The 57,671-nt window shown below is 70.3% G+C and carries 44 protein-coding genes and 3 pseudogenes (1 of these 47 running past the window's edge); 21 read left to right on the plus strand and 26 right to left on the minus strand.

What is annotated here, in order from left to right:
- Positions 1 to 197: pseudogene (locus tag KME75_RS08415) on the plus strand (ISAs1-like element ISMul1 family transposase); the annotation flags it as partial.
- 103 nt (positions 198 to 300) lie between these two features.
- Positions 301 to 1,392: a thiamine pyrophosphate-dependent enzyme gene (locus KME75_RS08420; RefSeq protein ID WP_219413980.1), complete on the plus strand. Its 1,092-nt coding sequence runs from the start codon at positions 301 to 303 to the stop codon at positions 1,390 to 1,392.
- Between the two features lie 285 nt (positions 1,393 to 1,677).
- On the opposite strand, the pseudogene KME75_RS47445 reads toward KME75_RS08420, so the two are convergent.
- The 3 genes and pseudogenes from KME75_RS47445 to KME75_RS08435 form a co-directional block, all read right to left on the minus strand.
- Positions 1,678 to 2,172, minus strand: a pseudogene (locus KME75_RS47445) (transposase); the annotation flags it as partial.
- 28 nt (positions 2,173 to 2,200) lie between these two features.
- Positions 2,201 to 2,641, minus strand: coding sequence for a transposase (locus tag KME75_RS47450; RefSeq protein WP_219413981.1), 441 nt, complete (start codon positions 2,639 to 2,641; stop codon positions 2,201 to 2,203).
- 77 nt (positions 2,642 to 2,718) lie between these two features.
- Complete coding sequence (locus KME75_RS08435) at positions 2,719 to 3,417, minus strand: hypothetical protein (RefSeq protein ID WP_219413982.1); 699 nt, start codon at positions 3,415 to 3,417, stop codon at positions 2,719 to 2,721.
- 1,088 nt (positions 3,418 to 4,505) lie between these two features.
- Here KME75_RS08435 and KME75_RS08440 point away from each other — a divergent pair.
- From KME75_RS08440 to KME75_RS44820, 5 genes and pseudogenes are all read left to right on the plus strand, one after another.
- Entirely contained in the window at positions 4,506 to 5,900 is a 1,395-nt protein-coding gene (locus tag KME75_RS08440) for an extracellular solute-binding protein (protein WP_219413983.1), read from the plus strand.
- Positions 5,897 to 6,850, plus strand: a complete 954-nt coding sequence (locus KME75_RS42860) for a carbohydrate ABC transporter permease (protein ID WP_219413984.1) — start codon at positions 5,897 to 5,899, stop codon at positions 6,848 to 6,850. The genes KME75_RS08440 and KME75_RS42860 overlap by 4 nt, the downstream gene beginning before the upstream one ends.
- Before the next feature lie 44 nt (positions 6,851 to 6,894).
- Entirely contained in the window at positions 6,895 to 7,800 is a 906-nt protein-coding gene (locus tag KME75_RS08450; RefSeq protein WP_219413985.1) for a carbohydrate ABC transporter permease, read from the plus strand.
- Positions 7,801 to 7,823: 23 nt separating this feature from the next.
- Positions 7,824 to 7,904, plus strand: a pseudogene (locus KME75_RS46645) (hypothetical protein); the annotation flags it as partial.
- Positions 7,905 to 7,921: 17 nt separating this feature from the next.
- Positions 7,922 to 9,100, plus strand: coding sequence for a glycoside hydrolase family 32 protein (locus KME75_RS44820; protein WP_219413986.1), 1,179 nt, complete (start codon positions 7,922 to 7,924; stop codon positions 9,098 to 9,100).
- Here the strand turns inward: KME75_RS44820 and KME75_RS08465 are convergent.
- The 3 genes from KME75_RS08465 to KME75_RS08475 all read right to left on the minus strand — a co-directional run bounded on the left by KME75_RS08465 (position 9,063) and on the right by KME75_RS08475 (position 13,062).
- The gene (locus tag KME75_RS08465; protein WP_219413987.1) at positions 9,063 to 10,088 is read right to left on the minus strand and encodes a LacI family DNA-binding transcriptional regulator; all 1,026 of its coding nucleotides are present in this window, start codon (positions 10,086 to 10,088) and stop codon (positions 9,063 to 9,065) included. The genes KME75_RS44820 and KME75_RS08465 overlap by 38 nt on opposite strands.
- Positions 10,089 to 11,011: 923 nt before the next feature.
- Entirely contained in the window at positions 11,012 to 11,731 is a 720-nt protein-coding gene (locus tag KME75_RS08470) for a type 1 glutamine amidotransferase (RefSeq protein ID WP_219413988.1), read from the minus strand.
- A complete protein-coding gene (locus KME75_RS08475; protein WP_219413989.1) occupies positions 11,731 to 13,062 on the minus strand; it encodes an NAD(P)/FAD-dependent oxidoreductase in 1,332 nt (443 codons plus the stop codon). The genes KME75_RS08470 and KME75_RS08475 overlap by 1 nt, the downstream gene beginning before the upstream one ends.
- 188 nt (positions 13,063 to 13,250) lie before the next feature.
- On the opposite strand from KME75_RS08475, the gene KME75_RS08480 reads away from it, so the two are divergent.
- Entirely contained in the window at positions 13,251 to 13,970 is a 720-nt protein-coding gene (locus KME75_RS08480) for an IclR family transcriptional regulator (RefSeq protein WP_219413991.1), read from the plus strand.
- Between the two features lie 62 nt (positions 13,971 to 14,032).
- On the opposite strand, the gene KME75_RS08485 is transcribed toward KME75_RS08480, so the two are convergent.
- The 12 genes from KME75_RS08485 to KME75_RS08540 all read right to left on the minus strand — a co-directional run bounded on the left by KME75_RS08485 (position 14,033) and on the right by KME75_RS08540 (position 29,784).
- Positions 14,033 to 15,397 (minus strand): trimethylamine monooxygenase, encoded by a 1,365-nt coding sequence (locus KME75_RS08485; protein ID WP_219413992.1) that lies wholly within the window; start codon positions 15,395 to 15,397, stop codon positions 14,033 to 14,035.
- Positions 15,398 to 15,449: 52 nt separating this feature from the next.
- A complete protein-coding gene (locus KME75_RS08490) occupies positions 15,450 to 17,810 on the minus strand; it encodes a trimethylamine N-oxide demethylase (protein ID WP_219413993.1) in 2,361 nt (786 codons plus the stop codon).
- A complete protein-coding gene (locus tag KME75_RS08495) occupies positions 17,807 to 18,667 on the minus strand; it encodes an acyl-CoA dehydrogenase family protein (RefSeq protein ID WP_219413994.1) in 861 nt (286 codons plus the stop codon). The genes KME75_RS08490 and KME75_RS08495 overlap by 4 nt, the downstream gene beginning before the upstream one ends.
- A 103-nt stretch (positions 18,668 to 18,770) precedes the next feature.
- Complete coding sequence (locus KME75_RS08500) at positions 18,771 to 19,067, minus strand: hypothetical protein (protein ID WP_219413995.1); 297 nt, start codon at positions 19,065 to 19,067, stop codon at positions 18,771 to 18,773.
- Positions 19,068 to 19,077: 10 nt separating this feature from the next.
- A complete protein-coding gene (locus tag KME75_RS08505) occupies positions 19,078 to 20,154 on the minus strand; it encodes a DMT family transporter (protein WP_219413997.1) in 1,077 nt (358 codons plus the stop codon).
- Between the two features lie 388 nt (positions 20,155 to 20,542).
- Positions 20,543 to 21,520 carry a bifunctional 5,10-methylenetetrahydrofolate dehydrogenase/5,10-methenyltetrahydrofolate cyclohydrolase gene (locus tag KME75_RS08510; RefSeq protein ID WP_219413998.1) on the minus strand — a complete coding sequence of 326 codons (978 nt, stop codon included), beginning with the start codon at positions 21,518 to 21,520 and terminating at the stop codon, positions 20,543 to 20,545.
- Positions 21,517 to 22,086 (minus strand): cyclodeaminase/cyclohydrolase family protein, encoded by a 570-nt coding sequence (locus KME75_RS08515; RefSeq protein WP_219414000.1) that lies wholly within the window; start codon positions 22,084 to 22,086, stop codon positions 21,517 to 21,519. The genes KME75_RS08510 and KME75_RS08515 overlap by 4 nt, the downstream gene beginning before the upstream one ends.
- Positions 22,083 to 23,780 (minus strand): formate--tetrahydrofolate ligase, encoded by a 1,698-nt coding sequence (locus tag KME75_RS08520; protein ID WP_219414001.1) that lies wholly within the window; start codon positions 23,778 to 23,780, stop codon positions 22,083 to 22,085. Before KME75_RS08520 ends, KME75_RS08515 begins: the two co-directional genes overlap by 4 nt.
- Positions 23,781 to 23,789: 9 nt before the next feature.
- Positions 23,790 to 27,341: a 2Fe-2S iron-sulfur cluster-binding protein gene (locus tag KME75_RS08525; protein WP_219414002.1), complete on the minus strand. Its 3,552-nt coding sequence runs from the start codon at positions 27,339 to 27,341 to the stop codon at positions 23,790 to 23,792.
- Positions 27,338 to 27,655: a sarcosine oxidase subunit delta gene (locus tag KME75_RS08530; RefSeq protein ID WP_219414003.1), complete on the minus strand. Its 318-nt coding sequence runs from the start codon at positions 27,653 to 27,655 to the stop codon at positions 27,338 to 27,340. Before KME75_RS08530 ends, KME75_RS08525 begins: the two co-directional genes overlap by 4 nt.
- 63 nt (positions 27,656 to 27,718) lie before the next feature.
- Positions 27,719 to 29,047 (minus strand): FAD-dependent oxidoreductase, encoded by a 1,329-nt coding sequence (locus KME75_RS08535; RefSeq protein WP_308282649.1) that lies wholly within the window; start codon positions 29,045 to 29,047, stop codon positions 27,719 to 27,721.
- A gap of 98 nt (positions 29,048 to 29,145) precedes the next feature.
- A complete protein-coding gene (locus KME75_RS08540; RefSeq protein ID WP_219414005.1) occupies positions 29,146 to 29,784 on the minus strand; it encodes a helix-turn-helix domain-containing protein in 639 nt (212 codons plus the stop codon).
- Between the two features lie 200 nt (positions 29,785 to 29,984).
- Between KME75_RS08540 and KME75_RS08545 the strand changes: the two genes are divergently transcribed.
- The 10 genes from KME75_RS08545 to KME75_RS08590 all read left to right on the plus strand — a co-directional run bounded on the left by KME75_RS08545 (position 29,985) and on the right by KME75_RS08590 (position 39,891).
- Entirely contained in the window at positions 29,985 to 31,382 is a 1,398-nt protein-coding gene (locus KME75_RS08545) for a glutamine synthetase family protein (RefSeq protein WP_219414006.1), read from the plus strand.
- Between the two features lie 107 nt (positions 31,383 to 31,489).
- On the plus strand, positions 31,490 to 32,362 hold the full coding sequence (locus KME75_RS08550; RefSeq protein ID WP_219414008.1) for a class II glutamine amidotransferase: 873 nt from the start codon (positions 31,490 to 31,492) through the stop codon (positions 32,360 to 32,362).
- The gene (locus tag KME75_RS08555) at positions 32,359 to 33,159 is read left to right on the plus strand and encodes a GltB/FmdC/FwdC-like GXGXG domain-containing protein (protein ID WP_219414009.1); all 801 of its coding nucleotides are present in this window, start codon (positions 32,359 to 32,361) and stop codon (positions 33,157 to 33,159) included. The genes KME75_RS08550 and KME75_RS08555 overlap by 4 nt, the downstream gene beginning before the upstream one ends.
- 61 nt (positions 33,160 to 33,220) lie before the next feature.
- The gene (locus tag KME75_RS08560) at positions 33,221 to 34,633 is read left to right on the plus strand and encodes an FMN-binding glutamate synthase family protein (RefSeq protein WP_219414010.1); all 1,413 of its coding nucleotides are present in this window, start codon (positions 33,221 to 33,223) and stop codon (positions 34,631 to 34,633) included.
- Positions 34,626 to 35,087, plus strand: a complete 462-nt coding sequence (locus KME75_RS08565) for a hypothetical protein (protein WP_219414012.1) — start codon at positions 34,626 to 34,628, stop codon at positions 35,085 to 35,087. The genes KME75_RS08560 and KME75_RS08565 overlap by 8 nt, the downstream gene beginning before the upstream one ends.
- Before the next feature lie 20 nt (positions 35,088 to 35,107).
- Complete coding sequence (locus KME75_RS08570; protein ID WP_246631730.1) at positions 35,108 to 36,718, plus strand: trimethylamine N-oxide permease; 1,611 nt, start codon at positions 35,108 to 35,110, stop codon at positions 36,716 to 36,718.
- A complete protein-coding gene (locus tag KME75_RS08575) occupies positions 36,715 to 37,401 on the plus strand; it encodes a response regulator (RefSeq protein ID WP_246631731.1) in 687 nt (228 codons plus the stop codon). The genes KME75_RS08570 and KME75_RS08575 overlap by 4 nt, the downstream gene beginning before the upstream one ends.
- Complete coding sequence (locus tag KME75_RS08580) at positions 37,398 to 38,621, plus strand: GAF domain-containing sensor histidine kinase (protein WP_219414015.1); 1,224 nt, start codon at positions 37,398 to 37,400, stop codon at positions 38,619 to 38,621. Before KME75_RS08575 ends, KME75_RS08580 begins: the two co-directional genes overlap by 4 nt.
- A 26-nt stretch (positions 38,622 to 38,647) precedes the next feature.
- Positions 38,648 to 39,502 carry a bifunctional methylenetetrahydrofolate dehydrogenase/methenyltetrahydrofolate cyclohydrolase FolD gene (folD, locus tag KME75_RS08585; protein ID WP_219414016.1) on the plus strand — a complete coding sequence of 285 codons (855 nt, stop codon included), beginning with the start codon at positions 38,648 to 38,650 and terminating at the stop codon, positions 39,500 to 39,502.
- A gap of 62 nt (positions 39,503 to 39,564) precedes the next feature.
- The gene (locus KME75_RS08590; RefSeq protein ID WP_219414017.1) at positions 39,565 to 39,891 is read left to right on the plus strand and encodes a beta/alpha barrel domain-containing protein; all 327 of its coding nucleotides are present in this window, start codon (positions 39,565 to 39,567) and stop codon (positions 39,889 to 39,891) included.
- 113 nt (positions 39,892 to 40,004) lie between these two features.
- On the opposite strand, the gene KME75_RS08595 is transcribed toward KME75_RS08590, so the two are convergent.
- The 7 genes from KME75_RS08595 to glyA all read right to left on the minus strand — a co-directional run bounded on the left by KME75_RS08595 (position 40,005) and on the right by glyA (position 49,602).
- Positions 40,005 to 40,973, minus strand: a complete 969-nt coding sequence (locus KME75_RS08595; protein WP_219414018.1) for a 2-hydroxyacid dehydrogenase — start codon at positions 40,971 to 40,973, stop codon at positions 40,005 to 40,007.
- 23 nt (positions 40,974 to 40,996) lie between these two features.
- Entirely contained in the window at positions 40,997 to 41,908 is a 912-nt protein-coding gene (gene sucD, locus KME75_RS08600; protein WP_219414019.1) for a succinate--CoA ligase subunit alpha, read from the minus strand.
- Positions 41,909 to 41,920: 12 nt separating this feature from the next.
- On the minus strand, positions 41,921 to 43,123 hold the full coding sequence (locus KME75_RS08605) for a malate--CoA ligase subunit beta (protein ID WP_219414020.1): 1,203 nt from the start codon (positions 43,121 to 43,123) through the stop codon (positions 41,921 to 41,923).
- A 10-nt stretch (positions 43,124 to 43,133) separates the two neighbouring features.
- Complete coding sequence (locus KME75_RS08610; RefSeq protein ID WP_219414021.1) at positions 43,134 to 44,087, minus strand: HpcH/HpaI aldolase/citrate lyase family protein; 954 nt, start codon at positions 44,085 to 44,087, stop codon at positions 43,134 to 43,136.
- Between the two features lie 27 nt (positions 44,088 to 44,114).
- Complete coding sequence (locus KME75_RS08615) at positions 44,115 to 45,305, minus strand: aminotransferase class V-fold PLP-dependent enzyme (RefSeq protein WP_219414022.1); 1,191 nt, start codon at positions 45,303 to 45,305, stop codon at positions 44,115 to 44,117.
- 230 nt (positions 45,306 to 45,535) lie between these two features.
- The gene (ppc, locus tag KME75_RS08620; protein ID WP_308282650.1) at positions 45,536 to 48,241 is read right to left on the minus strand and encodes a phosphoenolpyruvate carboxylase; all 2,706 of its coding nucleotides are present in this window, start codon (positions 48,239 to 48,241) and stop codon (positions 45,536 to 45,538) included.
- An 83-nt stretch (positions 48,242 to 48,324) separates the two neighbouring features.
- Positions 48,325 to 49,602, minus strand: a complete 1,278-nt coding sequence (glyA, locus tag KME75_RS08625) for a serine hydroxymethyltransferase (RefSeq protein ID WP_219414024.1) — start codon at positions 49,600 to 49,602, stop codon at positions 48,325 to 48,327.
- Positions 49,603 to 49,748: 146 nt separating this feature from the next.
- Between glyA and KME75_RS08630 the strand changes: the two genes are divergently transcribed.
- From KME75_RS08630 to KME75_RS08640, 3 genes are read left to right on the plus strand one after another with little or no spacing between them, the layout of a single operon-like run.
- Complete coding sequence (locus tag KME75_RS08630; protein ID WP_219414025.1) at positions 49,749 to 51,290, plus strand: bifunctional folylpolyglutamate synthase/dihydrofolate synthase; 1,542 nt, start codon at positions 49,749 to 49,751, stop codon at positions 51,288 to 51,290.
- A gap of 29 nt (positions 51,291 to 51,319) precedes the next feature.
- On the plus strand, positions 51,320 to 54,274 hold the full coding sequence (gene fdhF / locus KME75_RS08635; protein WP_219414027.1) for a formate dehydrogenase subunit alpha: 2,955 nt from the start codon (positions 51,320 to 51,322) through the stop codon (positions 54,272 to 54,274).
- Positions 54,271 to 56,013, plus strand: a complete 1,743-nt coding sequence (locus tag KME75_RS08640; protein WP_219414029.1) for an NAD(P)H-dependent oxidoreductase subunit E — start codon at positions 54,271 to 54,273, stop codon at positions 56,011 to 56,013. The genes fdhF and KME75_RS08640 overlap by 4 nt, the downstream gene beginning before the upstream one ends.
- Positions 56,014 to 57,135: 1,122 nt before the next feature.
- Here the strand turns inward: KME75_RS08640 and KME75_RS08645 are convergent.
- Positions 57,136 to 57,671, minus strand: the 3' portion of a protein-coding gene (locus KME75_RS08645) for a carbohydrate ABC transporter permease (protein WP_219414030.1). 310 nt of this gene lie beyond the right edge of the window; the window shows 536 of its 846 coding nt (coding positions 311-846); its start codon lies off the right edge, out of view; its stop codon occupies positions 57,136 to 57,138.

Below are 57,671 nucleotides of genomic sequence, written 5' to 3' on the forward strand. Positions count from 1 at the left end.
TGCACTGGGTGCGCGATGTGACCTTCGCAGAGGACTTGTCTCAGGTCCGCGCCGGTCACGGCCCGCAGGTCATGGCGTCGCTGCGGAACCTCGTGATCAGCCTGCACCGCCTCGCGGGCGCCACCAATATCGCCAAGGCCCTACGCCATCACGCCCGCGACGCCCGTCGACCGCTCCAACTACTCAAGATCATCTGACTTTGCCGACCCCCTGCCCCAGGACCTCCTCACCCAGAGCACGGCCGAACGAGCTCTTCCCCGGATAGCGGAACCGGAGCTGCTGGCCGCCCGAGAAGAATGGGTGGGTGCTGCGGTGGACGCCATAACCACCGCAAGCCGACCACTACTGATCGCCGGCCCGGAGGTCGCCCGGCGAAACCTGACCGATCTCGTCGAAGGCATTGCCACCTCCTCGTGCATACCGATCGTCGACCCGCCCTGGCGGGATGCCGAGTGGGCCACCGCGCGGTCCGACCATCCCCACTATTGCGGTGTCTACCGGCGCGACGACCCCGTCATGCAGTCGTCCGACCTGGTCGTCATCGTCGGGGCTCCACCGCTGCTCGAGTCCGAACTTCGATCCGACAGCGGACTCCCGCGCGAGGCGACCGTGATCCGAATCGTCGACCATCCCTCCTGGCTGGACCCCCTGGAGGAACGTCAGATCGGAGTCGTCGGTGACATTCGGGCAACCCTGGAGCACATTCATCGGGCGCCGACCGAGGCACACCGAGGGGGTTCGGTCCGGAAGTCCCACGTCACGGAGCTCCGACAGCGTTGGGAAGCGCGATCCTCGCTGGTCGAACCGCCGGTCGAGGCGACCACGAGCACTCGTGGAGTGCCCATCCAGACCGCGCTGCGGATCGTGGCCGAACACCTCGACGAGAACAGCACGGCAGTGCTCGACCCGGTCACCGCAACGTCCGCCCTGCTCGACCTACTGCCGAGGCGCACATCGTCCCTGTTCGCCACCGGAAGCGGTGCCCTGGGCTGGGGCATGGGCGCAGCAGTAGGCGTTGCGCTCGCCCAACCCGACCGCCGGGTCGCCGGCATCGTGGGCGACGGCGTGTTCCAGTTCGGTGTCCAGGCGATCGGAACCGCCGTCCGGCTGAAGTTGCCCCTCACATGGATCGTGTTGAACAACAACGGCTATCACGCCGTGCGCAACGCCGTCGCCAAAGGCAAGGGCGCCCGCTCGGCCCAGCCACACCCGCTCGCCGACATCACGGACGTGGACTACGTCGCCATCGCGCAAGGTTTCGGCGCCGACGGCGTTGTCGTCGGGACCACAGATGCTCTCCGTCGAACTCTCAGCCGGCCCACCCCGACGGACGTGCCGACGGTGATCGACCTGCGCCTGCACGGCCAGACGACCAACCCACCCGGAAGTTAGCTTCGCCTGTTCCTGGAGCGCCCCGGCGAACCCCCACGGCGTGGACCTCATCCGCTGCGGTTTCCAGCCGCGCGCAACGCCTCTCCTGCTGCAGGTCGACCCGCCGGCCACCTCGGGTGCTCCCGGCCGAACATGGGGTCGAAGGCCGGCGCCTGATTCTTGATTGATTCCAGACGCAGGGCCACACTTCGACGCATCCCAACGACGCCGGACTTCGAGCGCATGCTGGTGTTCGCCCAGCCCGGTCAGGCCCTTGCCGGCCTGGAAGGTCTCCTCGATGGTCCAGCGGGAGCCGGCGACGCGGACCAGCTCGGGCAGCGGCACCGGGTGCGGGCTGTAGCAGCGGTAGTAGGCCAGCTCCCCGGTGTTCGGCGGGTGGCGGCGGATCAGCAACCAGCGGTGTTCGGACCCCTCGGCGTCGGTGAGCGTGATGAACGCCCAGTCGTAGATGCGCGGGCCCTTCGCCCCGGCCCCGGCCGAGTAGCGCTGCCAGCAGTGCTCGCGCAGTGTGGGGGCGATCTGGTCGGGGCGCGTCGGCCCGCCGTGGGTGACGACGCGGCGGTCGCAGCCGATGGCCAGCACGTAGCCCAGGCCGAGGGTCTCGAGTTGGGCGCGCAGCCCCGGGTCGGCGCCGTAGACCTCGTCGCCGGTGGCCCACCGCGCCGGCGTCCCCGTCTGCACCGCGCGGGTGATCAGGGTGGCGGCCAGCGCCGGTTTGGTGCGAACTTGACCTCGTCGGGCACTGCGGCCGCCGCCCGCCGCGCGGGGTCTTCGGCCCAGGAGCGGGGCAGGTAGAGCTCGCGATCGATCAGCGCGTGCCCGGCCCGGCTGGTGTAGGTGAGATGGACCGCGACCTGGGCGTTCTCGATCCGCCCCGCGGTCCCGGTGTACTCCGCTGCACCCCGACCGTCTTGTCGCCCTTTTTCAGATCGCCGGTCTCCTCGACCACCAGCACCGCATCCGGCTCGGCGAAATGCTCCACAACGAACTCGCGCAGGTCGACCGCGACTGCGTCGGTGTCCCACACCGCCCCGGTGAGGAAGTGCTGCATCCCGTGCGGGCTGGTCTCGCCGACATGTTCGGTGATCGTCGCGCAGTTCTTCCGCGGCAGCTCAACGAGCATGCCGTCCAGGAACGCGGCGAACCGGCGCCGGGGCTCGACCCGGCCGAACCGCCCAGCCACCCGATCGAGCAGCTCCTGCCGTACCGCGGCCCACCGCCCGGGCTCTACGCTGTGGCCCGCGGCCACCGCGTGATCTTCTGATGTCGACACAACTGATGATCATCATGCGGTGGCCGCGGCACGTCCGGGACCGCCACACCGAGCTAAGCCAGACGGGCGCCCGCCCTGGTGACGCGCTCGCCCCACCGAGCGAGGTCGTCCGCGAGGGCGACGTGACCTGATGTCCGCAGCGCGTAGGCGTACTCGCGGGCGAACATCGCGTTGATCGGAACGAGATGCCGGGCGAGCAACGCCTCCGCCTCGCAGGCCTCCGAGATCCCGTCCCGGCGCCAGACCAGGGCCGCCTCCGGCAGGTCCCCGTGCTCCCGCTCCGCGACGAACCACCGCGCCGCCGCCTCGTTGCGCCCGATCCTGCGCGTCGCCAGCGTGTAGAGGAAGCGCACCGGGAACAGGACCGCCTTCGTCACCGAACGGGCCCCCTCGGCGACGAGGTCGGCCGGAGCGCCCAACCGGGCGATGTAGCGATCATCGAACTTCCACAGCGCGAACTCGGCCGCCTGCCGCACGATCACCGCCGGATCCGGGCGTTCCGCCCCGGCACGCTGATCCACACCCTGCAGCAGGCGGCCCGAGTCGAGCAGGTCGAGACGGTCGACCTCGGGCAGCCTCCCGGTCGTCGCGATCCCCTGCTGCACCCCCGGCCAGTCCGACCAGAAGATCGACAGCCGCTGCGCGAGCTCACCCGCGCCGGCGGCCCGCACCCGGTCCCGCACGAGGTCGACCCGAGCAGCGGCGCGGTCGTCGAGCCCGGTGAGGACCAGCATCAGGTCGACGTCGCTCACCAGCGGGGCCGAACCCGCCGTGGGCGAGGCTGCCCAGCGCGAAGGCCGCCGACAGCTCCGGACCGAACACGTCCGCCGCGGCGTCCACCGCCCGCCCCAGGATCCGGTAGCCCGGCTCGTCCCGGTCCTGATCGCTCACGAAGCCCTCCCCCGCTCACCGACGACCCGGGCCGGCACGAGCCGCCGTTGCCGATCATCCCTCCTCGGCCCCCCGGTCGTCCCGGCGATGCTTCCCGCGGCGACTTTCGCCGTCGGCAGCCGGAGGTCGGGAAGCGCATGCTTCATTGGTTGCACAACTGGCAACTGATCACGCGACCAGGCGGCGAGGCTTGGGGGCCCGACTCGCGCGCGGCGACGCACCGACGCCCCCGAACGACGCCGTCGCGCACATCGTGCGCGGCCGACGCCGCCGCGAGAAACGTGCACCGCCCGGGTGTGCTCGACGGCAGGTGTCTTGCCGGGCCGCCCTCGCCCGGATCGGGTGGTCCAGGCGGCCGGCGTCGAGTTGTCGCGGATGGCCTGCTCGAAGAACACCCGCCTGGACGGATCCCGAACCCGACGGCCCCCACCCTCTGACGATGGAGAGACCGATGTGCCGCCGGGCGGCCGCTCCTTGAAGCATCAGGTCGGTCGGGGCGTCCGAGTCCGCGGACGACGCGGACGTCGACCCGCTCGCCGAGCAGCTCCCGGCCCACCCTGTCGCCCAGCGAATCGGCGCTGAGATGGCTCATCCAGCTGACCGGAGTACCGAGCCGGGCCAGAGCGATCGGCACGTTGCTCTCGGCCCCGCCGATTGAGGCGTTGCTCGCCGGCTGCCGCCGCGACTGCCACTGCCGGCGGCAGCCCGGGACGGGGTATCGATCGCGTGCGCATTACCAGCTGCGTACAAGCAGATCCAAGATCAGATCGAGAGGTAAGTGATCTCTCGATTCGGGATCGGATGAGGCGAGCTCGCTGCTGATCGCCGAGGTGCTCCCGCCAACGAAAGGAGGGTGCGGGCGGCACGTTGCCGCGGTGTGCCTCGACGGGCCGGGTTTCGTCGCGCAGCATGTAACACGTTTTAGGCGCGCTCAGAGACGAGGCCACCCATGGCAGTTGCAACCAGCCGACGTGTGTTTCTCCAGCTCGCCGCGGCGGGGCTCGCGGCCGCGACGGCAGGCGGATGTGCCCGGCTCACCGGGAGGGACATCCCGGGCCGCGGCAGCGGGGCGCTCGTGGTGTCGCTGCTCGGGACGTCGGCCGACGCCGCGGCGCGGCAGGCTCTGCTGTCGGGCTTCCGCGCGGAGCACCCGGGCATCGAGGTTGTCCTGCAGCCGATCCAGGCCACGGACTGGGGCGACTTCTTTGCGAAGATCCTCACGCAGGTCGCGGCCGGTACGCCGCCGGACATCGTTTACGTGGCCACCGAGGGCACCCAGCTGTTCGCCGAGCAGCTCGCGGTGCCGCTCGACGACTACGTGCGCCGCGACGCGGGCGAGTTGGCGGAGTTCTTCGCCGACGTCCACCCGGCTCTCGTCGAGTCGATGATGTATCAGGGCAGCCTGTTCGAGATCCCCATCGAGTTCAACGCGGCCAACATGTACTTCAACACGGGGTTGCTCCGGCAGGCGGGTGCGGACGTGCCGCCGGCCGACTGGACCGTGGACGACTTCGTCGCGCTGATGCGGGCCGAGCAGGCGGCAGGGGGTGGCGGCTTTCTGCCCTACTACTGGACCAACCGCCTCTGGGGTGGGGTCGTGCCGTGGCTGTACGCGAACGGCACCAACCTGCTCACGGAGTCCCGCGCTCCGGGCGGCCAGTGGCTGTGGGAGCGCTTCTACGACGCGGACACCGCACGGCAGCGTGGCGGCGGGACGGTGTACGGCGACCCGCTGGCCACCGCCGACCACACCGTCGAGACGTTCGAGTTCCTCGCCCAGCTGATCGCCAACGGCCTGTCCAGCCGCCCGGAGGAGGGCGGAGGCAACACGTTGATCGGGTTGTTCTCCGGAGGCCGGATCGGCTCGACACCTGCGGGCGGTTTCTGGGCGGGCGGGCTGCACGACGGCGGGATGGCGCCCGACGCCTTCGACGTTCAGTTCTCCCCGCGGTGGCGCACCCAACGCCACCAGTTCGGCGCGGCGGGTTACGCGATCATGCGGACGGCCCGCGATGTCGACGCCGCGTGGGAGTTCGTGAAGTACGCGGCACGCCGCGAGTCGATGGAGGCCGTGATGGCAGCGAACCAGACCACGCCCGCGCGCCGGTCGATGCTCACCGCCGACCGCTATGCCGCGACCGGACCGCGCAACTGGCAGGTCTTCTACGACACCGTCGACCGCTTCCCGGACACCGGCCCGATCCCCGCACCCGCGCAGGCGGCGGCGGTGCAGAGCGCGGTGCTGAAGCACGTCGGCACCGCGCTGTCGGCGCCCGGGAACGTGCGCGCGTCCCTCGCCGCGATGCAGGCCGACCTCGACACCGTGATGGGAACCCGCTCGTGAGCGCCCTTCCGAGCACTGCACCGGTGGGCCGCCGGCCCGCCACCACCGGCGACCGGGGGCCTCGGCCTGCTGTCGCGCGCCGCGGCGGCCGGCTGCTCGCCGCGTGTTTCCTGGCCCCGACCGTGGTCGGCATCGCCGTCTTCACGCTGCTGCCGATCGTCGGTTCGCTGGTGCTGACCTTCTTCTCCTGGAACGCGATCGACCCGCCGAGGTGGATCGGCGCCGACAACTATGTCGAGATGGTCGGTGACCACACCGTCTTGACCAGCTTCGCGAACACCCTGGTCTTCGTCGCCGCCGCGGTCATCCTGCAGCTGGCGGTGGCGCTCGCGCTGGCGATGGCCGTGACCGCGAGGATGCCCGCGCGTCTGCAGACCGTCTTCCGGTCGGCGTTCTTCTTCCCACTGGTGCTGTCCGCGGCCTCGATCTCGATCGTCATGAAGTACCTGTTCAACCAGGACTTCGGGATCATCAACCACCTGCTCGCACTGGTCGGCGCGGCCCCGGTGCCGTGGCTCACCTCCGAGACCTGGGCGCCGGTGACGGTGGTGCTCGTCTACGTGTGGCAGCAGTTCGGCTTCACGTTCCTGCTGTTCCTCGGTGGCCTGAACAACATCCCCAAGGAGATCTACGAGGCGGCCGACATCGACGGCGCCATCGGCTGGCGCAGGCTGGCGCGGATCACGGTGCCGCTGCTGAGCCCGACCGTCCTGGTCGCCTCGGTCGTCGCGATCATCAACGCGCTGCAGGTCTTCGACCAGCCCTACGTGCTCGCTCGCGGCGGACCGGGGGACGCGACGCGGTCGGTGGTGCTCGTCATCTACCAGTCGGCCTTCGAGCAGCTGCGGTTCGGTTACGCCTCCGCGATCGGGGTCCTGCTCTTCCTGCTGATCATCGCGGTCACGGCCGCCCAGTTCCGACTCACCCGCCGGTTCGTCTTCTACCAGTGACGTCCAGGCTGCCCGCCGCCGCCACCGCCGAAGGAGCGCGCCCAATGACCACCACCACCGACCCTGCCCCAGCTCGTCGCCCAGCCGCGACCCACACCCCGCGCCTGTCCCGGGGGGTTCCTCGCCGCCGCCCGCACGGCCGTATCGTCGTCCGCATCACGCTGCTCGCGGTGGTGGCGTTCCTGACGCTGGGCCCGGTGTTGTGGACGGTGTCCACGAGCCTGTCCGACCCGGCGGCGTCGTTCCGGAACCCGCCGCAGCTGATTCCGACCGACCCGACGTTCGCGGCCTACCGCGACGTGTGGTCGCAGGTCGACGTGGTGCTGCTGGCCGTGAACAGCGCGCTGGTCACGGGGTTGATCGCGGTGGGCCAGATGCTGACCGCGGCGCTGGCGGGCTACGCGTTCGCCCGCCTCGAGTTCCCGTTCCGCCGGGTTCTGTTCGGCGTCGTCCTGGCCACGATGATGGTGCCGCTGCAGGTCACCATCGTCCCCGTCTTCATGATCATGCGGGAGCTCGGGCTCAGCGACACACTGCTGGCACTGATCATCCCCGCCTGGCCGACGGCCTTCGGGACGTTCCTGATGCGCCAGTACTTCCTCGCGATGCCCGACGAGCTCGCCGAGGCGGCGATGCTGGACGGGGCGGGCCCGTGGCGCACGTTCCGCTCGGTGTACGCGCCGCTCGCCGCCCCCGGCCTGGCGATCGTGGGCATCCTCGCGTTCAACTACCACTGGAACGAGTTCTTCCGCCCCCTGATCTTCGAGACCAGTCAACAGAACTTCACGCTCCCGTTGGGGCTGGTCTCGCTGCAGGGCAACCTCGGTACCGGGAGCGTCTCGACCGTTCTCGCCGGTGTCGTCCTCTCCATGATCCCGGCCATCGCCGTCTTCGCGTTCGGGCAGAAGCCCCTGCGCGACGGCCTGACCTCAGCAGGAGTGAACCGGTGACGAGCGCAGGACCGATCTGGCACGTGCGCCCGGCCGCGGGTTGGCTCAACGATCCCAACGGGCCGATCCGCTGGAACGATCGCTATCACCTGTTCTTCCAGCACAACCCGACCGAGCGCCCGTGCCCGGCGGCCCCGACGAGACCGGAGTGTGGTCGGGATGCACGGTCGACGACGCCGGGACGCCGACGGCGGTGTACAGCGGCGTCCGCGACCGGTCCGGGCGGTCGGCGATCTGCCTCGCCACGGGTGATGACGACCTGCGCACCTGGAAACAGGAGCCCGAGCCCGTCGTGGCCGCCCCCACCGGCCTGGCCGGGTTCCGCGACCCGTTCCTGTTCTCCCACGGCGGCCACCGTTGGGCGCTGGTCGGGGGCGGCGAGCGCGACGACCCCCCGTTCGTCGAGCTCTACTCCTGCGACGACCTGCGCTCGTGGCGCTCCTGCGGACGCCTGCTGGACGGCCGGCACCCGATCGCGGCCCGGCACGCACCCGCGGACATCTGGGAATGCCCTGCGCTCGTGCGCCTGGGCGAGCACTGGGTCCTGGTCGTGTCGCTGTGGGTGGACGGGGCGTTACGGCACGTGTCCTGGCTGTCCGGCACGCTCGTCACCGACGGCGACGGCCTGCGCCTCGAACCCACGTCCGGCGGGCCGGTCGACGGCGGCAGCGACTTCTACGCCCCGACCACGCTCGTCGACGGCGACCGCGTCCTCATGTGGGGGTGGTCGTGGGAATCCGCGGCACCCGACGTGGTGGCGCAGCGCGGCTGGGCCGGCGTCCTGACCTGCCCCCGGGAGCTGTCAAGCGGCCCCCGGGGCGAGCTGCGGGTGCAACCCGCCGCGGAGCTCACCCGCCTGCGGGCCCGAAGCATCACCGACGGCACCACTCAGCTGGCCGCCGGCGGGAGCGCGGTGTGCGGACAGCTCCCGTCCGCCGCCGAGGTGACCGTCGACCTGCACGACGACGATCGCCTCGACGTCGTGCTGCGGCAGGGAGAGGGCCGGGACCTCGTCGTGCGGGTCGACCCGGCCGCGCGGTCCGTCACGCTGGACCGGGCCGGATGGCCTGCCGCCGCACCCCGCCGCGAGCAGCGCGTGCCCACGGCCGGTCCGGACTGCCGACTGCGGGTGCTGCTCGACGACTCCGTCGTCGAGGTGTTCGTCGACGACCGCGCCGCGATCACCGAACGGGTCGAGGTGCTCCCCGGGGACCGCGGCGTGCTGGAGCTGCGCGCTCCCCGGGGACCGGTGGAAGCCGCGGTCAGGGCGTGGGAGCTGGTGCCACCGACGACCGCATGACCACCGGGCAGGCGAGCAGCGTCCGGTCGGGCGTCACCGGCCTACCCTCGGTCACCGCGTCCAGGAGCACCTCGACGCCGACGCGACCCATCTCCCCGTGCGGCAGCGCCACCGTCGTCAAGCCGGGATGCACCTGGTCGGCCAGCGACTCCTGGTCATCGTATCCGACGACCGACAGGTCCTCGGGCACGCGCACACCGTGCCGGGCGGCGGCCATCATCACGCCGAGCGCGACCCGGTCGTTCGCGCAGGCGACCCCGCTGGGCAGCGGGGTGCGCCCGCGCAGCAGCGCTTCCAGCATGCGGTCCCCGTCTGCGATGTCCCATCCGGTACGCCGCACGCCGCCTCGCGGCAGGCGCAGACCGGCGGCGCGTACCGCGTCGCGGAAGCCCTCGACACGCAGGTCCGCGGCGACGTCCCCGGCCGGCCCGGCCAGCAGGAGGATCCGCCGGTGCCCCGCGGCCAGCAGGATCTCCGCCGAGGCGCGGCCTCCCGCTCGCTCATCCGGGATCACGCTGGGATACCTGTCCTGCTCATCGAAGCAGTTGACCAGCACGAACGGGACGGCGCCGAGCCGCGCGGGCGGCGCCGCGCGACGCAGCGACATCGCGGCGTAGAGGGCGCCGTCCACCTGCCGGGACACGAGCTGGATGGCCGCCGACGCCTCCACCTCGGGCACCCCGAGGGCGTCGATGACCAGCAGCAGGTGCTGGCGCGCCCACGCGGCCTGCAGCGCGGCCTGCAGGACCCGCCCCGCGAACGGGCTCGACGCGATGCGGTCGGCGATCACCCCGAGCACCGCGGTGCGCTGCAACCGCATACTGCGCGCGCCCGCGTGCGGCCGGTACCCGAGCTCGGCCGCCGCGGCGAGGATCCGCGCCTGCGTCTCTGCCGAAAGGTGCTTGTCTGCCCGGCCGTTGAAGACGAACGATACCGCGGTCGTCGACACCCCGGCGAGGGCCGCGACATCCCGCGACGTCGCCCGCATCCCGACATGGCCCCCATGATCCCACTGCCGCCCAGGCCCCATGCACGCTGCTCGCCGCAGGCCGACCTCGCTCGCACCCGGCAAGCCCGGTCGTGGTTGGCCGAGGTGCGGCACCGGGGTCTGCGCGGCACCGCGCTGCGGCGCATCGCGGACGGCCAGCATGTCTACACCTGGGCCGAAGACGACACGCTGCCGCACGCCGTCCTGGCTGCGCGGCCCTCGATCACCATCGGACCCGACCACCGCACCGCTCGTCCCCCGCCCGCCGAGCGCGGCCCTCGTCCAACGCCTCTACAACACCCCGCCGCCCGCGGCTGCGACCTCGCCGGGCGCACAATGCGAAATGTGGCGCACAAGGCTGCCGAGACCGACGGCGTCGACAGACACCCTCTTCGCGGCGCTCCCGGCCGGTGCCATCCCGACTCGCCCTGCGCCACGGTTACGCTGGCGTTCTCGTCACTCCGCCTCGAGCCGCGTGTTCGAGGCCTTCACCGCGGCGCTGAAGATCCCTTCGGCCATTAGCGAGTGTTCGGTTTGCTGCCGCTGCCGCTACCACCAACCCGATCCCTGGCACTGCGCGAGCCGGTCATGCGGTTGCCCCCCGGACGGCCGCATGACGGTGAAGCGCGTCGTGGGTTCGCTGGTGCCGAGGCCAACGCGCGCAGCTCCCGGCACAGCTCATCGGAAAGCACTTGCAGGTACCGCGCCAGCACCACGAAGTCGACGTCGTGTGCGCGTTCACCTCGGCTTCCGGGGCGTCGATGCTCATCCGCATGCAGAACGTGCCGGTACCGGGATCGCAGAATTGCGCACTATCGGTGATGTTGCCCTTACCCTCGAACACGGCCTCGGCAACTGCCCGGAACGATCCCGGGGCGGTCGCTGCATTTCAACGTCATAAGTAGCGGTCCACGTGGCTGCCTCTACGACTGCGGCACCGTCGGATCGTGGTTGCCGGGAAACGCGGCGGATCTCACCGGGCCGACGTGCCTCAGCATACGATCGACAAGGCCATACGCCCGCTGCATCGCGGCACCGGCGCGATCGACGGTCTCCGCGAGCAGGGCGGCCGGCGCGACTCCGAGCCGGTCCAGCGAGCTGCGGTAGTGCTCGGCCCACACCCGCACGCTCGTGGCCGTCGCCTCGGGGTGGAACTGCACCCCCAGGTGCGGTCCGTGAGTGAACGCCTGGACGCCGACCGGGGTGCGGGCGATCTCGACACTGCCCGAGCCCGGCTCCATCACGTCGAGGTGCCACACCATCCACGGGCCGGGCTCCACCAGGTCCGGCTGTGACGTCTCGACCGGCAGCCAGCCGATCTCCGGGCCACCGGGGGCCGCTCGCACGGAACCGCCGAGGACCCGGCACAGCAGCTGGGCCCCGAAGCAGATGCCGAACACCGGCACGTGCGCCCGCACCGCTTGGTCGAGCAGCTCCCATTCACGATGCAGGTACGGCACCGACTCGTCGGCGGCGGAGTCGTCGGACCCAAGCGGTACGACCAGGTCGAACCCGGTCGGTTCGGGCAGCCGCCGGGCTCGCGCCTCCACCACCTCGCACGTGGCCCCGAGCATCGCCAGTCGATCACCCACCAGGGCGGGCGGGCAGTCGTCCTGGTGCTGGATGAAGAGGACCCGCACCATCAGCTCCAGGGGAAGGGCGAGTTGCTCGTTGGGTGCAGTCGCCCTGTCTCGTAGCGGGAGAACCGGAACGGCTCCAACAGCACACTCCGCTCGCCGAGCAGCTCCCCCGCGACCAGCTCGCCGACCCCGAGCATCTTGTAGCCGTGATTGGCGTCGGCGATGACATAGGCGTTCTGCCGGAAGACGTCGAACACCGGGAAGCTGTCCGGCGTGAAGGCGCCGATCCCACCCGAGGGCTCGCGCCGGTACAGCTCACGCTTGCCCTCGAACCGCTTGTGGCAGTGCGCCAGCGCCGAGGTCCACATGCGGACGAAGTCCTCGCCGACCACGAACTCCGGGCTGTGCGGGCCGTACGGGTCGATCGCGACCTCGGCCGCAGGCCGCGCGACCGGCATCGGTGCCGCCCCGCCCTGAACCCCGCCGAAGGAGAAGTCGGGCTTGTAGTAGATGCCCCATATCTCGTCGGTGATCAGGCTGCCGTCGGTGTCGTCGTAGAGCGGCTGGTCGGAGTCCACGTGCAGTACCGGCGGGAGCTTGCCCCTGTTGTCGACGAACTCGCTCGGGTCGACCTCGAGAGTGCCCTCCTGCAGCGCCCAGTACGTCCACATCGGGCGATCGGCGTGCACCGTGCCGTCGCGGCCAGTCACGGAGATCCTGTCGGGCAGGTCGAGCATCGCCCAGATGTCGCGGATCCACGGCCCGACGGCCACGACCAGTTCGTCGCAGCGGATGTCGCCCTCGTCGGTCTGCACCGCCGTCACCGCGCCGCCGTCAACGGACAGGCCAGTCACCCGGACGCCGGTCCGGATTCGGACGCCCTCCGCTTCGGCCTTGATCGTCAGACCCTTCAGGGACGCCACGTTGTTGGCGTAGCCACCACGCTTCTCGTGCAGGACGACGGAGATCCCGGGGGCCTGCCAGTCGGAGAACATCGCGGTCATGTACTCCCGGCACGCCGCCTCGCCGACCACCAGCTCTGAGTCGTACCCGATCGCCCGCTGCTCGGCGTAGATCTGCTCGACATCCGATCGCATCACCTCCGGGGCGATCTGCACGTAGCCCACGCCGTGGTAGGCGAAGGCGTCGGGATCGGACTCCCACACCCCGACGGAGTGCGCCATCAGCTCCCGCATCGCGGGCTGGAAGTAGTTGTTGCGGACCACCCCGCATGCTACGCCGGAGGCGCCCGCGGCCACACCGTCCTTGTCGATGACGAGTACGTCCGCGCCCTCCCCCTTCCCCGTGGCCCGGAGCCTGCGGGCGAGGTTCCACGCCGTCGACAGGCCGTGGATGCCGGCGCCGATGATCACGTAACGCGCATGCTCGGTCATGCTGCTCACCTCGGACGGATGGAGGGGATGGAGTCGTACGCCGTAAGCGGTGCCCCTGGCATCATGCTCAGCACCCCTGCCACCGCGGTGACATGCCGGGGACTAGTATTGCCGTATCGGCAATACTATCTCCACTTACACGGGATGACGATACTATGGCTCGTACCGGTCGACCAGCCGCGCGTCAGGTGGGCTCGGTCCAGCGCGCGATCGATGTGCTCGACGCGCTCGCCGAGGCCCGCACCGAGCTCGGCACCAACGAGATCGCTCGGCGCACCGGCATCAACGTCAGCAGCATCTCCCGGTTGCTCTCCACGCTCACCTCGGCGGGGCTGGTGCAGCACATCCCGTCCACCGGGCGCTACCGGCTCGGCATCCGAATCCTGCAGCTCGCGGGCGCGGCACGGGAAGGCCTCGACGTCCGCAGCCTGGCCCGACCGTTCCTCGAGGAGCTCACGACGATCACCGGCGAGACCTCCACACTCTCCCTCCCCGGTACCCACGACTTGCTCACGATCGACTTCGTGCCCAGCCCGCAGTCCGTGCAGAGCGTCACGCACGTCGGCCGCAACAGCGTCGCCCATGCCACCGCCGCCGGCAAGGTGTTCCTCGTATGGGGCGGCACCCTGCCGGAGGGCGACCTCACCCGCTACACCGATCGCACCACCACCGACCGCACTGTGCTGTACCAGGAGATTGACCGCGTCCGCGAGCGCGGCTGGGCCCAGGCCGTCGGCGAGCGCGAGGACGACCTCAACGCCATCGCCGTGCCGGTGCTGGACGGCACCGGCATCCTCATTGCCGTGCTCGGCCTGCAGGGCCCGGCGGGCCGGTTCACCCCCCGGGCCATGCGGGCGGCCATCGAGCCCCTCTCCGATCGGGCAGCAGTGCTCGCCTCGGCCTTCTGACGGAGATCTCCGACGGAGCTTCCCTCGGCGGTGCGTCGGATGCAGTCCTGGGTACTCGACGGTTACGCCGTTGCGGCCGTCGGCGGCGGCTCGGTCCGCAGGAACGTCGCCAGCGAGTCGTCGGGCTCGTCCCACCAGGGCGTGTGGTGCACGGGCCCGACCGTGCCGGTGCAGGGTGAGGAGAAGGAGCGGTCCCGGTAGCCGGTGATGCTCTCCTCCTTGTGGTGCTCCCAGGTGTTGAAGTGCTGGCGGACGAGATCGAGGTCGAATGCCGGGTAGTCGACATCCTTGAGCAGGTCGCGGACGTACTCGGTCTGGAAGTCGATGTCATCGGCAGGGCCGTTCAGCATCGCCTGCCGCTCCCGCCACACCGCGATGTCGGCCTCCATCTCTGCGGGAGCCGGAAGGGCGACCCGACCGAGTACGACGTCGCGGGCGTAGCGGGCCTGCGGGTCGAACATGTTGAACGTGTAGTACTGGTCCTGCATCGCCAGGTACATGAGCTTCGGGTTGGCCGTCCAGACCACGCCCTTGTAGAGGTTGGCCGGGTAGAGCACGTTGTCGGTGCGCAGGCGCAGGCTGTTCTCGATGAACGGGAACCAGTGCCGGTACCCGGTGCACAGCACGATCGAGTCCACGTCGCGGGCGCTGCCGTCGACGAAATGAGCAGTCCTGCCCTCCACGCGGTCCAGCTTCGGCACCTCCACGATGCCGTCCGGCCATGCGAAGCCCATCGGTGCGTTGCGGTAGGCGATGGTGATCGAGCGGGCCCCGTACTTCCTCGACTGCAGCGCGATGTCCTCCGCCGAGTAGCTCGAGCCCAGGACCAGCAGGTCCTTACCGGTGAACTCCTGCGCGTCGCGGAAGTCGTGGGAGTGCAGCACGCGGCCGGGGAACGTCGCGAATCCCGGGTATTCCGGCGCGTTCGGCGTGGAGAAGTGCCCTGTCGCGACGATGACGTGGTCGAACTCCTCGGTGCGCGTTGTGGAAGATCCGCGCGACTCCACCGTCACCTCGAACAGGTCGCGCCCGGCGTCGAACGAGATCCATCGCACCGCGGAGTCGAACTGGATGTGGCGGCGCACGTTGCTCTTCCGTGCGCGGCCGGTGATGTAGTCGAACAGCACCTCCCGCGGCGGGAACGACGGGATCGGCTTCCCGAAGTGCTCGTCGAAGGTGTAGTCGGCGAACTCCAGGCATTCCTTCGGCCCGTTCGACCACAGGTACCGGTACATGCTCCCGTGCACCGGGTCGCCGTACTGGTCCAGCCCGGTTCGCCAGGTGTAGTTCCACAGCCCGCCCCAGTCGCTCTGCTTCTCGAAGCAGACGACCTCGGGAACGTCAGCGCCGGCGCGGCGAGCCTCCTCGAACGCATGCAACTGGGCCAGCCCGCTCGGACCGGCGCCGATGACGGCGACGCGTGCCATGTCACTCCTCCAGGTGTTCCGTCGAAACGGTGCGGATCGCCACCGGCGCAGGTCAGGACCGGGGCCGGGTCTTGTCGGGGTCGTAGAACGGGAAGCGCACGACCTGCGCGGGAATCCGCTTGCGGTGCCCGTCGAGCTTCCCGATCTCCACTGCCGTGCCCAGCTCGGCGTGCTGCACGGCGATGCGGCACAGCGCGATGTTCTTGCGCAGCACGGGCGAGCGCGCTGCGCTGGTGACCACCCCGACCTGGGAGCGCCCGACGTGGACGCAGTCGCCGTGCTGGGCGGGCTCGTTGCCCGCCAGCTCCAGGCCGACCAGGGTGCGCTGCGGGTTGGCCTTGCGCGCGAGCAGTGCCTCCCGGCCGACGAAGTCGTCCTCCTTGGTCTTGAGGGGGACGGTGAACCCGATGCCTGCCTCGAAGGGGTCGGTCTGGTCGGAGAAGTCGTAGCCGGCGAACACCAGCCCGGCCTCGATCCGCAGGATGTCCAGCGCCTCCAGCCCGAGCGGCACCAGCCCGTGCGGCTGCCCCGCCTGCCACACCGCGTCCCACAGTGCCGTCGCGTGCTGCGGGTGCACCCACAGTTCGTAGCCGAGCTCGCCGGAGTATCCGGTGCGCGAGATCAGCAGCGGGATGCCGTTGTGGTCGCCGATCCGGCCGATCGCGAACCGGAACCAGGTCAGGTCGGTGAACGCCGGCTGCGTGGGCTGGGTCCAGATGATCGACGCGAGCAGGTCCCGGCTCGCCGGTCCCTGCACCGCGATGTTGTGCAGCTGGTCGGTGGAGTGCTTGACCCAGACGCGGTCCAGCCCCAGCCGCTGTGCCTGCTCGCGCAGCCAGATGCCGTCGTACTCGTCGCCGCCCACGAACCGGAAGTTGGTGTCCCCGAGCCGGAAGACCGTGCAGTCGTCGATCATGCCGCCGGTCTCGTTGCACATCGCGGAGTACACGACCTGGCCGTGCGAGAGCTTGCGGATGTTGCGGGTCAGGGTGGCCTGCAGCAGCGCCTCGGCGTCGGGACCCAGCACCTCGAACTTGCGCAGCGGCGACAGGTCCATCACCGCGGCGCGCTCCCGGCAGGCCCAGTACTCCTCCTGCGGCCCGTGCCCGTCAAAGCTGGTGGGCAGCCAGTACCCGCGGTACTCGGTGAACTGCCGCGTCAGCGCCGACGTCCGCGGACGGAACGCCGTCTCCTTGGTCAGGGTCGCTTCCGACTCCGGGGTCACCCGGTGCGCAATGGCCATCGAGAACTTCCGCTCCGCTTCGTATACCCGCACGTGCACGTCGGTGGGCACCCACGCATTGGACGGGTCGATGTCGTCGGGACACGCCGAGGATGCGCACACCAGGTCCTGCGTCGCCCGCAGCAGCACGTAGTCACCCGGGCGCGACCACGGTTCGTCGAAGACCAGGAGGTTGTGGTCGTCGAACATCGTGTTGTAGAAGAGGTTGAGCGCGGGCCAGCCCTTGCGAGGAGCGACCCCGAACCCCGAGAGCTCCCGGTTGAAGTTGTCGGTGCAGTTGACGTGGCCGGGGTAGCCCATGTCCTCGTAGTACTTGGCGTTGCAGGCCAAGCCGAACGAGTCGTGCCGGCCCACGGTGTCGCGCACGATCTCCGCCAGCGGCTGCGCGTCCTGGTCGAAGAACTTCCCGAACAGCCCGGGCTGCGGGTAGGCGTTGCCCATCAGGTAGCGCGTGGTGGTGGAGTCCAGTCCGCGCTCCATCCCCTCCTGCAGCTGCCGCGCGCCGAAGGCGAGGAAGTCCGAGCACTGCCGGCCCTCGACGTCGATGATCTGGATGTACTGGCCCTCCCGCACCTGGTAGCTGCAGGCGGTGGCCGCGTCGATGCGCATGTCCAGCACCGGCTCGGCTAGTGGATCGGGCAGTCGCGGCTGCACCGCCGGGCGGAGCGTCGAGCGACGCAGCTCCAGCAGCAGGTCCGAGGGCGGGTTCGGCACAGCGACGTCGACCGGCATCGGCTCGGCCGGGGCCGCCACCAGCACCACGACCTCGCGGTCGGCGGTGAACCCCTCGCGGGCACCCGCGGGTGATCGGTCGCCGAACAGCCGCGCCGCCGTGGCCCGCGACGGGTCGACTCCCCGCTGGTCCAGCACGGTGAGCACCGCGCGCGCCCCGTTCCCGTCCCCGAGCCCGGCGCGGCCGGCGAGCCCGCGCAGCACCGTCGCCGGTGCATCCATCGACGCGCCGAGGGCGCCGCCGTCGATGCCGCGCTCGTCGAGCACCGTGAGCTCGGCGGGCTGGCAGCCGTCCGGGTCGACGACCACCAGGCGGTCGCCCCCACCGAGCCGGACGGCGGTGACACCGCCCGGACGCACGCGGTAGGTCTCGAGCCCGGGCTCGCGAGGCAGCAGTCCCGGGAGCAGCAGCCGGGGGGACGGGAATGCGAGGGTCATGCCGTGGCCACCTTCCGAACGTGGGGCAGGCGCTCGGCCTCGTCCGCCTGGGCGAGCAACTTCTCGGCAAGCGCGCGTTTCCCCGCGGGATCAAGATTGGCGGTCTCGTTGTCGATCGAGCGGTCGTCGACCTTCTGGTTCCACCAACACCAGCGCAGGAACTCCGCCCGCGCCGTGGTGCCGGGTTGCAGGACGCGGCGGTTGTGTTCGGTGGCACCGTCGAGCGCACCGGCGACCGAGAACACACCGAGCCTGCTGGCGTTCGTGTCGATCAGCGCCGCCCCGACGTAGTCCTGCACGGCCGGGTAGTCGGCGACCCGCTTGCCGGCGTCGCGGTGCTCCTTGCCCGTGGTGTGCCGCTTGGCGATGTCGATCGCGCCCATCGCGATCCCGTTCCAGACCGCCGAGGAGCCGGTGAGGAACCAGGGATCGACAACCTCGTCGTTGGACTCCGCGCCGTCACCGATCGGTCCGACCAGCTTCTCCGCCGGTACGACCGCGCCGGCCACCTCGACCGCGCCCGACTGGTTGCCGTGGAGCCCGAGCGCGTCCCACAGCGAGGGCGCAGCGGTGACGTCCGCAGCGTCCACGACGAACATCGACAGGTCGTCGTAGCCGGTGAAGTCCGGGCTGGTGGTCAAGCCGTGCCCGCCGAGCAGTTCCAGGTTGCGGCGTGCGAAGCGCAGCTCGTCGTCGGAGCGCTCCGCGTTGGCCCGCATCTCCTGCTCGCACCTGCCGATGAGCGTGGCGCGGAGCGCCTTTTCGCGCGGGGTGAGCAGCCGGTCGGGGTCCCACTCGTGCCCGAGGCCCCAGAACGGCTGTCCGCCCCAGGTCGTGTCGGACCGGTCCGCGGTCACAGCTTCTTGACGAAGGTCCGCGCCTGGTAAAGCGCTAGCGCCGGGAGGCCGATGAACAGGACCGTCATGAGGATCGGCCCCGCACCGTAGGCGAAAAAGTCGCTCATGCCGTCACCGCCAGCCCGGACTGCCGCATGCGTTCGCGGCCGAAGTCGTTGAGCCTGAACTTGAACAACAGCTTCTCCTCACCGTCACTCTTGGCCGGGTCGATCGTGGTCTCGAGCTCGTCGAGCAGGCCGCTGGAGAACAGGTCGGTGAGGGTCAGCCGGACCGTTCCGTGCCAGTAGCCGCCGGACAGCCCGTACTCGCGCATAACGGCGTCGGCGACGTCGTAGTCCCACATCGCGTCGCGGGAGGCGAGCAGCTCCAGCATGTAGCCCTTCATGTGCAGTTCGGACACGACAGCCTCCTCAGCGGGCCGGGGGAATCGAGGACCCGGCGGCCGCGTGGACCCCTGGGACGGCCCGGATCACCTCGAGCACGTCGCGCCTCTCGGTGAAGAGCACGAAGCTGCCGATCACGGCGACGAATCCGCCGATGATAAACTGGATGCCGGGCGCCTCGAGGGTGAACACGTAGAGCCACACGAGGGCCAGCGGCCCGTACAGCGCGGCGATCGCCTGGCCGCGACCGACGCCGATCAGCGGGAAGGACTTGTACCAGGACACGTAGCAGAATCCGAAGGTCAGGCCGAGCAGGGCGAGCAGCAACAGGTTCGTCGGGTTGGCCAGCGTAGCCCCGACGACCTCCCACAGCCTGCTGCCGGCGAGCGCCCAGGTGAGCGGGACGGCCACGATGATCCAGAGCGCCACTTCAGCGGTGAAGCGCACGGTCAGTCCGACGTCGGGGTCGCTGACGTCCAGCGCCCGGCCGGCGATGGCCCCCTCGACGCCCCACCCGATGAACGCGAGAGCGCCGCCGAGATAGCCGAGCATGCCGCCGGTGCCGGCGCCGGTGAGCTCATCGATGATGCCCGGCGCGAAGACGATCACACCTCCGGCAACGATGACGATGATCCCAACCGCCGCCTGCCGGGTGATCCGCTCGCTGTACCAGAGCCGGGCCAGCAACGCGCCGATGATCGGGTACAGCAGCGCCGCGACCGCGGCGAACGCCGCGCCGACGTAGGCGATCGCCAGGATCGACCCGAAGATCGCCAGCATCCCGGCCAGACCGGCGGGAGCGTACCAGCGGGAGATCTTGAACTGGTAGATCGTGCGGACGTAGTCCTTGGTCTTGCCCAGCACGGCGATCCACAGGTACATCGCGAGCAGCACCGCGACGGCGTTGAGCGTTGTGATCACCATCGCGGCGAGCAGGTACTCGTCGGTCATGTCGACGAACGGCGCCTCGGCGTAGATCACCGTCCCCGGGACGTACCAGGCGCCCCACAGAACCGCGCACCAGACCGCCCAGATGAAACCCCACCGCACCTGTCGGTTGCGGTAGTCCACCCGCAACCGCTGGACCTTGTCGGAATCGAGCATGCTCACTCCTCACGGGAGATCCGGCGTACCGGCGGTCCACCGGCGCGGGAGGCCTGTAGCGGCCCTGTGGGCGCCGGCGTCGGAGGCCGTCGTCGGGCAGCACCGGCAGAGGTGCAGGACGAGGAGCGGCTCAACGTGGCACCGCGCCTCGGCGACTCTGTTGTGACCCAGATCATGCCGGGTCGCAAGCGACTTGTACAGCCGCTATGGAGATACTGTTTCACAAATTGTCCCCTCCGGACCTGCCGAGCGGGCGGCACGCCTACCACAGACGGGAAGCCTGTCGCCCCTTCGGAGACAAGGAGGCCCAACGGGCCCCTTGCTGAGCACGGCGCCCTCCGGCTCCGCGGCCGCCCCGCTCACCTGCAGGCGGCGCGAACGCCATGAGTCAGCCGGCGGCGGGGACCGCTCGCATCCGGTCCGCAGGCTGGAGCGTGAGCCCTTCGGTGCAGGAGCGGGCACCTGCGACGCCGAACGCGAGACGCGCGGCGGCGACGGTGTTGCGCAGGAGCCAGGTGTAGGTGACCGGACCGACGCCGCCGGGCACGGGCGTGATGCCGCGCGCCCGTGCGGCGACGCTCGCATAGTCAAGGTCCCCGACCAGCGCGACCGCACCGGTGTCCGGGTCGGTGACCGCGTTGATGCCGACATCGATCGCGATCACCCCGGCCTTCACGTGCTCACCCCGCAGGAGCCCCGGCACGCCGGCCGCCACGACGAGGATGTCGGCGGCCCTGGTGTGAACATGTAGCAAGCCCGCCCGATCGCTATTCGCGTCGCACGACACGACGGTGGCGCCGCGCTGCATGGCCAACATCGCTGCGGGCTTGCCGACGTTCGCCGAGCGACCGACGATCACCACGTTGCTGCACCGGTAGACCTCGCCGAGGTCGTGACCCGCCTCCTCCAGGTAGCGGTCGAGCAAGTGGAACACCGATGCCGGCGTCGAGGGTACGAACCGCGGCCGCTCCAACGCGAGCAGGCCGGCGTTCACCGGGTGTACCGACTCGATGTCCTTGAGGGGATCGAGGGCCCGGTACAGCGCCGCCTCCGACACCTGCGGTGGCAACGGCCGCAGCACGAGGATGCCCGAGACCCGGGGATCGGCGCCCAGCTTCCCGATCGCCGCCACCGCATCGGCCTCCGCGACGTCGGCGGGCAGAGCCTCGCACGTGTAGTGGCAGCCAATGTCCTCGGCGAGCCGCCGCACCCGTCGCTCGTAGGCATGTGCTGGGTAGGAATCGCCGGCGATGACCGTGGCCAGGCCGGGCCGGACCCCCACCGAGGCGAGATCGTGCACCTCCGCGGCGAGCCGGGAACGCAGGTCGGCGGCATACGCCCGCCCGTCGATCACGTCGGCCGTCATGCCGGGGCTCCCGTCGCCGCCCGAGCCGCGACGGCGACGTGGGCCTCGGCGTCGGCCGTGACGGAGGCGTTCAGCCCGCCGAGCTCGACGTTGATCCGGACCAGGTCCGCCGCCGCTCTAGTCGCCGCCTCGGCCAGGAGCACGGCGGTGTGCGCGTCGCCGGCCAGGTTCGGGTTGCCGCGCCTCGCCACGTCCGCGGCCAGCTCCGCGACGCGCGCCCCGGTCGCCGCGATCTGCAGCGGGACGGCGGCAGCCCCGCATAGTGCGCGCCGGATCTCCTCCCGCCGGTCGGGCCGGTCCGCGGGCAGCCGGTACGCCGCGAGCACGGCGCCGTAGGCGGCGGCGTCCGCGTCGGTGAGGGCGACCACGCCGGTGCGCAACTCGTCGGCCGCCGTTGCGATGTCATCGGCACCGGGCAGTCGGCCGGAGAACCGCGCAGCCATGGCCACGAGCCCCGCCGCGGCCGCCACGGTCACCGCGGCGACCGCGCCGCCGCTGGGAGCGGGCTCGCGCGCCGCCACGGCCGCGACGAACCCCTCGACGGTGTGCTCACGGAACGACGTCATGACAGGCCGATGATCTCGCCGTTCGCGTCGATGTCGATGGTGTGCGCTGCGGGGGTGGCGCCGAGGCCGGGCATGGTGCGCATGTCGCCGCAGATGGGGTAGATGAAACCGGCGCCGACCGACGCCCTGACTTCGCGTACCGGCAGCCGCCAGCCCGTGGGCGCACCCTTGAGCGAGGCGTCCGAGGAGATCGACAAGTGTGTCTTGGCGATGCAGACCGGCAGGTTCCCGAACCCGTTGCGCTCGTAGGTGGCGAGCTGTCGCGACGCCTTCAGGTCGTAGTCCACGCCGTCGGCGCCGTAGACCTCGCGGGCCACGGTCTCGATCTTCTCCCGCAGCGATGCCTCGTCCGGGTAGAGGAACCGGAAGTCCGAGGGCTCCTCCGCGGCAGCGGCGACCGCTTCAGCGAGCTCGGTGGCGCCCTTGCCGCCCTCCGCGAAGTGGGTGCATACCGCGGAGCGCGCGCCCAACTCCTCGGCGATCTGCCGGATCGCCGCGTGCTCGCTCGGGTGGTCGCCGGGGAAGGCGTTGATCGCCACCACCGGGGACACGCCGTGCAGCCGCATGTTCTCGATCTGCTTGCGCAGATTGGCCCCGCCGATGTGGACCTCTTCGGGGTTCTCCGCCAGCATCGCCTCCGGCAGCGCCTTGCCGGCCACGACCCGGTGCTTGCCCGAGTGCGCCTTGAGCGCACGCACGGTGGCCACGACGACCGCAGCGTCGGGCGTCAGACCGGACGCCCGACACTTGATGTTGAAGAAGCGCTCCGCACCCATGTCGGCGCCGAATCCGGCCTCGGTGATCAGGAAGTCGCCACCGTGGATGCCGATCAGGTCAGCCGCGACGGAGGAGTTGCCGTGCGCGATGTTGCCGAACGGCCCCGCGTGCACCAGCACCGGAGTGTTCTCGAGCGTCTGCATGAGGTTGGGCTTCAGAGCCTCCTTCATGATCACCGTCATGGCACCGGCACCGCCGATGTCCTCGGCGGTGACCGGCTCGCCGCCGTCGGTGTAGCCGACCACGATCCGGCCGAACCGCTGTCGCATCTCCTGCACGGAACGGGACAGTGCGAAGATCGCCATCACCTCCGACGCCGCGGTGATGTCGAACCCGGTCTGCCGTGGGATGCCGTCCATGTGGGAGCCCAGCCCGACGATCACGTTGCGCAGCACGCGGTCGTTGACGTCCATCACGCGGCGCCAGGTGATGTTGTGCTGATCCAGCCCGAGGGCATTGCCCTGGAAGAGATGGTTGTCCAGCACCGCGGAAAGCATGTTGTGCGCCGCGGTCACGGCGTGGAAGTCCCCGGTGAGATGCAGGTTGAGGATCTCCATCGGAATCACCTGACTGTACCCGCCACCGGCCGCGCCGCCCTTGATGCCGAACGTGGGGCCCATCGACGGTTGCCGGATCGCGACCGTCGCCGAGCGGCCGATGTGCCGCATCGCCTGGCCGAGCCCGACCGTTGTGGTCGTCTTGCCCTCGCCGAGCGGCGTGGGCGTCACGGCCGACACCACGACGTACTTGGCCTTCGGTCGGTCCGCCAGCTCCTCGATGGCCTCCAACCGGATCTTCAGCACGTCGTGCCCGTAGGGCTCCAGCAGGTGCTGGGCGATGCCCATGTCGCCGGCGACATCCTCGATGGGCTTCAGGGACGCGTCGCGGGCGATCTGCAGGTCACTCGGGAAGGGCACGGTCGCTCCTCAGTGTTGATTGCCGTCGATCTCCACGCCGAACTCGGTGCCGGCGTCGAGCAGCGCGTCGGCGAGGTACTGCCCCGACGAGCGTTCACAGTGCAGGAGGTAGCTGGGCACACCGTCGATGTCGTCGCGGACGACGTCGGTGACGAGCTTCGCCACCGACGTCCGCAGCGCTGCCCCGTCAGGCGTGGCGTCGTCGGACAGGTCGATGGCGCAGAGCTTTGCGAGCAGGGCGACGCATCGCTCACCGCGCAGCCGCACCAGTGCACGGCCGTGGGTGAGGTCCACGACGGAGGTGAACTCGTCCGGTGCGGCGACGAGCTCCTCCATCCGGGTGCGCAGCGCGTCCTGGGCGCCGGAGGCGTCGAGCACCAGCCACTCCCCCGGGCCCGACCCCACGACGAGCGCGCCCTGGTCGTCCCGGACGGCGCGACCGAACCCGGTGCCGAGCGCGGCGGCCGCGGCGCCGTCGTGCGGCGCCCGGATATGCACCTTGGCCAGGTGGCTGAGGTCGGTGAGCGTGACATCCCGCCCCGAATCCGGCTGCGCGGCGGTGGACGGCGTCAGCGCGAGAGGGCTGCGCGCCACCGGGGTGCCGGTGTCACGGAACGGCCCCACGGGGACGTCGGACCCGCTGCGCAGGCGGTTGCCCTCCGGGTCCACGTGGGCGTGGTGCGCGGTGACCCGGGCGGCGATCCGCCGTCCGTCCGGCAGCGCCACCGTGACCTCGGTACCCGAGGCGGCGTGCGCGGCGTCGATCTGGGCCAGGCACACCGACCGGCGCAGGGTCGGTGACATCCGGCTGGAGGTGATCCGGCCGAGGATCCGGCTGCGCCCGGTGGTGCTGCTGTCCCCGACGATCTGGCTCGCCTCCGGCGGCACGACGGTCCCGTCGACCGGCTGCAGCCCGACCAGCCGGGGTCCCCCGCCGGTCTCGTGCTGCCAGACCAGCTCGGGCTTGCCGACGAAGTCGTCCTTGTCCAGCTTCACCGCCCAATCCAGCCCCGCGCTATAGGCCTTGGTCAGCCCGTCGGTGTCCTGGCCGACGATGAAGTGGCCCTTCTCCAGGCGCAGGATCCGCTGCGCCTCCATCCCGAACGGGGTCACCCCGAGGTCGCGGCCATGCTCGAGCAGGGCCTCCCACACGTGCAGCCCGTACGCGGCGGGCACGTGCAGCTCGTAGGACAGCTCCCCGGTGAACCCGATCCGCCACAGCACGCAGCCGTCCACGCCGGCCAGTCGACCGGTGCGCACGTGCATGTAGCCGAAGGCCTCGTCGGACAGGTCCACGTCCTCGACCAGCCGCCCGACGAGTTCCCGTGAGCGCGGACCTGCGACGTTGATGCTGGCATAGGCCGTGGTGAGCGGCGTGACGTGTACCTTCCAGTCGGGGCGCTCGGTCTGCAGCCAGCTCTCCACCCACTCCCACACCGCGCCGGCACCCGACGAGGTGGTGGACATCAGATAGTGGTCGTCGGCGAGCCTGCCGGTGACCCCGTCGTCGAGCACGACGCCGTCCTCGGCGCACATGACGCCGTACCGGACGCGCCCGACCTCGAGCTTGGACCACTTGTTGACGTACAGCAGGTTGAGCAGCTCCGGCACGTCCGGGCCGCGCAGGTCCAGCTTGCCGATCGGCGTCACGTCGATGATGCCGACGCCCTCCCGGACGGCCCGCACCTCCGCGGCCGGGTCGCCGTAGTGGTCGGGGCGGATCCACTGGCCGGCCACGAGCGGCCGGGCCCCCAGCTCCTTGTGCGACGCCTGCATCGGGGAGTGCCGCACCGGCTCGAAGCTCCGCCCGGCCAGCGCGCCGAGCGTCACCGGGACGTGCATGGGCCGCCACGTGGTCGTCCCGGTCTCCGCGATCGTCGACCCGGTGGCCTCGGCCAGCACCGCCACCGCGTTGACCGTCTCCAGCTTGCCCTGAGCGGGCCCCATCGTGACCGTCGTGTAGCGTTTGACCAGCTCGACGGAGTCGTAGCCCTCCCGGGCGGCGACGTGGATGTCCTTCGAGGAGACATCCTCGGAGAAGTCCACCATGCCGTGCGTGCGCCCCCGGAACAGCTCGGGATGGTCGTCCAGCGGCAGCGGCGGGATCGGAACGGGCTGCTGCTCGACATCGCCGGGGGCATCCGCGCGGGACCGGGTCCGGGTGGGAATGCTCGCCAGCCTCGTCCGGCGCCGGGCCAGTGCTCGCCGGGCCGCCTCCGCGCCGACCGCGTCGGCGTGTGTCCGGATCTCGTCCAGGCTGCCGTCGCCGGCGATGCCACCGGCCACCACTACCTCGTCGGGCAGCCCGGCACCGGGAACGAACCGCGCGGCCCGCGGCACGTACACGGGACGGTCACCCGCCTGGTTGATCAGGGCGGTCGGCGCCGTCCAGCCCGTTGCGGTGACGAGCAGGTCGGCCTCGATTCTCCGACCGTCAGCGAGTTCCACCGCGCGCACCCCGGAGCGTCCGTGCACACGCACGATCCCGTCGCCACGACGAGCGTCGGCGACGTGTGCCACGTCCACCCCGACTCGCCGCAGGTCCTCGACGGCCGCGTCGCCGTCGGCGTTCGCGGTGAGCACGACCGCTCGCTCGCCCGGCCGGACGGCATACATGTTGATCAGTCGCCGGACGGCCGTGGAGAGCATGACGCCGGGTACGTCGTTGCCGGCGAAGACGTAGGGCCGCTCGATCAACCCCGGCGCGACGACGAGGGCCCCGGCTCTGGCCTTGACCAGCCGCTCTGCCGGGTGCCCACCCGCCACGCCGGGCAGTCCCCGCTCGACGACGGCGACCCAGTTCTCGTCGTAGCGGGCCAACACGGCCGAGTCCACGAGCACCTCGATCCCGGGCGCCGCGGCCACCGCCTCGCGCAGCTCGGCGAGGACCGAAAGCTCCACCGCGCCGCCCCAGCGCAGGTGCCCGCCCAGCTCGTGCCCCTCCTCCACGAGCATCACCCTGGCCCCGGACCGCGCGGCCGCCAGCGCGGCGGTCATCCCGGCCGGGCCACCGCCTGCCACCAGGACGTCGGGGTGGGCGTAGCGCTTGTCGGCGTGCACGTGGGGGGTATCTGGCGAGATCGTGCCGGCGTGCGCGAAGCGGGCCAGCACCTTCTCGTAGGTCGGCCACAGCCGCTCGGGCTTGATGAAGGTCTTGTAGTAGAAGCCGGGGGCGAGAAAGCGCCCGACCACCTGGTTGACGGCCTTCACATCGAACTTCAAAGAGGGCCAGGTGTTCTGCGAGGAGACCTGCATGCCCTCACCGACCCAGCGGTGCGCCGCCCGCACGTTCGGCTCGTCGTCCACCTGCAGAATGCAGCCCGGATCGTGATAGTCGGCGGTGAGCAGGCCCCGCGGGCGGTGATACTTGAAGCTGCGGGAGAACACCCGCTCGCCGGCCGCCGCCAGCGCCGACACGATCGAGTCCCCCGGGTGCGCGACCACGGTGCGACCGTTCCAGGAGAAGGTCAGCGTGCGGCTGCGGTCGATCACCTCACCGGGCTGCCGCTCCAGACGGCAGATCGCCCGGACAGCGGCGGGTCGGGTCTGCTGGGTGGTCATCGCGCCCCTCCGGCGTCAGGCGCTCCGCTGTCGCTGCGCGCGGTGCCGATGCCCGCTCCGCTGTCGTTCCGCGGGGGGCCAGGTCGGATCTCGTTGCTCTCGGTCTCCCGCTCGACGCGGAAGAAGCGGCGGCAGCCGGCGCTGTGGTACCAGCTCTCGTCCACCCAGCCGCGGGGGTTGCGGCGCAGGTAGAGATAGGCGCGCCACTCCTGCGGTGTGGCCGTCGCCGGGTCGGGCCGAGGGTTTGCCTCCCCGGAGTACCGGAACTCGGCGACGTTGCGGGGCCCGCACCACGGGCACGGCAGCTGAATCATCGGACGGGTCCTCTCGTCGAGCGTCCAGGCGGGCTGACGGGTCGTCGGGCGGGGCGCGGTCCCTCAGTGACCGACCGCCGCCGCACCCTTCTCCCCCACCAGCTCGCCCGCGGAGAAGCGGTCGAGTCCGAACGCCGAGATGATCTCGGGCGTGGAGCGCGTGGCGACGGCCTCGGCCATCGCCTCGCCGGACACCGGTCCGGCCTTGAAGCCGTAGGTACCCCACCCCACGTCGAGGTAGAAGCCCTCCACCGGGGTGGTGCCCATGATCGGTGAATAGTCCGGGGTCATGTCGCACAGGCCGGCCCACTGTCGCAGCAGGCGCATCTTCGACAGCGCCGGCATGAGCTCCAGGACGTGCGTCGCCAGCCCCTCGACGAAGTCGAGCGACCCGCGCATCGAGTACGACGTGAAGGGATCCACGCTGGCGCCGAACACGAGCTCCCCGCGATCGGTCTGGCTGACGTAGACGTGCAGCGTCCCGGACACGACCACCGCGTGCAGGAACGGCTTCACCGGCTCGGTCACCGCCGCCTGCAGCGGAAAGGTCTGCACCGGCGTCCGCACGCCCGCCATGTCAGAGATGATCGACGACCAGCCGGCGGTGCAGTTGACGACGACCGGCGCGGAGATCGGCCCCCGGTTCGTCTGCACGCCGGTGACCCGACCCCGGGTCACGTCGATCCCCGTGACCTCGGTCTTCTGGTGCAGCTGCACACCTCGCGCGTCGGCCGCGCGGGCGTAGCCCCACACCACCGCGTCGTGGCGGATGATCCCGCCCGGCGGGTGGTACAGGGCGCCCAGGATCGGATAGCGGGTGTCGGCCGCGGTGTTCAGGTGGGGCACGAGTTCCGAGATCTGGCCTGGGTCGATGACCTCGGAGTCGATGGCCTGGAGCTTGTTCACCTCCGCCCGCCAGCGCATGGTGCGCAGCGAGGCGTCGTTGTGCGCCAGCGTGAGGTGGCCGCGCCGGGAGAACATGACGTTGAAGTTCAGGTCCGCGGCCAGGTGCTGATAGAGCGTGAGCGACCGGTCGTAGAACCGCACACCCTCCGGCGTGAGGTAGTTCGACCGCAGGATCGCGGTGTTGCGGCCCGACCCGCCGCCACCGAGGTAGCCCTTGTCGAGCACCGCGACGTTGCGGATCCCGTGGTTCTCGGCGAGGTAGTACGCGGTGGCGAGGCCGTGCACCCCACCGCCAATGATCACCACGTCGTAGCTGCCGCGGAGATCATGGTTCCGCCACGCTCGGGGCCACTCCGAGGAGAACAGGCCGTGCCTGAGCAAACTGAATGCGGAGTATCTCGACGACTTCTTCTCGCGGCGTCCGTCGAACGAGCCGTCCCGACCATTTCCATTGATCACGCCGCACGCCTCCCGATCGGTGGCCACGATGGGGACGCAGTGGCGTCCGCCCGTGTCAGTGACGCAGACCATACCCACCAAGAGTGGACCTTGTCCACCCTGAATCAACAGCGCGACGAGTCCTGTCAACCCCGCGAGCAGAGCGACTTCACCGCTAAGAACTGGATGGGGAGCGAGACCAGCTCACCGGGCCCGTGCGCGACCTCACCGACGAACTGGAGCGCGTCGCCCGCCTCCAGCAGGAAGCGGGAGCTGCCGTAGCAGTACTCCATCTTCCCGCTGATCATCAAGATCAGCTCCGTTCCGGCGTGCTGGTACAGCGGGAACGCGTCGGCGCGCTCGGTGAGCGTCACGAGCATCGGCTCCAGGCTGTCGTGCGGGGCACGCATCGTCCCCAACGTCTGGTAGCGCTGCCCGTGCTCGGAGTGGCGGTGCTGGATGTCCAACCCCCCACCGGCCTTGACGAAGATGACGTCCTGCTCCTCGGGCAAACCCCGGAAGAATGCCGTGACCGGCACGGCGAGCGCCTCGGACAGTCGCGCGAGGGTGGCCAGGCTCGGCGACGTCTGCGCGTTCTCGATCTTCGAAAGCATGCTCTTGGACAGCCCACAGAGTTCGGCGAGCCTGCCGACCGTCCACCCGTGCCGGAGCCGGAACTCGCGCACCCGCTCGGCGATCACTGCGGCGAGTGACTCCTCGAGACCGCCTGCCGACGGCTCGCCCGGCACCGGCCACACCGCTGCGCTCGACTGCTCGATGTCCACGTTCCGCTCCAGCCCGAATGGCGGGACGCCGCCCGCCGGGATGCGCGGGGCTTCCCCGCCACCGTCACGGTAGTGGACGCCTGCAGGTCCGACCGGCCACGGCTCCAAAGTGACCATTGTCCCGTTGCACGAAACGCGGTTTACTGCGTGTGGACGGTATGACCCCCGGGCAGCAGCGGCGCTCGTCGAGGAGGGGCACCATGGAATCGGATCTCCAGCAGTTCCTGGCACAGGACGGACGAAACGACGAGATCGCGCGGGTGCGCGGCAAGATCGACGAAAGCGGAGTCCAGTACATCTACTTCCAGTTCGCGTCGGTCACCGGGCGCATCATGGGCAAGGGCGCGCCCGCGAAGCACTGGGAGCGGTTCGCCAACAAGGGTTTCCAGCTCGTGTACGGCTCGACGGCGAACCTCTTCATCGACCGGCACGGCGACTACATCGGGTACGGGGCCGAGTCACGGGAGCTCGTCGGGCTGCCGGACGTCGAGACGTTCTGCGTGCTTCCGTGGGATCCGAAGACCGCCAGGGTCTATTGCACCCTGTTCCGGTGCGAGGAGGAGGAGGTCGACGGGGGTGCCTTCCTCACCTCCGACTGTCGCGGGAACCTCAAGCGGATCCACCGGGAGTTCGAGCAGGAGACCGGGCTGGAGATGCGGGTCGGCACCGAGCCCGAGATGATGTGGCTCAAGCTCAACCCGGACGGCACCCCCTCGGTCGAGGGCAAGACGAAGCCCTACTGCTACCACATCGACCAGTTCTCCGAGTTGCAGCCGGTCATCCACCGGGTGGTGGAGTACAGCACCGCCATGGGGCTGGACATGATCCAGGGCGACCACGAGGACGCCCCGGGTCAGCTCGAGCTGAACTGGCAGTTCGATCGGGCCGAGCTCACGGCGGACCGGCTCACCACCTACCGACAGATCTGCCGCCAGGTCGGCCGCGAGTTCAACCTGTTCCCGTGCTTCATGCCCAAGCCGTTCATGGGTGTCTCGGCCAACGGCTGCCACCACAACATCTCGCTGTGGCAGGGGCAGGAGAACGCGTTCCTGCCGGAGGGTGACAACCCGCGAATGCCCAGCAAACTGGGCCTGGCCGCTATCGGCGGGGTGCTCGAACACCTCGATGCCCTCACCTGCCTCACCGCGCCGACGGTGAACTCCTACCGCCGGCTGTGGGACACCGGCTTCTGGGCGCCGGTGTATGCCGACTGGGGCTACCAGAACCGCACCACCGCGCTGCGGGTCAGCTCTCCGGACCGCTTCGAGTACCGCTCCGTCGACTCCGCAGTCAACCCCTACCTGTCCATGGCCGGGCTGATCAAGGCCATGGCCGACGGGATCCGGCGCAACCTCGACCCCGGCCCACCCGAGGAGCGCAACATCTACGAGGCCATGGCGGGCGGCAAGGAGACCCGCAAGATCCCCATGACCCTCGGCGAGGCGCTGGCCGCCCTCGACGCCGACGAGATCGTCCAGAGCGCGCTACCCGGGGAGATGTACAAGGTCTTCCGGCACTACAAGCGCGACGAGTGGGAGCGCTTCTGCGCCACCGTCACCGACTGGGACGTCAAGGAGTACCTGGACATCCTGCCGTAGCGGCACCGGACGCCACAGCGCACCCGATCCATGGGGAAGGAGCACCACCGATGTGCGGTATCGCCGGCATCATCTACAAAGGACAGACAGGTGACGTGGGTCGCGACATGACCCGCATGCTGCACGCAATGCGGCACCGCGGGCCGGACTCCACGGGCTACGCGCTCTACGGCGAGGCGAGCGACCTGCTGGTCATGCGGTTCACCCTCGCCGACCCGACCGACCACCGCGACTTCGACTTCAGCGAGCGACTGGAGCGCAACCGCCGCGAGGTCGAGTCCCGGCTGGCGAAGCTCGGGGCCACGATCGACCGCGTGCAGGGCGAGTCGGACTACGCCTACCGCGCGACGTTCCGCTACGCGGGCGAGCTCAAGCCGCTCGCCGACTTCGTCGAGGACGTCCCCGGCGCCGAGGTCCTCTCGCTCGGCCACTCGCTGGAGATCGTCAAGGACCTCGGGGACGCCCAGGTCGTCGGCGAGCAGTACCGGCTCGACACCTTCCGCGGCACGCACGCGATCGGGCACGTCAGAATGGCCACCGAGTCCGACGTGGACATCGCCGGCGCGCACCCGTACTGGGCCTACCCGTTCTCCGACGTCGCGGTGGTGCACAACGGTCAGCTCACCAACTACCACCAGTGGAAGCGGCGGCTGGAACGGCTCGGCCACCGGTTCCAGTCCGAGTGCGACTCGGAGATCATCGCGGTCTACATCGCGCAGCGGATGTCCGACGGGCTCTCGCTGGAAACGGCGATGAAGCAGAGCCTCGATGAGCTCGACGGCGTCTTCACCTATCTCGTCGTCACCGAGAACCAGCTCGGCGTGGCCAAGGACGAGATGGCCGCGAAGCCGCTCGTGCTCTACGAGGCCGACGACATGGTGGCGCTGGCCTCCGAGGAGGTGGCCATCCGCGCGGTGGTGAACCGCGAGATCGACACCTACGACCCCTACGAGCGCGAAGTGCTGGTGTGGAGCCGATGACCGACACGACCGTTCCCCCGGTGGAGCAGAGCCGCCGCGTCGACCACCGCGGACTCGCCGAGCCCGACGCGAAGCCTCCGAACATCGCCACCGTCTCCGGCCGGAGCGCGGAGTTCGACGCCGCCGAGCTGACGACCCGGCAGATCAACCTCGAACTGCGCAGGCTGCTCCACGCCGAGGGCGTCACCGAGGTGACGATCCAGAATCCCGGGGCGAAGCACTCGATCGCGGTCGGGCTGCTCACGCGGTGCCGGATCCGGATCAACGGCAGCCTCGGCTACTTCGGCTGCGGGCTCGTCGACGGCGCGGAGATCCACATCACCGGCCGCGTCGGGTGGTCGGTCGCCGAGAACATGATGTCCGGGGTCATCGTGATCGACAAGAACGCCGGCTCGCTCACTGGAGCGGCACTGCGCGGCGGCGATCTCGTGGTACGCGGTCACGTCGGCGCCCGTACGGGCATCGACCAGAAGGGCGGCACCATCATCGTCGGTGGCGACACCGGCTCGATGACCGGCTTCATGATGCAGCGCGGGCGGCAGATCATCTGCGGGGACGCCGGTCCCGGCCTCGGCGACTCGATGTACGACGGGCAGATCTACGTCGGCGGCAAGGTCGCGTCGCTGGGGGTCGACTGCGTCGAGGCGGTGCTGACCCCTGCCGACGACGAGCTCATCGATCGCAAGTTCGGCATCTACGGCATGCAGCGGCCGGACCGGTTCCGCAAGTTCGTCTGCGGCAAGAAGCTCTGGAACTACGACAACCTGGAGCCGAACGAGCGCAAGCTCGTCCTCTAGTGCCCGTCCCCCGCTGACGCCTCTGACGCCCGGGTACGGGCGACCACAGCCAGGAGTCCAGATGACAACGCCCATCGGCAAGCACCGAACCCTCGGGCACAGCAAGATTTTCACCCCCGAGGTCATCGACGACATCCACACGAAGTCCGAGCTCGGCCGCTACCGCATGCGTGGCTTCTCGATGTTCAAGCCGATCCCGCACTGGGACGAGTTGATGTTCATGCCGGGCACGCTGACGCGGTTCGTCATCGAGGGCTACCGCGAGAAGTGCGAGACGAAGACGGTGCTCGGCGCGCGGTTCGCCAAGAACCCCCTCGTGCTCGACATCCCGGTCTACATCACCGGCATGAGCTTCGGGGCGCTGTCGCTGGAGGCGAAGATGGCGCTGGCCAAGGGCGCCTCCATGGCCGGCACGGCGACTTGCTCCGGCGAGGGCGGCATGATCCCGCCGGAGCGCGACCTGTCCACCAAGTGGTACTACCAGGTCATCCAGAGCCGGTACGGCTTCAACCCGCACCACCTCATGCTCGCCGACGCGATCGAGTTCTTCATCGGCCAGGGCTGCAAGGTCGGCCTCGGCGGGCACCTGATGGGCCAGAAGGTCACCGAGCAGGTGGCCGAGATGCGCTCGCTGCCGGCGGGCATCGACCAGCGCAGCCCGGCCAGGCACCCGGACTGGCTCGGACCGGACGATCTCTCGCTGAAGATCCAGGAGATCCGTGAAGCCACCGACTATCAGGTGCCCATCCAGCTCAAACTCGGGGCGGCGCGGGTCTACGACGACGTGCGGATGGCGGCCAAGTGCGGCCCGGACATCATCTACCTCGACGGCGCGGAGGGCGGCACGGGTGCCGGCCCACACATCGCCACGGAGGAGACCGGAATCCCGCTGATGGCCGCGATCCCCGAGGCTCGCCGCGCGCTGGAGGACGTGGGGCTGGCCGACGAGATCGACCTCGTGGTGGCGGGCGGGATCCGCAACGGCGGCGACATCGCCAAGTGCATCGCGCTCGGCGCCAAGGCGGTGGCCATCGGCCACTCCGCCCTGATGGCGCTCAACTGCAACAAGGAGATCCCCGGGGTCACCGACTACGAGGGCACGATCGGGGTGCCGGCGGGCAAGTGCTACCACTGCCACACCGGCCGCTGTCCGGTCGGCGTCACAACCCAGGACCCGGAGCTGCGAAAGCGGCTGGTCGTCGACGAGGCCGCCGAGCGCGTCTACAACTTCCTGCACACGCTCACCCTCGAGGTACAGATGCTCGCGCGGGCCTGCGGCAAGACCAACATCCACAGCCTCGAGCCGGAGGACCTGTGCGCCCTCACCACGGAGGCCGCGGCGATGGCCAAGGTCCCGCTCGCGGGCACCACGTACATCCCCGGGGTCACCGAGGAGCGGACCTTGGCCGAGATCAAGCACCTGATGGAGAAGCACGTGGCCAACGACGGCGCCCGGGGAGTGCTCGATGTCTGATCCGGTGATGATCCCGTTCGACCCCTCGGCCCGGCGGCTGACCACCCGCAAGGGCATCGACACCGAGGAGCTGACCGGCCGAACCTTCCCGTACCAGTTCGACCGCGCGCTCGTCGACGACGTCGACCTCATGGCGGCGACACCGGGCGAGGACCTCAACTGGCTCGAGGACATCCACATGATGGAGGAGGACGGGATGAACGCGGTCTTCGACCGCTACACCAACGCCTTCCTGAAGATCTATTTCGATGTTCCTGCTGGGCGCGAGGACGAGTACGCCCGGAAGGTGCTGATCATGCACCTGCAGGAGGGCAACTCGTACGGCATCTGGCTCAAGCACAAGCACGCCAAGTACCCGCAGCCCGAACTCGGCCCCTGGCTGAGCGATTCGGCGACAGTCGGGGAGAACTACACAGCGCCGGAGCTGGAGGGCTGGGAGAAGTCCCTGCACTGACCCACGATCGGAGGCCGGTCATGACCGAGATTCGTCCCGCAGTACCTCCCGATCGGATCGGTCCGGTCACCCGGGCGGAGGATCCCGGCCTCCGACGGACCATCAGCTGGACCGGCGCGTTCTGGATCGCAAGTGGCGTGCCTGCCCTCGTGCTCTTCTCGGTCGGGTCGATCGCCGCGACGATCGGCACGCCGTCCGTGCTGGTGTGGACCCTGTCGGTCACGTTCGGGCTGATTCAGAGCTTCACCTACGCCGAGATCGCCGGGCTGTACCCGAACAAGTCGGGTGGGGCGTCGATCTACGGGGCCATGGCTTGGGCCCCCTATTCGAGGCTCGTGGCCCCGATCTCGGTGTGGTGCAACTGGTTGGCCTGGTCCCCCGTCCTCGCGATCGGGGCCGGACTCGGAGCCGGGTATCTGCTGACGGCGCTCTTCCCGGCCGACGCTGCGATCAACACGTGGTCGGTCGGTCTCGTCGACCTCAGCGCGCTCAAGGACGGGCTGGAACTGCGGTTCAACGCGCAGTTCCTCATCGCCGCCTGCTTCCTGCTGCTGGTGTTCGCCGTGCAGCACCACGGCGTGCTCAGGGCGGCCAGGGTGCAGCTGGTGATCGGGCTCGCGGTCCTGGTGCCGTTGCTCGTCGTCGGCGTCGTGCCGCTGCTGACCGGCGACGTCGCCCGCGCCAACTTCCTCCCGTTCGTCCCGTTGAGCGGGGCCTGGAACGTTGAGGGCTGGACGCTGCTCGCCGGTGGACTGTTCCTCGCGGCCTGGTCGGCCTACGCCTTCGAAACCTCGATCTGCTACACACGCGAGTTCAAGGATCCGGCCCGCGACACGGTCAAGGCGATCTTCGCGGCCGGCCTGGTGTGCCTGGCCGTCTACACGCTCGTGCCGTTCTCGTTCCAGGGCGCGCTCGGCGTCGACCGGCTCACGACCGACCCGATCGTCGACGGCACCGGTGTCGCAGCGGCGATGGTCGACATGGTCGGCGGCGGCGCAGTGATCGGCAACCTGCTGGTCGTGATGCTGATCCTGGCCCTCCTCCTGTCGATCATGACGACGATGGCAGGGTCGTCGCGCACGCTCTACCAGGGCTCGGTGGACGGGTGGCTGCCCCGCTACCTCGGCCGGGCGAACCGACACGGCGCCCCGGCCAGGGCCATGTGGACCGATCTCGGTTTCAACCTCGTGCTGCTGCTGATGAGCGACTACGTCTTCGTGCTCGCCTCGTCCACGGTCTGCTACATGATCTTCAACTTCCTCAACCTCAATGCGGGCTGGCTGCACCGCATGGACAACGCGCACATCCCCCGGCCCTGGCGGGCGCCCACGGTCCTGATCGGGGCCGGCGCGGTACTGGCGTTCGTCAACGCGCTGCTGCTCGGCTGGGGCGCGAACGTCTGGGGGCAAGGGGCTTTGCTCTCGGGCGTGATCGCCGCCGCGCTGATCCTCCCGATCTTCGCCTACCGCCACTTCGTGCAGGACAAGGGACGATTCCCCCAGTCGATGTACGAGACCGGGGCGGATGGGAGTGTCGTCGCGCCGACGAAGCGGGCCGGTGCGCTGCCCTACGTCGTACTCGGAGGCGGCGTCCTGATGGTCGTGATCGGCCAGCTCCTCGCCGCCGGATGACCGAGCTCCGGGCCATGCCGACGCCGACGAAGGCACCGCTGCGGATTGTGCTCGTCGACGACCACGAGATGGTGCTGCACGGGCTCAAGGCGATGCTCGCCCCGTTCCGCGGCCGCGTCGACGTCGTCGGGGAGTCGATCGGCGCGGAGAACGCGGTTCGTGTGGTGGACGGGGTGCGCCCCGACATCGTCCTGTGCGACGTGCGGATGCGCGGGGCCAGCGGGTTGGACCTGTGCCGGACCCTGCTGCAGTCCGACCCCGGGCGCAAGGTCGTGCTGCTCAGCGTCTACGACGACGAGCAGTACCTGTTCCAGGCCCTCCGGGCCGGCGCCTCGGGGTACCTGCTCAAGCAGATCAACGGCGAGGACCTCGTCCGGCAGCTGGAACTGGCGCGAGACGGGGTCACAGTGATCGACACGGCACTCGCGGGACGGGCGGTGGACACCGCGGCCCGGCTGCACAGCGACGAGTTCTGGCCCGGCGCCCGCCAGGGGCTGACCCAGCGGGAGAGCGAGGTTCTCTCGCTGATGGTCGCCGGGTTGTCCAACCGACGGATCGCGGCTCGGCTGGTGGTGAGCGACGAGACCGTCAAGAGCCATCTGCGGTCGGTGTACCGCAAGCTCGGCGTGAACGACAGAGCGGGCGCCGTCGCCACCGCCCTGCGGGAGGGGATCTGCCGGTGAACCCGTCCACCGGCTCGCTCCGTGACCCGGCCGCGTCGGGCCCCGGGCTCGGCCTGGTCAGCCTCGAACAGGAGAACGCGCTGTTGCTCGGCATCATCGACGCCGCCTCGACCGGCCCGGCGATCGAGCCGCTCGCTGCGGCGGTTGCCGGGCTGATCACCCAGGCCACGGCGACGGACGTCTGCTTCGTGCACGTGCTCGACGACGGCGGCGGATCGCTCACCCTGGCAGGCGCCACCCCTCCCTTCGACGTGCAGGCCGGACGGATCCGGTTGCCGCTGGGTTCGGGGGTCACCGGATGGGTGGCGAGCCACTGCGAGCCGGCCGTCATCATCGAGCGGAAGGAGGACGACGCCCGCTACGTCCCGATCCCGGCGCTACGCGGCACGGAGTTCACGTCGATGGCGTCGGTGCCGATGGCCTGCGATCCCGCCGGGCTGGTCGGCGTGCTCAACGTCCACACCGTACGTCGCCGGGAATTCACTGAACGTGACATTCGGTTGCTCATGGTGATCGGTCGCCTCGTGGCCGGTGCGTTGCACAAGGCACGGATGCACCGCAGGCTCGCCGCCCGCGAGCGGGCGCACGAGCGGTTCGCCGAGCAGGTCATCGCCGCGCAGGAGACGGAGCGGCGCCGGCTGGCGGGCGACATCCACGACGGCATCTCGCAGCGGCTCGTCACATTGTCCTACTACCTCGACGCGGTCGGCCACTCGCTGGTCGACGACCCGGTCTGCGCCGCCGAGCAGCTCGGATGTGCCCGCGACCTGGTGGACCTGACGCTCGAAGAGGCGCGGGCCGCCATCGGTGGTCTACGGCCACCGGTGCTCGACGACCTCGGCCTCGCCGGTGGCCTCGCCAGCCTCGCCCGCTCCATCCCGGGCATCGAGGTGCACCTGGCCGTGGCCGACCAGCGGTTGCCGGAGCACCTGGAGATCGCGCTGTACCGCGTCGCTCAGGAGGGCCTGCAGAACGCGCTCAAACACGCCTCCGCCAGCACCATCGAGTTGGCGTTCGCGGTGCGCGGCGGGCTGGCAGAGCTCAGGTTGACCGACGACGGGGTCGGTTTCGACACCGCCTCGGACAGCAGCGGCTACGGCCTGCAGAGCATGGCGGAGCGCATCGATCTGGTCGGCGGAACCCTGACGGTGGTGTCCCGGACGGGTTCGGGCACGTCCGTGACGGCCACCGCGCCGATGTCGCCGGCAACCACCGGATGACGGCCGTACGCGAGGAGGAGGCAACAGTGCCTGCAACGATCATCGACGGCCGGGCGGCAGCGGCGGAACTGCGCGCACGCATCGCCCACGACGTCACCGAGCTGCCTGAACCACCCGGGCTGGCCACCCTGCTGGTTGGGGACGATTCCGCCTCCGCCGTCTACGTCGCGAACAAGCGAAGGCAGTGCGTGCAGGCCGGCATGCGCGACCTGCACCACCACCTCCCCGCCGACATCGCCGAGCACGAGCTCGCCGCACTGATCGACGCACTCAGCGCCGATCCCGACGTCACCGGCATCCTGCTCCAGCTCCCCCTCCCCGCCCACCTCGACACCGCCGCCCTGCTCGCCCGCATCCACCCCGACAAGGACGTCGACGGACTCACCGAGGCCAGCGCAGGCCGCTTGGCCCTCGGCACCCCAGGACTGCGGCCGTGCACCCCGGCCGGGATCACCGTCCTGCTCGACCGCGCCGGCGTGCACCTCGACGGCGCCGAGGCAGTGGTCGTCGGGCGCTCCAACCTGGTCGGCAAGCCGATGGCGCAACTCCTTCTCCAACGCAACGCCACCGTCACCGTCTGCCACTCCCGCACCCACGACCTCGCCGCCGTCTGCCGCCGCGCGGACGTCCTGATCGCCGCCGCCGGAGTACCGACGATGATCGGGCCTGACGCTGTCAAACCCGGAGCCACCGTCATCGACGTCGGCATCCACCGCACCGAGACGGGCCTGCGCGGAGACGTCGACACCGACGCCGTGCTCGGCATCGCCGCCGCCATCACCCCGGTACCCGGCGGCGTCGGCCCGATGACGATCGCCATGCTGCTGCGCAACACAGTGACCGCGGCCCGCCTCACCCAGCGCGCACGGGCAGCCTTCTGACGTGTTCCGGACCCGACTCACCACCCTGCTCGGCGATCCGGCACCCGATCGTCCTGGCCCCGATGGAACCGTCGCCGGCGGTGCTCTCGGCGCCGCCGTGTCGAAGGCGGGCCGTCGGCAGCCGGGTGGGCTACGGCTTCATCACCTGGCTCCTCGCCGAGCAGCCGGACCTACTCGACACCGCGCTCGAGCGCGGGCCGGCGGCGGTGACGCTGTCGTTCGGGGACCCGGGGCCGTTCGCCGCCCGGATCCGCGATGCCGGGGTGCCGCTCGGCTGCCAGGTGAGCGGCGCCGCCGAGGCGCGCCGCGCTCTGGACGCCGGCGTCGACGGGCTGTCGCGCAGGGCGGCGAGGGTGGCGGCCACGGCATCCGCCACCGCTCGACGATGACACCGTTCCGACGACGGCTCGGCGAGGTCGGCTCGGCCGCCGACGTCGTCGCTCCCTCGTCCAAGGGGACGATGCCGCCCCGCGGGCGCACGGGCCATCCGACGGGCGATGGGTCACGCGACACGGCAGGGCGGCTCCCGCCCGTCCACGAAGGCCTGCAGGTTGTCGAGCACGAGCCTGCCCATCGCGATCCGGGTCTCCCGGGTCGCGCTGCCGAGATGGGGCAGCAGCACAGCGTTGTCCAGCCGGCGCAGGTCCTCGGGGATGTCCGGCTCACCCTCGTAGACGTCCAGGCCGGCGCCGGCGATGGTCCCGGCTGTCAAGGCCTCGACCAGCGCCAGGGTGTCGACGACGTCCCCGCGGGCGGTGTTGACCAGGTACGCCGTCGGCTTCATCCTGGCCAGCCGCTCGGCGTCCATCAGGTGAGTGTTCGGTCCGCCGCCGGGCACGTGCAGCGAGACGAAGTCGGCGATCTCGAGCACCTCCTCCACGGTGTCGAGCTTGCGCGCCCACGGGATGTCGGGTCGCTCCGCCTGGTCGTGGCTGTCGTGGTAGACGACGGGCATCTGGAACCCGCAGTGGCCGCGCCGGGCCAGCGCGGCGCCGATCCGTCCCATGCCGATGATCCCGAGGGTCTTTCCGGAGACCTCGGCGCCGACGAGATGGGTCGGTCGCCATCCGCCCCAGCCGCCACCCCGGAGCTCCCGCTCGCCCTCGCCGGTGCGGCGCGCCACCATCAGCAGCAGGGTCATCGCCAGGTCGGCCGTCGCTTCGGTGAGCACCCCGGGCGTGTTGGTGACGACGATGCCGGCCCGGGCGGCGGCGGCGACGTCGATGTGATTGAAGCCGACGCCGAAGTTGCCGAGGAACCGGGTCCGGGTACCGCCGGAGAACAACTCGGCGGGGAGCTGGTCCGAGACGGTCGGGAGCACCGCGTCGGCCTCGCACAGCGCCCGCCGCAGCCCCTCGGGCCCGAGCGGCCGGTCGTCGGCGTTGAGGCGGACGTCGGGAAAGCGGCTGCACAGCTCGTCCTCCACCTCGGCGGGCCAGCGCCGGGTGACGACCACCACAGGATCCGGCATGAGTTCTCCTCGGGTCGAAGGGCTCAGACCGCGGCCGGCTCGAGCAGGCCGCGCTCCCGCAGGACCCGCGCGACGGTCGTGCCCATGCTGGACGGGTCGGACGCCATGGTGATGCCGGCCGCGGCGAGGATCTCCGACTTCTCCCGCGCGGACTCCCCCGCCGCCGAGACGATGGCGCCGGCATGGCCCATCGTGCGGCCGGGCGGCGCCGTCAGCCCCGCGACGTACCCGATCACCGGCTTGGTCATGCGCTCGCGCACGAACGCGGCGCCTTCCGCCTCCTGCGGGCCCCCGATCTCGCCGATCATCAGCACGGCGTCGGTCTCCTCGTCGTGCTCGAAGAGCCCGAGGTGGTCCCGGAACGACGAGCCGTTCACGGGATCGCCGCCGATGCCGACCGACGTCGAGACGCCGATGCCCAGCGCCTTGAGCTGGGCCGCCGCCTCGTAGCTGAGGGTGCCGGAGCGGCTGATGATCCCGATCCTGCCCGGCAGGTAGATGTGGCCGGGCATGATGCCGAGCAGTGCCTTGCCCGGGGAGATCGTGCCCGCACAGTTCGGCCCGGTGAGGCGCATGCGCGTCCCGATCCGGTAGCGCCGCATGTAGCGCTTCACCCGAATCATGTCCTGGGCCGGGACCCCGTCGGTGATGCAGACGCAGTAGCGGATGCCGGCGTCGGCCGCCTCCATGATCGCGTCCGCGGCGAACGGCGGTGGCACGAAGACGATCGAGGCGTCGGCCTTCTGGATCCGGACCGCGTCCTTGACCGTGTTGAAGATCCGCTTCCCGAGGACCGTCTGGCCGCCCTTACCCGGGGTCACGCCGCCGACCACGTTAGTGCCGTAGGCCAGCATCTCTTCGGTGTGGAACGCACCGATCCGGCCGGTGATGCCCTGCACGATCACCCGCGTCTCGTCGTCGATGAGAATGCTCATCACTGAACTCCTTCAGGCGCTGATCGGCTGGTGGGCGGGCAGCGACCGCAGTGGACGGCCTGCGGCGGCCGCCACCACCTTCCCCGCCGCCTCCGCGAGCGTGTCCGCCACGATGATCGGCAGGCCCGATCCGTCGAGGATCCGCCTGCCCTGCTCGACGTGCGTGCCGGACAGGCGGGCTACGACCGGGACCCCGACGTCGGCGTCGGCGAACGCCGCGACCACGCCTTCGGCCACCCAGTCACAGCGGTTGATCCCGGCGAAGATGTTGACCAGGATCGCCGCGACGTTCCTGTCCTGGAGGACCGCGCGGAAAGCCTTGAGCACCCGCTCGGGCGACGCGCCGCCGCCGATGTCGAGGAAGTTCGCCGGTTCACCGCCAGCCACTTTGATCATGTCCATGGTGGCCATGGCCAGGCCGGCGCCATTGATGATGCAGCCGATGTCGCCGTCGAGCCCGACGTACGCGAGCCCGTGGTCGGCGGCATGCCGCTCGCGCGGGTCCTCCTGGCTGCGGTCCCGCAGCTCGAAGACCTCCGGGTTGCGGAAGATCGCGTTGTCGTCGAAGGACATCTTCGCGTCGGCGGCGATGAGGCGTCCGCTCGCCGTGACGACGAGTGGGTTGATCTCGAGCATCGTGGCGTCCAGGTCGCGGAAAGCCCGGTAGGCGCCTCGGAAGACCCGGCAGGCCGGGGCAATCTGCTCCGCACGGAGGCCGATGGCGATGGCGATCTCCCTGGCCTGGAACTCCAGGAAGCCGACCGCAGGCTCGACCGACATGCGCACCACCGCCTCGGGCGCGGACGCGGCGAGCTGCTCGATCTCCATGCCGCCGTCGGCGGACGCGATGATCACGATCCGTTCGGTGGCCCGGTCCAGCAGGATGCCGAAGTACAGCTCGCGGTCGATGTCCAGGGCTTCCTCGACATACACCCGGGAGACGAGTTTGCCCCCGGGCGCCTGCCGCGTCACCAGCCGCGTGCCGACCAGGTTCCCGGCCGCCTCCGCCACTTCCCGGTCCGAGCGGCACACGGAGACCCCGCCGGCCTCGCCACGCCCGCCGGAGTGCACCTGAGCCTTGACCACCCACGCCGCTCCGCCGATCTCGGTGCTGTGGTACGCCGCCTGCTCAGGGCTGTACGCCACGCCGCCGCGCGGAACGGGCACGCCGAACCGCGCGAGGATCTCCTTGGCCTGGTACTCGTGGATGTCCATCTCAACCCCCTCAGCGCCGCAGAGCTGCGGCGGCCCGGATCGCGTCGTCCATCGCGATCACGTTCTGCGCCATCCGCTCGGACGCGGCGTCGATCATCTTCCCGTCCACGGCGGCCGCTCCCCTGCCCTCGGCCTCGGCCTTGCGCAGCTCGGCCACGATCCGGCGGGCACGTTCAACCTCGTCCTCCGGCGGGCTGAAGACCTCGTTCGCCAGCTCGACCTGGCTGGGGTGGATCGCCCACTTGCCCTCGCAGCCCAGCGCGGCGGCCCGCCGCGCGCCGGCCAGGTAGCCGTCCGGGTCGGAGAAGTCCCCGAACGGCCCGTCGACGGGCCGCAGGCCGTACGCCCGGCAGGCGACCGTCATCCGGGACAGGGCGAAGTGCCACTGGTCCCCGGGGTAGTTCGGGTTGAGCCCGCCGATGGTCACCGTGCGCGCCCGGTTGCTCGCGGCATAGTCCGCGACCCCGAAGTGCAGCGCCTCCAGCCGTCCGCCGGCGGCGGCGATCGCCTCGACGTTGGCCATCCCGAGCGCGGTCTCGATGAGGGCCTCGGTGCCCACCCGGGTCGTGAAGCCGCGGGCCTGCTCCACCTGGTTGATCAGCGCTTCCACCAGGTAGAGGTCGGAGGGCACGCCGACCTTCGGCACGAGGATGGTGTGCACGCGGTCGCCGGCCTGTTCCATGACGTCGATGACGTCGCGGTACATGTAGTGCGTGTCCAGGCCGTTGATCCGCACCGACACCGTCTTGCCGAGGCCGGCCCAGTCGATGTCGTTCAGCCCGGCGATGACGTTCTTGCGCGCCTGCTCCTTCTCCGGCGGTGCCACCGCGTCCTCCAGGTCGAGGAACACGAAGTCGGCGGTGCTGGCGGCGGCCTTGTCGATGAAGCTCATGTTGGAACCCGGAACGGCGAGCTCGCTGCGCTGCAGCCGGGGCTGTCGCATCGGGTGAAGGGTGTGACTCATCGTTCACTCCTCGGTAGCGGAACGGGCTCAGCGCGGGGCGACGGACGTGGCAGCGGACAGCGCGACCGGCTCGTCGGCCTGCGGGTGTGCATTGCGGTAGAAGTCCTGGGCGGCGGCGACACCGTCCCCGAGCCGCACCCGCGCCCCCGCGTCCGCCAGCGCCATCTCGGCCGCGGCGAGCGCGGCCAAGCACGAGACCTCGTTGAGGTCCCCGAGGTGGCCGATCCGGAAGACCTTGCCCGCGACCTCGGACAGCCCGGCACCGAACGAGGTCCGGTACCGGTGGTAGGCGATCCGGCAGACCTGGGCGCCGTCGACCCCCGGCGGGACGCGGATGGCCGAGACGGTGTCGGAGTACCACTCGGGCGCCACCGCGCACAGGTCCAGACCCAGTGCGGCGATCCCGACCCGTACCCCCTCGGCGAGCCGGTGGTGACGCGCGAAGACCTCGGCGAGCCCCTCGTCGAAGAGCCGGTCGATCGACGCGCGCAGGCCGTGGAGCAGGGGGACCGGCGGCGTGTACGGGAAGTAGCCGACGTCGTTGGTCGTGATCATGTCCTGGAAACTGAAATAGCAGCGTTCCATCGCGGACGTCGCCGCCGCCTGCAGAGCCTTCTCACTCACACCGAGGATGGACAGGCCGGCAGGGAGCATCAGCCCCTTCTGCGACCCGGTCACCGCGAGATCGACTCCCCATTCCTCCTGCCGGAGGTCGATCGACGCGACGGAGGAGACACCGTCGACGAACAGCAGCGCATCCGAGCCCGCCGCGTCCATGGCCCGACGAACCCCGGCGACATCGGAGGTGACGCCGGTGGCGGTCTCGTTGTGGGTGGCGAACACGGCCTTGATGCTCGGGTCGGCCACAAGTTGGCGCTCGTACTCGTCGAGTGGGACGCCGGCACCCCACTCGACGTCGACGCAGACCACGTCCAACCCGAGCCGCTGCGCCATGTCGACCCAGAGGTGGGAGAACTGGCCGAACCGCGACATCAGCACCCGGTCACCGCGGCTCAACGTGTTGGTGATCGCGGCCTCCCATGCGCCGGTGCCCGACGACGGGTAGATGAACACGCGGCCGGTCTCGTTGCGTAGCAGGATCTTCAGGTCCGCGAGCAGCCCGAGCACCAGATCGGGGAAGTCGGGGGCCCGGTGGTCCTCCATCGGGACGTTCAGGGCGCGCCGCACGACCTCGGGAACATTCGTCGGGCCTGGCACGAAGAGATGGGTGACGCCGCTGGCCATGTGGGCCCCCGCTTCCATGAGATTCGATCGAGCTGCCCCGACGCTAAGGACGTGAGGAGGGGTCTGAATCCCCCGCAGCGGGGATATGAAGGGGAGACCAGAGGGTGACCCGGCGGTACCGCGCACGGCACGTCACCACCGTGCACATGCTCGGAGGGTGCTCGGAGGTGTGCACGGCGGGCACAGGATGTGCACGGCGAGCTCTACCCCGTGTTGCGCATGCCGGCCGCGATCCCGTTCACCGTCAGCAGGAGCGCGCGTAGGAGGTCGGGATCCGGCTCGTCCACCGCGCGGCGCTGCCCGAGCAGCTCGACCTGCAGGTGGTGCAGCGGTTCCAGATAGGCGCCCCGCACCTGCAACGTCTGCCGCAGGACGGGGTGGCGGGCCAGCAGCTCCGGTGCCCCGGTGGCGCGCAGGACCTCGCGGAGGGTGTGGTCGTACTCGTGGTGGATCGTGTCGAGGATGTCCTGCAGCCCGGGTTCCACCAGCGCGGAGACGTAGCAGCGGGCGATCCGCAGGTCGGTCTTGGCCAGCGTCATCTCCACGTTGTCCAGCAGGTTGGTGAAGAACGCCCACTGGCGCATCTCGTCGAGGACGTCGCCGTAGCCCTTCTCCCTGGCCGCGCGCAGCCCGCTGCCCAGGCCGAACCAGCCGGGGAGGACCATGCGCGTCTGCGTCCAGCCGAAGACCCACGGGATGGCGCGCAGGTCGTCCAGTGTCGCGGTGTGGCCGCCGGGCCGTCGCGAGGGCCGGGACCCCAGGTTCAGCAGGGCGAGCTCGTCCACCGGTGTCGCGGAGGCGAAGAACTCGGGCAGCCCCGGTCGCTCGACCAGATCGCGGTAGGCCGCCCGCGCGGCCCGACTCACCACGTTCATCGCCTCGTCCCAGCGCGCCAGGGTGTCGGCGGGCCAGCGCGAGACCTTGTGCAGCAGCGTGGCGTCGAGCACCGACGCCAACATGATCTCGAGATTGTCGTGGGCCAGGCCGGGCAGCGAGTACTTGTCCGAGACGACCTCGCCCTGCTCGGTGACCTTCATGACGCCGTCGACGACCCCGTAGGGACTCGACGCGACAGCCTCTCCTGAGGGGCCGCCTCCCCTGCCGACCGAACCGCCGCGCCCGTGGAACAGCCGCAGGCGTACGCCGTGCCGCGCTGCAACGTCGCGCAGGTGCCGTTGGGCGCGCTGGATCTCCCACCGGGAGGTGGTGATACCGGCACCCTTGTTGGAGTCCGAGTAGCCGAGCATGACCTCCTGCACGTCCCCGCGGGCCCGGACCATGCGCCGGTAGTGGACGTCGCTGAGCAGCGCGTCGAGGAGCTCCCCGCCCTGGCTCAGCTCGTCGACCGTCTCCAGCAGCGGCACCAGGTCGATCGAGCTGTGGACCTCGTCCCCGCAGATCTCGACCAGCCCGGCCTCGCGGGCCAGGACCGCCACGGCGAGCACGTCATCGGCGCCGCGGCACATGGACACGACGTAGGTGCGAGCCGCTTCCGGCCCGAAGATCTGCTGCGCCTCCCGCAGTGCGTCGAGGGTCTCCAGCGCGCCGGCCGCCGCGGCCGGGAGCGCGCCGCGGCGCGGTGCCAGCGGCCGCCCGCTGCCGAGCTCGGCGGAAAGCAGCGCGGCGCGAGCTGAGCGGTCCAGGTCGCCGTAGTTCGGCCCCGGTTCGCCCGACCGCTCGTAGAGCACGCCCAAGGCCGCATGGTGGGCGTCGCTGTGCTCGCGGATGTCGAGTTCGGCGAGATGCAGACCCATGGTCCGGGCCACCCGTATGACGTGGGCGAGCGCGCCCTCGGCGACGCGTTCGCCGAGGTGCCCCCGCAGGGAGCGGTCGATGACGGTGAGGTCGTTCAGGTACTGCTGGGCGCCGAGGTAGTCGTGCCCCGCGACGTGCGGCGTGCCGTCGCGCAATCGGGCCCTGGTCCCGTCGAGCCGCTCCAGGATGAAGGCACACTTGAGCCGGTAGGGCTCCCGCACCTCGGCGCGGACGAGTCGGCTGTGGACCTCGGGCAGGCATCGGCGATCAGCCGCCAAGCTCGCGCGCATCTCCTCGGACACGCCGACCACCCGTGTCGAGATGCTCAGCTCGTTGCCGAGTTCCTCCACCAGCCCGGCGTTGATCCGCAGAGCGCGTTCCGCATACAGCCGCAGCACCTCGAGGGTGGTGCCCGGCGTGACGTACGGGTTGCCGTCGCGGTCGCCGCCGACCCAGCACCCGAGGGTGATCAGCCGGGCGTCCGCTGGCAGCCGCAGGCCCGCCTCGGCGAGCACCTCGGAGAACTCACCGAGCAGGTCCGGGATCGTGGCGGCGCCCAGCTGCTCGAGGTAGTGGCTCACCACCCGGGCCTCGTCGAGGACCGTGGGCCGGTACTCGCGGATCTCGTCGGTCTGCCAGAGCAGGTCGACCAGGCCGGCCAGCCGCCACTCGGGCACTGTCCCGTCGAGAACTCCCGCCACCTGCCCGAGGATGCCCCGCACCGAGAGCCGGGACGCCTCCGTCGGGTGCGCGGTGAACACCGGCCGCAGCTGAGCACGCGCCAGCACGTCCTCGATGTCGTTGCGGTCCGCATGCCGAACGAGCCGTTCGACGAGCGACCGCAGCGGGCCCTCGCCACCGGGGCGGCGTTGCCGCAGCTCGCGGCGCCGGTGGACCTGTTCGGTGACGTTCGCCAGCCGGAAGTAGCAGGAGAACGCCCTGGCCAGGTTCACGGCAGCCCCCGGATCGAGACCAGCGAGGAGCGCGGCGATCTCCGCGCTTCCGTCCTCGGCAGGTGTCCTGGCCTGTCGGCGGACCTGCTCGACCAGCTCGAGGAGCTGTTCGCCGCCGTGCCGGACCAGCGTCTGCCCCAGCAGGGTCGACAACCTGCGGATGGCCAGGCGCATCTCCCCGTGCTCGGACTGCGAGACCACACCGGCATGGGTCGCGGCCGAGTCGACCGCCGGTTCCGCCGGCGACCGCGTCGTTCCCGAGGGCCATCCGGCCGGTGCCGTGCTCATCCGGTACTCAGCTGGGGGTACAGCGGGTGGAGTTCGGCTATCGCGCGGGTCCGCTTGCGCAGCGCCGTCCGCGCGGACTCGTGGAGCTCGCCGGTGAGCGCCTCGGCGATCACCTTGCCGAGCTCGCGGAAGTCCTCATCGCGCAGGCCCCGCGTCGCCAGGGCCGGCGTCCCGATCCGCAGCCCCGACGACACGGCGGGCGGCCGCGGATCGAACGGCACGGAGTTGCGGTTCACCGTGATACCGATCTCGTGCAGGCGATCCTCGGCCTGCTGACCGTCCAGGTCGGACTCCCGCAGGTCGGCGAGCACGAGATGGACGTCGGTGCCGCCGGTGAGGACGTTGAGCCCGGCCGCGAGCATCTCCTCGGCGACCGCCCTCGCCCCGGCCCTGGTCCGCCGCTGGCGCTCCCGGAACGCCTCTGACGCCGCGATCTTCAGGGTCACTGCCTTGCCGGCGATCGCGTGCATGAGCGGTCCGCCCTGCCAGCCGGGGAAGGTTCTCGAGTCGATCTTCTTCCGGAACTCGTCCCGGCACAGGATCATGCCCCCGCGCGGACCGCCGAGGGTCTTGTGGATCGTCGTGGTCACGACATCGGCGTACGGGACCGGGTTGGGGTGCTCCCCCGCGGCGACCAGCCCGGCGAAGTGCGCCATGTCGACGAGGAGAACGGCGCCGACCGAGTCGGCGATCTCGCGGAACCGAGCGAAGTCGAGCTGACGCGGGTAGGCCGACCAGCCGGCTAAGATCATCTTCGGGCGGTGCAACTCGGCCAACCGGGTGACCTCGTCCATGTCGATCAGCGACGTTTCCCGGTCGACGCCGTAGCCGACCACGTCGTAGTGCAGGCCGGAGAAGTTGATCCGCATCCCGTGCGTGAGGTGCCCGCCGTGGTCCAGTTTGAGCCCGAGGAAACAGTCACCCGGGTCGAGCAGCGCACTGAACGCGATGGCGTTGGCCGAGGCACCGCTGTGCGGCTGCACATTGGCGTGCTCGGCGCCGAACAGGTTCTTCGCCCGCTCGATCGCGAGCCGCTCCGCCACGTCGACGTGCTCGCAGCCCCCGTAGTAGCGCCGGCCGGGGTAGCCCTCGGCGTACTTGTTGGTGAGCACCGAGCCCTGGCAGTCCAGCACCGCCTGCGGCACGAAGTTCTCTGACGCGATCATCTCCAGAGTGCTCTCCTGGCGGTCCAACTCACCCCTGAGAACGTCTGCGATCTCGGAATCGACCTCCGCCACGGGCCTGGTGAAGTAGTTCGCGGGCAGATCACTCATGCACGACACCCCCGGGAGATTGGACAAGCTGGGGACGGTATCGACCACCTGCTGTGCGTCAAGGCAGCGGAACGCCCCCGAGCCGATGGCTCGACCTACACATCTCCGCACGTCACGGTCTGGATCCCGGAAGCCGGAAATCGGATGTGGCCGCCCCCGAGATCCCCCGGTATCTCCCCCTCCAGGGGAGTCCTCATGCACAAAATTGCCGTACAGGAGACAATCTCTCCATAAGGGGTTTACATCTCGCGCACCGCCCGGGATGCTCCGCAGGCAGCGTCGCGTTCCAGGAGGTCGCCATGTCCCTGTCCGGGACCGTCGCCACGACCTCGTCCGGCGGCACGTCCGCCGGAGAGGCGCCCGTCACGTGGGCGGGCGGGCTCCCCTCGATTCGGACGCTCGACGACGCCACGACGTTCCTCTACCAGCGGCTTGGCGCATCCCGGGACGGGCACGGCGCCAGGGCCGGCGTCGCGCGAGCCCGGGCGCTGTGCGAGACGCTCGGCGATCCCCAGGACCGGTGCCGGTCAGTGCACGTCGCCGGGACGGCCGGCAAGGGGTCCGTGGTGGCGTTCGTGGCCGGCCTGCTCGGCGCCCACGGCTTCACGGTGGGCGCGCACCTGTCACCGCACGCGCACAGCATCGTGGAACGCTTCCTCCTTGACGGGCGGGCGGTCGCCGAACACCTGCTCGTCCGAACCCTCGTCGACCTGATGCCCGGGATCGGTCGGATCGCGAGGTCGGAACATGGCTGTCCGACCTTTTTCGAGGTCACCAACGCCATCGCGTCGCAGCTGTTCGCCGATGGAGAAGCCGACTACGCGGTCGTGGAGACCGGCCTGGGCGGGCGGCTGGACTCCACGAACACGATCACCAGGGCGGACAAGCTCGCGCTCCTCACGCACATCGGCCTCGACCACACCGAGGTCCTGGGCGACACCCTCGCCGAGATCGCCACCGAGAAGGCGGGGATCATGCCCCGACACGGGCACGTGATCGCCCTGAAGTCCCAGTGCGAGGCGGTCGATCAGGTGTTCGTCGAGGAGGCCGCGGGGCGGCGCTGCACGCTGGAGCTGTTCGACCCGTCCGATCCCAGTTCCCCTCCGTTCGTCGAGCGGGAACTCGGCTTGCCCGGTCGGCATCAGGTCGTCAACGCCGCACTCGCCCTGCGGGCGGTCGCGTACCTCGCTCAACGCGACGGATGGAGGATCGATCCCACCGCCGTCCACCGGGGGCTGCGCCAGGTGCGGCTACCGGGCCGGTTCGAGCGGCGGCGGTGGCACGGGCACCCGGTCGTCCTCGACGGGGCGCACAATCCGATCAAGCTGGGTTCGGTCGTGTCCGTACTCAGGGACGAACACCCCGGGCAGCGGTTCGTGTGGGTGCTCGCCTTCAAAGGGAACAAGGACGTGCGTGCCGCGCTGGAGATCATCGCCCCGGTGGCATCCGCCGTTGTCGCCACTGAGTTCGTGACCACCGGTGGTGACCACCGCCCTGCTGGTGCCTCCGTCCCCGCGGCGGCGCTGGCCGGGGCCGCTCGGCGCGCCGGTGTACCGGTCAGCACAGACGCGGCCCATCCGGGGGCGGCGTTGCAACGTGCCCTCGAGCTGTCGGCGCCGGGCCGGCCCGTCGTCGCCGCAGGGTCCTTCCATCTCGTCGCCGCAATCGGCGACATCCTGTCGGCATGAAATGAGTTCGTCCACCTAGGAGTTTCGTCATGACCGCGCTCCAGGAACCGTCCGCCCCCGCCGCCGTCGCCGCTGTCACCGCCTCGATCGACGGCCATGACGTGACCGTCGCCGAGGGCACCTCGATCTACGACGCGGCGAAGGCGGTGGGCGTCGAGATCCCGGTGTTGTGTCACGACGAGCGCTACGACCCGGTGGGTGTCTGCCGGTTGTGTGTGGTGGACACCGGCGGGCGGGTGTTCACCGCGGCGTGTGTCCGGCCGTGTGAGAACGGCATGACGATAACGACCTCCACACCCGAGCTGGAGCGCAGTCGTGCCACCCTGACCGAGCTCCTGGTGTCGGACCAGCCGCCGCGGGCGGTGGACCCGAAGCAGACGACCACCGGCGACAATCTGCTGCTCACCCTTGCGGACCGCTATGGGGTGGCCCGCGAGACCACCGAGCTGCCGTGCGGCTCGGGCCGCGGCGCCGACTCGTCGAACCCCGTGATCGACGTCGATCACGACGCCTGCATCCTCTGCGACCGCTGTGTCCGGGCATGTGACGACATCCAGGGCAACGACGTGATCGGCCGCTCCGGCAAGGGCTACACCGCGCGGATCGCGTTCGACCTGAACGACCCGATGGGCGCGAGCTCGTGCGTCACCTGTGGCGAGTGCGTGCAGGCCTGCCCCACGGGTGCGCTGACCAACAAGCCGATCCGCAACATCCCGATCCGGCCGCGCAACGAGCTGGACGCGGTCGACTCGGTGTGCCCGTACTGCGGCGTGGGCTGCGCGCTCACCTTCTACGTCGACCGGGAGCGTGGCGCGATATCCTTCGCCGAGGGCCGCGACCAGCCGGGCTCGCACAGCCGGCTGTGCGTCAAGGGCCGTTACGGCTGGGACTACGCGGCGTCACCGCAGCGGATCACCGTGCCGCTGATCCGGGTCGAGGGCTCCTACCCGAAGGGCCCGCTGTCGGCCGACGTCCGGGGTGAGGGTGACGGGCGCCGCAGCGACGCCCGCCGCGGCGGCGACGGCGAGGAGCGGAAGCCGGGTGACAAGCGGGGCGGCGGCCGCAAGCCCGGTGGGCTGGTCGACCACGACGAGGTCATGCCGCATTTCCGCGAGGCCACCTGGGACGAGGCGCTCGACCTCGTCGCGCGCAGGCTGACGGAGATCCGCGCGACGAGCGGGCCCGGGGCGATTGCCGGGTTCGGTTCGGCGAAGTGCTCCAACGAGGAGGCCTACCTCTTCCAGAAGCTCATCCGCACCGGCTTCGGCACCAACAACGTCGACCACTGCACCCGGCTCTGCCACGCCTCCTCGGTGGCCGCGCTGTTCGAGGGCGTCGGCTCGGGCGCGGTGTCCACCACCTACGGCGACGTCGCCAACGCCGACGTCGTGATCATCACTGGCTCCAACCCGACGGCCAACCACCCGGTGGCCAGCTCGTTCTTCAAGCAGGCCCGCCGGCGCGGCACGAAGATCATTTATGTCGATCCGCGCGCGTCCACGGTATCCGAGCACGCCGACTTCCACGTCCAGCTCAAGCCGGGCACCGACGTCGCGTTCTACAACGCGGTGATGCACGAAGTGATCCGGCTCGGACTGATCGACCGCGAGTTCGTCGCGAACCGGACATCGAACTACGCCGAGCTCGCGCGCACGGTGACCGACTATTCCCCCGAGCGCGCCGGGCAGATCACCGGAGTGCCCGCCGACCTGATCCGCGAGGTCGCGAGGGTCTGGGGCGAGGCGGGCGCGGGCGTCGTCTATTGGGGCATGGGGATCTCCCAGCACACCACCGGCACCGACAACGCCCGCTGCCTGATCGCCTTGTGCTCCATCACCGGCAACGTCGGGCGCCCCGGCACCGGGCTGCACCCGCTGCGCGGGCAGAACAACGTACAGGGAGCGTCGGACGCCGGGCTGATCCCGATGTTCTATCCCGACTACCAGGGCGTGGACCGGGACGCGACGCGGCGCCGCTTCGAGGAGGCATGGGGCACCACGCTCGACCCGAACCGCGGCATGACCGTTACAGAGATCATCTCCTCGGTGCTGCAGCCGGGCGGCGTGCGCGGAATGTACATGCTCGGGGAGAACCCGTTCCTCTCCGACCCGAACATCAACAAGGTGCGCAAGGCGCTCAGCGCTCTGGAGTTCCTGGTGGTCCAGGACATCTTCCTGACCGAGACCGCAGAGTTCGCCGACGTGATCCTGCCGGCCACCTCGTACCTGGAGAAGGACGGCAGCTACACCAACACCGACCGCAGGGTGCAGCTCGGCCGTAAGGTCATGGACCCGCCGGGCCAGGCCCGCCTGGACTGGGAGATCGTGCAGGACATCGCACGCCGGATCGGGCTGGGCTGGGACTACGGCTCGCCCAGCGCGGTGTTCGACGAGATGGTCGCGCTGATGCCGTCGTACAAGAACCTCACGTACTCCAACCTCGGCCTCTCCGGCAAGCTCTACCCCAACGACGACCCCGAGCACAGCGACGGCACGATCGTCATGTTCGACGAGAAGTTCAACACCGCCGACGGGCTCGCCCACCTCGTTCCCGCGCAGTGGCTGCCGCCCAAGGAACTCCCGGACGCCGAGTACCCGCTGGTGCTCAACACCGGACGGCTGCTCGAGCACTGGCACACCGGCACGATGACCCGCCGCTCGTACGCGCTGGACGCGATCTCGCCGGTCGCTGAGGTGTACATGCACCCGAAGGACGCCGCCGACCGCGGCCTGGCGCACGGCGAGACGGCCCGCGTGCGGTCCCGGCGCGGCGTCATCGAGCTGCTGGTGCGCATCAGCCACCGCGAGCAGCTGGGCAACTGCTTCATCCCGTTCCACTTCCGCGAGGCCGCCGCGAATCTCCTGACGATCGACGAGATCGACCCGATCGGGAAGATCCCTGAGTTCAAGTTCTGTGCCGTTCAGGTCGAGCCCCTCGGCGCAGCGCCAGCGGAGCCGACATCAACGCCAGGAGTTCGAGCATGACCGATGCGAACGACCGGGCTGGGCAGGTGGGGACCCGCCGGGTGCCCGGGGTGGAGGCGCGGGCGGGGAAGTTCCCCGGGCCGTCGCTCATCCCCGCGCTGAACGCGATCCAGGCCAGGCTGGGGTGGCTGCCGCGCGAGGAGCTGGAGGAGCTGGCCCGCGACACCCGGCGCCCGCGATACGAGATCGAGGGCCTGATCTCGTTCTACCCGCATTTCCGCACGACACCGCCGCCGAAGGTGGCGCTGCACGCCTGCCACGACCTGCCGTGCTTCCTGCGCGGCGGCAACGCCCGGATCGCGGAGCTGCGCGAACGCTACGGGACCGACCCCGACGTGGAGCTCGTCGAGGTGTCCTGCCTCGGCCGCTGCGACGCCGCGCCCGCGGTGGCCGTGAACGAGCGGCCGGCGCCGCTGTCCGAGGTGGACGAGCTGGTAGCCGCCGCCCATGGAGTCGGGGTCGGCGACGCCCCTGCGCAGAGGCGCGACGAGCCCTGGCCCAACGACCCCTACCCGGCCGGCTCTTGCGCCGAGGAGCGGTACGCGACGCTGCGCGCGCTGCTCACCGGTGCGCTCGATGCCGACGAGATCATCACGGCGCTGACGGACGCCGGCCTGCGCGGCATGGGCGGTGCGGGCTTCCCGACGGGGCAGAAGTGGTCCCTGGTTCGCGGCGCCCAGCCCGGCAGTAGGAAGTACGCGATCTGCAACGCCGACGAGTCCGAGCCCGGAACGTTCAAGGACCGACAGATCCTGGCCGACCAGCCGCACCTAGTGCTGGAGGGCCTGCTGATCGGGATGGCTGTGGTCGGCGCCGAGGAAGGCTGGGTCTTCATCCGGCACGAGTACGGGCCCGAGGAGCACGTGCTTCGCGCGGAGCTGGACGCACTCCGCCGCGCCGGGGTCATCGGACCGGACGCTTGCGGCAGCGGGCGGCGCCTCGAGGTGGACCTGTTCGTCTCCCCCGGCGGCTACATCCTCGGCGAGGAGACCGCGCTGCTGGAATGCATGGAGGGGCACCGGGGCGAGCCGCGCAACAAGCCCCCGTTCCCCGGCAACTACGGCCTGCACGGGCGCCCGACGCTGATCAACTCGGTGGAGACCTTCGCCGACGTGCCGGTGATCGTGCGGCGCGGGGCGCAGTGGTGGCAGGACCAGGGGCTCGGCGAGTCGGTCGGGTGGAAGTTCTTCGCCGTGTCCGGGCACGTGGAGCGGCCGGACGTCTACTGCGTGCCGATGGGCACCACGGTCGGTGAGCTGATCGAGCTGGCCGGCGGGGTCACTGGTGGCGCCGCGGTCGGCGCTATACAGCCGGGCGGCGCGTCGTCCAACTTCCTCGGACCCGACCAGCTCGACATGGCACTCGACTTCGGCACGGCCGCCGCGGCCGGCACTATGCTCGGGTCCGGCGCGCTGGTGGTGCTCGCGGAGGGCACAGACCTGCTCGCCGCGGCCACGAACGTACTGCGGTTCTTCCGCGACGAGTCGTGCGGCAAGTGCCTGCCCTGCCGGGTCGGCTCGGCGAAGGCCCACGAGCTCCTGCGCGGCCGGTCCGAGCTCGACGAGGGCGGGAAGACGCGGGTTCTGCAGATCGAGGAGACCATGCGCAAGACCTCCATCTGCGGCCTGGGCCAGGTGGCTCTGGGCCCGGTCGTGAGCGTGCTGGGCCTACAGAAAGGCGGCGCCGCCGCGCGCGAGCAGCCGAAGCCCGACGGCGCGACGGGCCAGCCGGCCCGCTGACTTCCCTCGCCCGCGCTGGCCGACGCCGTTCCGAAGCTCCATGTGTCGTAGCGGCCGCAGCGGGGTCACGATCAGGGGAGGTGGCGTCGGCTGCGCCGGGGGCGGCATGAAGACGTCGTTGAGCAGGTCGTGCAGGTCACACTCCGGGACGAGGGTGGGTGCCGCACGCCACCGCACCGGTTTGCTGCTGCCGCGTCCACCAAGTGCCCGCCCTGCAGACTGCATCGACGCGCGGCATGCCTGACGCTCGGCCGCCATGAGGTGAGGCCGGTGCTGCTGTCCCGGCTTGCTACTGCCGCCGCTCCCGTCAGCCGCGGTCTGTGGCATCGGCTGGTCGCGCTTCTACCATCGCTGCAACCGTGCGCTCGATCTTGTCGGGTGCGAAGAGCCCACCGCGCCAACCATCCAGGGCGGGCAGGACGTCATGCTCCGCGACGTGAAACGGTTCGAGGGGTGCTCCACCGTGTTGGCGAGCGCGTCCTCGCGGGGGAAGCGGCAGCGGTAGTAAGCCCGCTCGTGATTCCACTGTCCCTGCATCCGCCGCTCCCAGGCCGCAGTGCACGAGGGCGCGCAGCACGTAGCTGCGGCGAAACCTCTGACGGGTCCGAGGCTTGCCACGTCCACCACCGCCGGGTATGACGACGCCCGCCGTCAGCACCGGCCCGATCCCCCCGGGGGGCTCCTCCTTCCCACGACGGGGCGACCCGTAGTCCTACGGACGCGCGGGCCGGCCGGCGCGGCGACGATCAGTGCGCCCACATGCGGGAGCTTCCCGATGTCGACCGCTGCCGACGTCCTGTTGCAGACATGCGCCTGTTCCTCACGTCGGCGCTGTTCTGGAGTCGGGCAGGGTGGCGTTCTTCCTGGTGTTCTACGTCATGCCGATGGTCCTGGCGGCGCTCCTGCTACTCCTGGCTCTCAGCACCCGCGGACGCGGCCGGCTGCGGGCCGCCGTCGCCGTCCCGTTCGTTGCGATGACCGGTGACGGCGAGGTTCCGCTGGCGCGCACCGGTCGGGATCCTCGATCTACGCGGTGGGCGAGTAGAGCTCCCGGTCGATCAACGCCCTGACCCTCGTCGCTCTCGTGGCCGCTGCACTCGACGAGGCAGCGGCCACTGGGGATCATCCCTTCAACCCGCCGGACGTGAGGCCCGAGATGATCCGCTTCTGAAAGACGAGCGCGACGAACACCATCGGCACGGTCACGATCACACAGGCCGCGGTGATGGTGCCGATCGGCGGTTCGAACTGGACATCGCCCGACAGCGAGGCGATGGCGACCGGGACGGTCTGCGCCGCGAGGCTGCGCGGGGCGAACGTGCTCGCCAGCAGGAACTCGTTCCACGCGCCGACGAACGTGATGATCGAAGCGGCGAAGATGCCGGGCGTCGCCAGCGGGAGCACCACCCGGTGGAAAGCCTGGAATCGGGTGGCACCGTCGACCAGCGCCGCCTCCTCTATCTCGACGGGGATCGAGGCGAAGAACGTGGTGAGGAGGAAGATCACCAGCGGCAGCTCGAAGGCCGTGTACGGGAGGTACAGGCCGGGGTAGGTGTCGAGCAGCCCGAGTTCGCGCCACAGCGAGTACAACGGCGGCACGAGCGAGACCGGCGGGAACAGTGAGACGGCGAGGACGCCGGTGAGGATGAGCATCTTGC

Source organism: Pseudonocardia nigra (assembly GCF_019396355.1).
Classification (GTDB): Bacteria; Actinomycetota; Actinomycetes; order Mycobacteriales; family Pseudonocardiaceae; genus Pseudonocardia; species Pseudonocardia nigra.

Bases quoted from the DNA above. Each gene is read 5' to 3' on its own strand.
- KME75_RS08440 (WP_219413983.1), top strand. From the start codon at position 4,506: ATGGCAGTTGCAACCAGCCGACGTGTGTTTCTCCAGCTCGCCGCGGCG.
- KME75_RS08450 (WP_219413985.1), top strand. From the start codon at position 6,895: ATGACCACCACCACCGACCCTGCCCCAGCTCGTCGCCCAGCCGCGACC.
- KME75_RS08465 (WP_219413987.1), bottom strand. From the start codon at position 10,088: ATGCGGGCGACGTCGCGGGATGTCGCGGCCCTCGCCGGGGTGTCGACG.
- KME75_RS08470 (WP_219413988.1), bottom strand. From the start codon at position 11,731: ATGGTGCGGGTCCTCTTCATCCAGCACCAGGACGACTGCCCGCCCGCC.
- KME75_RS08475 (WP_219413989.1), bottom strand. From the start codon at position 13,062: ATGACCGAGCATGCGCGTTACGTGATCATCGGCGCCGGCATCCACGGC.
- KME75_RS08485 (WP_219413992.1), bottom strand. From the start codon at position 15,397: ATGGCACGCGTCGCCGTCATCGGCGCCGGTCCGAGCGGGCTGGCCCAG.
- KME75_RS08490 (WP_219413993.1), bottom strand. From the start codon at position 17,810: ATGACCCTCGCATTCCCGTCCCCCCGGCTGCTGCTCCCGGGACTGCTG.
- KME75_RS08505 (WP_219413997.1), bottom strand. From the start codon at position 20,154: ATGCTCGATTCCGACAAGGTCCAGCGGTTGCGGGTGGACTACCGCAAC.
- KME75_RS08510 (WP_219413998.1), bottom strand. From the start codon at position 21,520: ATGACGGCCGACGTGATCGACGGGCGGGCGTATGCCGCCGACCTGCGT.
- KME75_RS08515 (WP_219414000.1), bottom strand. From the start codon at position 22,086: ATGACGTCGTTCCGTGAGCACACCGTCGAGGGGTTCGTCGCGGCCGTG.
- KME75_RS08525 (WP_219414002.1), bottom strand. From the start codon at position 27,341: ATGACCACCCAGCAGACCCGACCCGCCGCTGTCCGGGCGATCTGCCGT.
- KME75_RS08530 (WP_219414003.1), bottom strand. From the start codon at position 27,655: ATGATTCAGCTGCCGTGCCCGTGGTGCGGGCCCCGCAACGTCGCCGAG.
- KME75_RS08545 (WP_219414006.1), top strand. From the start codon at position 29,985: ATGGAATCGGATCTCCAGCAGTTCCTGGCACAGGACGGACGAAACGAC.
- KME75_RS08550 (WP_219414008.1), top strand. From the start codon at position 31,490: ATGACCCGCATGCTGCACGCAATGCGGCACCGCGGGCCGGACTCCACG.
- KME75_RS08555 (WP_219414009.1), top strand. From the start codon at position 32,359: ATGACCGACACGACCGTTCCCCCGGTGGAGCAGAGCCGCCGCGTCGAC.
- KME75_RS08560 (WP_219414010.1), top strand. From the start codon at position 33,221: ATGACAACGCCCATCGGCAAGCACCGAACCCTCGGGCACAGCAAGATT.
- KME75_RS08565 (WP_219414012.1), top strand. From the start codon at position 34,626: ATGTCTGATCCGGTGATGATCCCGTTCGACCCCTCGGCCCGGCGGCTG.
- KME75_RS08570 (WP_246631730.1), top strand. From the start codon at position 35,108: ATGACCGAGATTCGTCCCGCAGTACCTCCCGATCGGATCGGTCCGGTC.
- KME75_RS08575 (WP_246631731.1), top strand. From the start codon at position 36,715: ATGACCGAGCTCCGGGCCATGCCGACGCCGACGAAGGCACCGCTGCGG.
- KME75_RS08590 (WP_219414017.1), top strand. From the start codon at position 39,565: ATGGAACCGTCGCCGGCGGTGCTCTCGGCGCCGCCGTGTCGAAGGCGG.
- KME75_RS08595 (WP_219414018.1), bottom strand. From the start codon at position 40,973: ATGCCGGATCCTGTGGTGGTCGTCACCCGGCGCTGGCCCGCCGAGGTG.
- sucD (WP_219414019.1), bottom strand. From the start codon at position 41,908: ATGAGCATTCTCATCGACGACGAGACGCGGGTGATCGTGCAGGGCATC.
- KME75_RS08605 (WP_219414020.1), bottom strand. From the start codon at position 43,123: ATGGACATCCACGAGTACCAGGCCAAGGAGATCCTCGCGCGGTTCGGC.
- KME75_RS08610 (WP_219414021.1), bottom strand. From the start codon at position 44,087: ATGAGTCACACCCTTCACCCGATGCGACAGCCCCGGCTGCAGCGCAGC.
- glyA (WP_219414024.1), bottom strand. From the start codon at position 49,602: ATGAGTGATCTGCCCGCGAACTACTTCACCAGGCCCGTGGCGGAGGTC.
- fdhF (WP_219414027.1), top strand. From the start codon at position 51,320: ATGACCGCGCTCCAGGAACCGTCCGCCCCCGCCGCCGTCGCCGCTGTC.
- KME75_RS08640 (WP_219414029.1), top strand. From the start codon at position 54,271: ATGACCGATGCGAACGACCGGGCTGGGCAGGTGGGGACCCGCCGGGTG.